Source organism: Fictibacillus sp. WQ 8-8, from assembly GCF_024494405.1.
Lineage (GTDB): Bacteria > Bacillota > Bacilli > Bacillales > Fictibacillaceae > Fictibacillus_C > Fictibacillus_C marinisediminis.
In genome coordinates this window covers 113,935-171,605 of the sequence record NZ_JAMXKG010000007.1, presented here as the reverse complement: position 1 = coordinate 171,605, position 57,671 = coordinate 113,935, and the positions used below count along the sequence as shown (strand labels likewise).

General features: G+C 41.9%; 47 protein-coding genes and 1 pseudogene (2 of these 48 only partly in view). 5 read left to right on the top strand and 43 right to left on the bottom strand.

Going from position 1 to position 57,671, the window contains the following annotated elements; genetic code table 11:
* Positions 1 to 4,482: the 5' portion of a glutamate synthase large subunit gene (gltB, locus tag M1K46_RS16930; RefSeq protein ID WP_256226946.1), read on the bottom strand. It extends 84 nt beyond the left edge of the window; 4,482 of the gene's 4,566 nt are visible here — the first part of the coding sequence; the start codon lies at positions 4,480 to 4,482; the stop codon falls past the left edge of the window.
* A gap of 119 nt (positions 4,483 to 4,601) precedes the next feature.
* Between gltB and M1K46_RS16925 the strand changes: the two genes are divergently transcribed.
* On the top strand, positions 4,602 to 5,504 hold the full coding sequence (locus tag M1K46_RS16925; RefSeq protein WP_053354244.1) for a LysR family transcriptional regulator: 903 nt from the start codon (positions 4,602 to 4,604) through the stop codon (positions 5,502 to 5,504).
* 418 nt (positions 5,505 to 5,922) lie between these two features.
* Here the strand turns inward: M1K46_RS16925 and M1K46_RS16920 are convergent, their stop codons facing one another.
* The 18 genes from M1K46_RS16920 to M1K46_RS16835 all read right to left on the bottom strand — a co-directional run bounded on the left by M1K46_RS16920 (position 5,923) and on the right by M1K46_RS16835 (position 26,864).
* Positions 5,923 to 6,462, bottom strand: a complete 540-nt coding sequence (locus tag M1K46_RS16920) for a DUF1641 domain-containing protein (RefSeq protein WP_062232220.1) — start codon at positions 6,460 to 6,462, stop codon at positions 5,923 to 5,925.
* Positions 6,455 to 9,412: a formate dehydrogenase subunit alpha gene (gene fdhF / locus M1K46_RS16915; RefSeq protein WP_256226945.1), complete on the bottom strand. Its 2,958-nt coding sequence runs from the start codon at positions 9,410 to 9,412 to the stop codon at positions 6,455 to 6,457. Before fdhF ends, M1K46_RS16920 begins: the two co-directional genes overlap by 8 nt.
* A gap of 143 nt (positions 9,413 to 9,555) precedes the next feature.
* Positions 9,556 to 9,921, bottom strand: a complete 366-nt coding sequence (locus M1K46_RS16910) for an STAS domain-containing protein (protein WP_053354247.1) — start codon at positions 9,919 to 9,921, stop codon at positions 9,556 to 9,558.
* A gap of 24 nt (positions 9,922 to 9,945) precedes the next feature.
* Positions 9,946 to 10,743 (bottom strand): hypothetical protein, encoded by a 798-nt coding sequence (locus M1K46_RS16905; RefSeq protein ID WP_256226942.1) that lies wholly within the window; start codon positions 10,741 to 10,743, stop codon positions 9,946 to 9,948.
* 170 nt (positions 10,744 to 10,913) lie between these two features.
* Positions 10,914 to 11,327: a general stress protein gene (locus M1K46_RS16900; RefSeq protein ID WP_256226941.1), complete on the bottom strand. Its 414-nt coding sequence runs from the start codon at positions 11,325 to 11,327 to the stop codon at positions 10,914 to 10,916.
* 93 nt (positions 11,328 to 11,420) lie between these two features.
* Positions 11,421 to 11,918 (bottom strand): hypothetical protein, encoded by a 498-nt coding sequence (locus M1K46_RS16895; protein ID WP_256226940.1) that lies wholly within the window; start codon positions 11,916 to 11,918, stop codon positions 11,421 to 11,423.
* Positions 11,919 to 12,233: 315 nt separating this feature from the next.
* On the bottom strand, positions 12,234 to 13,415 hold the full coding sequence (locus M1K46_RS16890; RefSeq protein WP_091005758.1) for a MalY/PatB family protein: 1,182 nt from the start codon (positions 13,413 to 13,415) through the stop codon (positions 12,234 to 12,236).
* 21 nt (positions 13,416 to 13,436) lie between these two features.
* Entirely contained in the window at positions 13,437 to 14,348 is a 912-nt protein-coding gene (locus tag M1K46_RS16885) for an NAD(P)/FAD-dependent oxidoreductase (protein ID WP_256226939.1), read from the bottom strand.
* A gap of 218 nt (positions 14,349 to 14,566) precedes the next feature.
* Positions 14,567 to 15,847 carry an ergothioneine biosynthesis protein EgtB gene (gene egtB / locus M1K46_RS16880; RefSeq protein ID WP_234293181.1) on the bottom strand — a complete coding sequence of 427 codons (1,281 nt, stop codon included), beginning with the start codon at positions 15,845 to 15,847 and terminating at the stop codon, positions 14,567 to 14,569.
* A gap of 88 nt (positions 15,848 to 15,935) precedes the next feature.
* Positions 15,936 to 16,412 (bottom strand): hotdog fold thioesterase, encoded by a 477-nt coding sequence (locus M1K46_RS16875; protein ID WP_091005751.1) that lies wholly within the window; start codon positions 16,410 to 16,412, stop codon positions 15,936 to 15,938.
* 113 nt (positions 16,413 to 16,525) lie between these two features.
* Positions 16,526 to 17,347 carry a carbohydrate ABC transporter permease gene (locus tag M1K46_RS16870; RefSeq protein ID WP_256226938.1) on the bottom strand — a complete coding sequence of 274 codons (822 nt, stop codon included), beginning with the start codon at positions 17,345 to 17,347 and terminating at the stop codon, positions 16,526 to 16,528.
* On the bottom strand, positions 17,347 to 18,321 hold the full coding sequence (locus tag M1K46_RS16865) for a carbohydrate ABC transporter permease (protein ID WP_256226937.1): 975 nt from the start codon (positions 18,319 to 18,321) through the stop codon (positions 17,347 to 17,349). The genes M1K46_RS16870 and M1K46_RS16865 overlap by 1 nt, the downstream gene beginning before the upstream one ends.
* A 76-nt stretch (positions 18,322 to 18,397) precedes the next feature.
* Positions 18,398 to 19,693 (bottom strand): ABC transporter substrate-binding protein, encoded by a 1,296-nt coding sequence (locus M1K46_RS16860; protein ID WP_256226936.1) that lies wholly within the window; start codon positions 19,691 to 19,693, stop codon positions 18,398 to 18,400.
* A 94-nt stretch (positions 19,694 to 19,787) separates the two neighbouring features.
* On the bottom strand, positions 19,788 to 21,206 hold the full coding sequence (locus M1K46_RS16855) for a response regulator (RefSeq protein WP_256226935.1): 1,419 nt from the start codon (positions 21,204 to 21,206) through the stop codon (positions 19,788 to 19,790).
* Positions 21,184 to 22,617, bottom strand: a complete 1,434-nt coding sequence (locus M1K46_RS16850) for a sensor histidine kinase (protein WP_256226934.1) — start codon at positions 22,615 to 22,617, stop codon at positions 21,184 to 21,186. The genes M1K46_RS16855 and M1K46_RS16850 overlap by 23 nt, the downstream gene beginning before the upstream one ends.
* Positions 22,614 to 23,594 carry a sugar-binding protein gene (locus tag M1K46_RS16845; protein WP_256226932.1) on the bottom strand — a complete coding sequence of 327 codons (981 nt, stop codon included), beginning with the start codon at positions 23,592 to 23,594 and terminating at the stop codon, positions 22,614 to 22,616. The genes M1K46_RS16850 and M1K46_RS16845 overlap by 4 nt, the downstream gene beginning before the upstream one ends.
* A 272-nt stretch (positions 23,595 to 23,866) precedes the next feature.
* On the bottom strand, positions 23,867 to 25,189 hold the full coding sequence (locus tag M1K46_RS16840) for a D-serine ammonia-lyase (RefSeq protein ID WP_256226999.1): 1,323 nt from the start codon (positions 25,187 to 25,189) through the stop codon (positions 23,867 to 23,869).
* Positions 25,190 to 25,355: 166 nt separating this feature from the next.
* Entirely contained in the window at positions 25,356 to 26,864 is a 1,509-nt protein-coding gene (locus M1K46_RS16835) for a M1 family metallopeptidase (RefSeq protein WP_256226931.1), read from the bottom strand.
* Between the two features lie 254 nt (positions 26,865 to 27,118).
* On the opposite strand from M1K46_RS16835, the gene cbpA reads away from it, so the two are divergent.
* The gene (gene cbpA / locus M1K46_RS16830; RefSeq protein WP_256226928.1) at positions 27,119 to 27,772 is read left to right on the top strand and encodes a cyclic di-AMP binding protein CbpA; all 654 of its coding nucleotides are present in this window, start codon (positions 27,119 to 27,121) and stop codon (positions 27,770 to 27,772) included.
* A 49-nt stretch (positions 27,773 to 27,821) separates the two neighbouring features.
* Here cbpA and M1K46_RS16825 read toward each other — a convergent pair.
* A pseudogene (locus M1K46_RS16825) lies at positions 27,822 to 28,073 on the bottom strand (gamma-glutamyltransferase); the annotation flags it as partial.
* 214 nt (positions 28,074 to 28,287) lie between these two features.
* On the opposite strand from M1K46_RS16825, the gene M1K46_RS16820 reads away from it, so the two are divergent.
* Positions 28,288 to 29,004, top strand: coding sequence for a gamma-glutamyl-gamma-aminobutyrate hydrolase family protein (locus M1K46_RS16820; RefSeq protein WP_091005733.1), 717 nt, complete (start codon positions 28,288 to 28,290; stop codon positions 29,002 to 29,004).
* A 34-nt stretch (positions 29,005 to 29,038) separates the two neighbouring features.
* Here M1K46_RS16820 and M1K46_RS16815 read toward each other — a convergent pair whose 3' ends face one another.
* The gene (locus M1K46_RS16815; protein ID WP_091005730.1) at positions 29,039 to 30,562 is read right to left on the bottom strand and encodes an FAD-dependent oxidoreductase; all 1,524 of its coding nucleotides are present in this window, start codon (positions 30,560 to 30,562) and stop codon (positions 29,039 to 29,041) included.
* Between the two features lie 123 nt (positions 30,563 to 30,685).
* Positions 30,686 to 31,336: a C40 family peptidase gene (locus M1K46_RS16810; protein WP_091005727.1), complete on the bottom strand. Its 651-nt coding sequence runs from the start codon at positions 31,334 to 31,336 to the stop codon at positions 30,686 to 30,688.
* Between the two features lie 334 nt (positions 31,337 to 31,670).
* Here M1K46_RS16810 and recQ point away from each other — a divergent pair, with 334 nt between their 5' ends.
* Entirely contained in the window at positions 31,671 to 33,791 is a 2,121-nt protein-coding gene (recQ, locus tag M1K46_RS16805; protein ID WP_256226926.1) for a DNA helicase RecQ, read from the top strand.
* A 43-nt stretch (positions 33,792 to 33,834) separates the two neighbouring features.
* Here recQ and M1K46_RS16800 read toward each other — a convergent pair whose 3' ends face one another.
* The 6 genes from M1K46_RS16800 to M1K46_RS16775 form a co-directional block, all read right to left on the bottom strand.
* Positions 33,835 to 34,362: a D-glycero-alpha-D-manno-heptose-1,7-bisphosphate 7-phosphatase gene (locus tag M1K46_RS16800; protein WP_256226925.1), complete on the bottom strand. Its 528-nt coding sequence runs from the start codon at positions 34,360 to 34,362 to the stop codon at positions 33,835 to 33,837.
* Complete coding sequence (locus M1K46_RS16795; protein ID WP_256226923.1) at positions 34,359 to 34,517, bottom strand: hypothetical protein; 159 nt, start codon at positions 34,515 to 34,517, stop codon at positions 34,359 to 34,361. Before M1K46_RS16795 ends, M1K46_RS16800 begins: the two co-directional genes overlap by 4 nt.
* A gap of 38 nt (positions 34,518 to 34,555) precedes the next feature.
* Complete coding sequence (locus M1K46_RS16790; RefSeq protein ID WP_053354268.1) at positions 34,556 to 34,762, bottom strand: DUF6501 family protein; 207 nt, start codon at positions 34,760 to 34,762, stop codon at positions 34,556 to 34,558.
* Between the two features lie 310 nt (positions 34,763 to 35,072).
* Entirely contained in the window at positions 35,073 to 36,344 is a 1,272-nt protein-coding gene (locus tag M1K46_RS16785) for a dicarboxylate/amino acid:cation symporter (RefSeq protein ID WP_256226922.1), read from the bottom strand.
* 142 nt (positions 36,345 to 36,486) lie between these two features.
* Positions 36,487 to 37,185 carry a response regulator gene (locus M1K46_RS16780; RefSeq protein ID WP_091005718.1) on the bottom strand — a complete coding sequence of 233 codons (699 nt, stop codon included), beginning with the start codon at positions 37,183 to 37,185 and terminating at the stop codon, positions 36,487 to 36,489.
* Positions 37,182 to 38,780: an ATP-binding protein gene (locus M1K46_RS16775; RefSeq protein WP_256226920.1), complete on the bottom strand. Its 1,599-nt coding sequence runs from the start codon at positions 38,778 to 38,780 to the stop codon at positions 37,182 to 37,184. Before M1K46_RS16775 ends, M1K46_RS16780 begins: the two co-directional genes overlap by 4 nt.
* A 100-nt stretch (positions 38,781 to 38,880) precedes the next feature.
* Between M1K46_RS16775 and M1K46_RS16770 the strand changes: the two genes are divergently transcribed.
* The gene (locus tag M1K46_RS16770; protein WP_256226918.1) at positions 38,881 to 39,951 is read left to right on the top strand and encodes a DctP family TRAP transporter solute-binding subunit; all 1,071 of its coding nucleotides are present in this window, start codon (positions 38,881 to 38,883) and stop codon (positions 39,949 to 39,951) included.
* A gap of 50 nt (positions 39,952 to 40,001) precedes the next feature.
* Here M1K46_RS16770 and M1K46_RS16765 read toward each other — a convergent pair whose 3' ends face one another.
* From M1K46_RS16765 to aroC, 15 genes are all read right to left on the bottom strand, one after another.
* On the bottom strand, positions 40,002 to 41,468 hold the full coding sequence (locus M1K46_RS16765; protein ID WP_256226916.1) for a UDP-N-acetylmuramoyl-L-alanyl-D-glutamate--2,6-diaminopimelate ligase: 1,467 nt from the start codon (positions 41,466 to 41,468) through the stop codon (positions 40,002 to 40,004).
* Positions 41,469 to 41,578: 110 nt separating this feature from the next.
* Complete coding sequence (locus M1K46_RS16760; protein WP_053358262.1) at positions 41,579 to 41,824, bottom strand: DUF2584 domain-containing protein; 246 nt, start codon at positions 41,822 to 41,824, stop codon at positions 41,579 to 41,581.
* A 131-nt stretch (positions 41,825 to 41,955) separates the two neighbouring features.
* Positions 41,956 to 43,239: a 2-oxoglutarate dehydrogenase complex dihydrolipoyllysine-residue succinyltransferase gene (gene odhB / locus M1K46_RS16755; protein WP_256226914.1), complete on the bottom strand. Its 1,284-nt coding sequence runs from the start codon at positions 43,237 to 43,239 to the stop codon at positions 41,956 to 41,958.
* Positions 43,232 to 46,114, bottom strand: coding sequence for a 2-oxoglutarate dehydrogenase E1 component (locus M1K46_RS16750; RefSeq protein ID WP_256226913.1), 2,883 nt, complete (start codon positions 46,112 to 46,114; stop codon positions 43,232 to 43,234). Before M1K46_RS16750 ends, odhB begins: the two co-directional genes overlap by 8 nt.
* Before the next feature lie 311 nt (positions 46,115 to 46,425).
* A complete protein-coding gene (gene rarD / locus M1K46_RS16745; RefSeq protein ID WP_256226912.1) occupies positions 46,426 to 47,358 on the bottom strand; it encodes an EamA family transporter RarD in 933 nt (310 codons plus the stop codon).
* Between the two features lie 133 nt (positions 47,359 to 47,491).
* The gene (locus tag M1K46_RS16740) at positions 47,492 to 48,055 is read right to left on the bottom strand and encodes a thioredoxin family protein (RefSeq protein WP_256226911.1); all 564 of its coding nucleotides are present in this window, start codon (positions 48,053 to 48,055) and stop codon (positions 47,492 to 47,494) included.
* Positions 48,056 to 48,113: 58 nt separating this feature from the next.
* Positions 48,114 to 49,289: an NRAMP family divalent metal transporter gene (locus M1K46_RS16735; RefSeq protein WP_256226910.1), complete on the bottom strand. Its 1,176-nt coding sequence runs from the start codon at positions 49,287 to 49,289 to the stop codon at positions 48,114 to 48,116.
* A 13-nt stretch (positions 49,290 to 49,302) separates the two neighbouring features.
* Positions 49,303 to 50,061, bottom strand: a complete 759-nt coding sequence (locus M1K46_RS16730) for a 5-oxoprolinase subunit PxpA (protein ID WP_256226909.1) — start codon at positions 50,059 to 50,061, stop codon at positions 49,303 to 49,305.
* 4 nt (positions 50,062 to 50,065) lie between these two features.
* Positions 50,066 to 51,034, bottom strand: coding sequence for a biotin-dependent carboxyltransferase family protein (locus M1K46_RS16725; RefSeq protein WP_053354280.1), 969 nt, complete (start codon positions 51,032 to 51,034; stop codon positions 50,066 to 50,068).
* Complete coding sequence (gene pxpB / locus M1K46_RS16720) at positions 51,018 to 51,737, bottom strand: 5-oxoprolinase subunit PxpB (protein ID WP_053354281.1); 720 nt, start codon at positions 51,735 to 51,737, stop codon at positions 51,018 to 51,020. Before pxpB ends, M1K46_RS16725 begins: the two co-directional genes overlap by 17 nt.
* Before the next feature lie 534 nt (positions 51,738 to 52,271).
* The gene (locus M1K46_RS16715) at positions 52,272 to 53,891 is read right to left on the bottom strand and encodes an ABC-F family ATP-binding cassette domain-containing protein (RefSeq protein ID WP_062232151.1); all 1,620 of its coding nucleotides are present in this window, start codon (positions 53,889 to 53,891) and stop codon (positions 52,272 to 52,274) included.
* A 188-nt stretch (positions 53,892 to 54,079) separates the two neighbouring features.
* Complete coding sequence (gene aroA, locus M1K46_RS16710; RefSeq protein WP_062232149.1) at positions 54,080 to 55,378, bottom strand: 3-phosphoshikimate 1-carboxyvinyltransferase; 1,299 nt, start codon at positions 55,376 to 55,378, stop codon at positions 54,080 to 54,082.
* Positions 55,379 to 55,395: 17 nt separating this feature from the next.
* Complete coding sequence (locus tag M1K46_RS16705) at positions 55,396 to 56,496, bottom strand: prephenate dehydrogenase (protein WP_256226905.1); 1,101 nt, start codon at positions 56,494 to 56,496, stop codon at positions 55,396 to 55,398.
* Complete coding sequence (gene aroB / locus M1K46_RS16700) at positions 56,489 to 57,592, bottom strand: 3-dehydroquinate synthase (protein WP_256226904.1); 1,104 nt, start codon at positions 57,590 to 57,592, stop codon at positions 56,489 to 56,491. The genes M1K46_RS16705 and aroB overlap by 8 nt, the downstream gene beginning before the upstream one ends.
* Positions 57,592 to 57,671: the final stretch of a chorismate synthase gene (gene aroC / locus M1K46_RS16695; protein ID WP_091005685.1), read on the bottom strand. Its footprint extends 1,090 nt past the window's final position; 80 of the gene's 1,170 nt are visible here — the last part of the coding sequence; the start codon falls outside the window, past its right edge; it ends in the stop codon at positions 57,592 to 57,594. Before aroC ends, aroB begins: the two co-directional genes overlap by 1 nt.

Here is a 57,671-nt window from a genome sequence, read left to right as displayed (position 1 = left end):
TTCATCATGTTGTAACCCTGCCTCTTTTTGTTCCTCGATCAGACCGATCATCGCTTTATAATCTTTAGGAATAACTTTGACAAATTGTTTTCTGTATTGTGACCAGTTGCTGAGGATAAAAGCTGCTTTTGAGCTAAGCGTATAATGATAATGACTCAAAATCATCTTTTTAACCTCTGCTTCTTCCTGATCAGCCTGCAAAGCTTCAAATTCAACACTGTCCTTGTTGCATAACGATATGAACTGTTCTTTTTCACTGGCCAGAACGTAGGCAGTCCCCCCAGACATACCAGCAGCGAAGTTTTTGCCGGTTTCCCCAAGAATGACCACTCTTCCGCCGGTCATATATTCACATCCATGATCACCGATGCCCTCTACAACAATATTTGCTCCGCTGTTCCGCACAGCAAAACGCTCTCCTGCAGATCCATTGATGTACGCTTCTCCGCTTGTTGCACCATAGAAGGCAACATTCCCAGCGATAACGTTTGTATCCGATAGAAAATCAGATTCTTTCGGGGCAGATACCGTTATTTTTCCGCCAGATAGTCCTTTTCCTACGTAATCATTTGCGTCACCAGTTAAATATAGTGACATGCCGCGCGGGATATAGGCACCAAAGGATTGGCCCGCTGAACCATAGAATTGCAGATTGACGGTATCTTCGGGAAGTCCGTTCTCTCCATATATCTTTGAGATTTCACTTCCGGAGATAGTTCCGGCAACACGATTTGTATTATTCAGCTGAAACGATAGATTCACTTGTTCTTGACGCTCCAAAGCCTTAGAGATGGCTGGAAGTATCTCTCTCATATCCAAGGATTCTTCGATCTTATGATTTTGCGGTGTCTGGAACGTTCTGACAGAACCATCTACAGTATGTGTCAGATTGGCCAAGTTCAATTGTTTGGCTTTCCAATGGTTTTTCGTACGTTCTGAAACGCTGAGTATTTCGCTGTGGCCAATCATCTCGTCCATCGTTCTGAACCCAAGTTCAGCCATGATCTCACGGACTTCCTGAGCTACAAAGCGCATGTAATTGACAACATGATCTGGATCGCCCATAAATTTCTTCCGCAGCTCTGGATTTTGTGTAGCAACCCCTACCGGACACGTATCCAGGTGGCAGGCACGCATCATGACACAGCCAAGAACAACGAGTGGAGCTGTAGCAAAACCATATTCTTCTGCTCCAAGTAAAGCTGCCAGTACTACATCTTTGCCAGTCATCAGCTTGCCGTCGGTTTCTAATACCACACGGTCGCGCAATCCGTTCAGCATTAACGTTTGATGGGCTTCTGCCAATCCCAGCTCCCAAGGCAGTCCCGTATGCTTGATGCTTGTTTTGGGTGATGCACCTGTCCCTCCGTCGTAACCGCTGATCACTATTACATCGGCAGCTCCTTTTGCAACGCCTGCAGCAATCGTTCCTACTCCTGCTTTCGCAACGAGCTTAACGGAAATACGCGCATCACGGTTCGCGTTCTTTAGATCATGAATAAGCTGTGCCAAATCTTCAATGGAATAGATATCATGGTGCGGAGGAGGAGATATCAGTCCTACCCCAGGCGTTGATCCTCGCACATCTGCTACCCATGGATATACTTTGTTTCCAGGAAGCTGGCCGCCTTCCCCAGGTTTCGCTCCTTGAGCCATCTTGATCTGCAGTTCATCAGCGTTGACGAGGTAATGGCTTTTCACGCCAAATCGTCCTGAAGCGATCTGCTTAATCGCACTTCGCCGCGAATCACCATTTTCATCCAATATAAAGCGGCTTGGATCCTCTCCGCCTTCCCCGCTGTTGCTTTTTCCGCCCAAGCGGTTCATGGCAATAGCCAATGCTTCATGTGCTTCTTGGCTTAGAGAACCGAACGACATTGCTCCTGTTTTAAACCGGCGCACAATGTCTTCAACAGACTCAACCTCTTCGATTGGGACAGCTCGGTCTTCTGAAGGGAAGGAGAATAAATTCCTTAAAAAGTTAAGGCGTTCTTCGTTTGCCGCCTTAGAATACTGTTTGAACAGGCTGTAATCATTTTTTCGGCAGGCCCATTGCAATGTATGAATGGTTTTAGGATTAAAGGCATGATGCTCGCCTGTCTTCCTCCATTGAAAATCACTGCCGGATTCAAGCGTTTCCTCCATTGTCTCCCGATAAGCCTTAGAATGGTGCCGTATGGCTTCAAGGCCCATCGTTTGAAGATCGATGCCATCAAGCTGAGATGCCGTTCCAGTAAAGTATCGGTCAATGGCTTCTTGGCCGATGCCTACCGCTTCAAAAATTTGAGCTCCTCGATAACTTTGGATCGTCGAGATGCCCATTTTAGACATCACTTTAACGACACCGTCTGTCACTCCTTTAATATAACCTTGAACAGCTTGATCAAAAGAAACGGACAGATGGCCATCAATAATTGCCTGATGATACGTAGCATAAGCAAGGTAAGGATGAATGGCGTCTGCTCCAAAGCCAATGAGTGCTGCAAAATGATGGACTTCCCTGGTTTCCCCGGAATCAACAATTATGCTTACTTTCGTTCGAAGTCCTTTTCGAACAAGATAATGATGGAGTGCGCTTGTTGATAACAGAACCGGCATCGGGATGTTCTTATCATTCATTTCACGGTCTGAAAGGATGAGAAGAGTATGTCCTTCCTCAATCGCTCTTTCTGCTTGCGAAAACAATTGATTCAAACTGGATTCCAAATCTTCAGAAAAAAGTGTATGCAGAGTCTTGCTCGAAAATTCTGGCCAGACATTTTGTTGTAATTGGTTGAATCTTCCGGTTGATAGGATCGGGGTATCCAATTGGATACGACGGCAGCTAGCTGCGTTCGCTTCAAGCAGATTGCCCTCCGCTCCTAAATAACTGACTGTTGATGTAACCACTTGTTCACGAAGAGAATCGATCGGCGGATTTGTTACTTGTGCAAATAACTGTTTAAAATAATTGAACAATGATTGGGGGCGGTCTGACAACACAGCTAAAGGTGTATCATTCCCCATGGATCCGACTGGATCTTTTCCTTCTGTGATAATAGGAATCAAGTATTTATGAATATCTTCATGCGTGTAGCCAAACGTCTTCTGCCGGAGTACGAGCTGATCAACTGATTCAGCACTTTCTTCATGTGAGCCGCTGTCCAGATGGATCAGATTTTCCTCTAGCCATGAGCGATAAGGCTTGGCATGGGAAAGTTCAGTTTTAATTTCTTTATCTGAAACAATTCTTCCCTTTTCTAGATCAATAAGAAGCATTTTTCCTGGACTTAACCGATCTTTATAGAGTACATTCTCTGGTTCTACATCAATGACCCCAACCTCGGAAGAGAAAATAATATAGTCATCCTTCGTTACATAATAGCGCGCGGGCCGTAAACCGTTTCGGTCAAGGACGGCGCCGATTTGTCGGCCGTTTGTGAAAGAAATGGCTGTGGGGCCATCCCACGGCTCAATTAGACAGCTATGATATTCATAAAAAGCTTTTTTTTCATCTGTCATATGAGGATTTTCAGACCATGGTTCAGGAATCAGCATCATGGCTGCATGTGCAAGTTCTCTCCCCGCCAGTACAAAAAACTCAAGAGCGTTATCAAGTACGGAGGAATCACTGCCTTCTGTATCAAGTATCGGAAGCAGTTTTTCTAAGTCATCTCCAAAAGCCTCAGAAGCAAATTGCTGTTCACGCGCTTTCATCCAATTAATATTGCCTCTTAACGTATTAATCTCGCCATTATGGATGAGGTACCGGTTTGGATGAGCCCTTTCCCAGCTCGGAAATGTATTTGTGCTAAAACGGGAATGCACTAAAGCGAATGCTGAAACAAAAGAAGGGTCATTTAGATCCCGGTAAAATGCATCTACCTGTTCAGGTGTCAAAAGCCCTTTGTATACAATAGTGGATGAAGAAAGGCTAGAGAAGTAAAAGTTTAATTGGTTTTCTTTTCCCCATTTCTCTGCTATTTTCCGAATGATATACAGTTTGCGCTCAAACGCCAGTTCATTCTTGGTATGATCTGAGGCTTTAATAAAAACCTGATGAATGGATGGGCAGCTTTCTTGTGCGATAGTTCCGATTTTTCCGTCAATTACAGGCACACTTCTCCATCCAATGAGGCTTTGGCCTTCTTGTTCAATGATTTGGTTTAATTTATTCTTAACGGATTGCTGTTCGTTTTCGTCTTTTGGAAGAAACATCATGCCAACTCCGTATCTTCCCTTTTCAGAAAGATCGAATTGAGGGCATGCTTTTTTGAAGAACTCGTGTGGAAGCTGTACCATAAGTCCAGCACCGTCTCCGGTTAGCGGGTCGCTTCCCTGCCCTCCCCGGTGATCCAATTGGCAAAGCATACTTAAACCTTTTTTTACAATATCATGGGTAGCTAATCCTTTAATATGGGCGTATAAGCCAATACCGCATGCATCATGTTCAAATTCCGGACGGTAGAGGCCCTGTGGTTTTGGTAAGTTATGGAATGTCATTGTTCGCTCCCCCGTTTCAAATGTCTTTTTTATAGTGTAGGTTTAATAATTCATCCAAACAATATATAATTTAGATAAGATTAATCTATTTTTGAGAATGATTGCTGGAGGGTATCAAAATGGAACTTCGTCAATTGTACTATTTTATCGAGGTGGCAGAGCGAGAGCACGTGTCCGAGGCGGCACAGCATCTGCATGTGGCACAGTCCGCAGTCAGCAGGCAAATTGCCAACCTGGAAGCAGAATTAAATGTCGAACTGTTTGAGAGAGAAGGCAGAAATGTAAAGCTAACCCCTGTAGGAAAACTTTTTTTGACCCATGCATCCACTGCATTAAAAGCAATAGATTATGCAAGAAAACAAATAGAAGAATATTTGGATCCCGAACGAGGTACAATCAAGATCGGTTTTCCGACCAGCCTCGCAAGCCATCTTCTGCCTACTATTATTTCAGCGTTTAAAGAAGAGCATCCGAACATCGCTTTTCACCTGCGTCAAGGATCTTATCATTTTTTAATCGATGCTGTGAAAAATGGGGATATTGATCTAGCGTTTTTAGGGCCAGTTCCAGCAAATCAACCTGATGTTAAAGGCCACATCCTTTTTACGGAAAGAATTTCCGCATTGTTACCAGCTGACCATCCAAAGGCAGATAAAAGCAGCTTGGTTTTAAGTGATTTAAGAAATGACCGTTTCGTCTTGTTTCCTGAAGGCTATGTGCTGCAGGAAGTAGTCATTAATGCCTGTAAAGAAGCCGGTTTTTCGCCTATCATATCTTCTGAAGGGGAAGATATGGATGCGATCAAAGGGCTGGTTACGGCAGGAATGGGTGTAACCTTATTACCCGATAGTTCTTTCTATGAAACCACTCCTCGCTACACAGTAAAAAAGCCCATTGACTTTCCGCTTGTTCAGCGTACAGTTGGGCTTATTACACCAAAGAAACGGGAATTGGCACCGGCTGAAAATGTGTTTTACGACTTTGTTATACATTTCTTCTCTAAACTTGAGCAATATCAGTAAAAAAAGCTGCCATGTGCAGCTTTTTCTTTATACCGCTCTTTGTTCTTTTTGAAGCAGGGCAACAGCGTACAAAAGCAAGTATCTCTCACGGGGAGTCAGTCTGAGCCAATCTTTTACTTTGTACTTCAAGCCAATACCTCCTCTTTACAAATAGATTGAAACCACTGCATCTATTAAACGACCTTTATTTTTAAATGTATCTATATATTACCACCTGTTGTAATTCGCAAACTTTTTCTTGTTGTAAACCTTTCTCTTTAATCCTTCCTAAATCTGCATAAAAGTGTAATAATACGGAACTTTTAGCGGATATTCAGAGGATGGAACGCGTCAAAGCAGAAATAAGCTAAAAGATTGTCGATAAATTTTAGGTAATTCCATAAAAAACGAACTCCCTGCTCAGGGAGTTCGTTTTCTATCATCCAAGATTTTTGCCTTTATCTTTTCTTTGAACCGTGAATTCTTCTGTGCTGCGTTCTTTATGCTCGGTCTTTTCGCCCATTCCTTTTAAAAATGTCATGAGAAGTGTTATGGAGCGATTGATTTCAGGATCTTTAAGTGCACGTAAAAGATCAAAATAACTTGTTTTTTCTTCGGTATCTTTGTGTTCGGCTACTTTGGCTGCCCCTGCGTTGACTTTCAATAAAAGGGGTTCAAGCTGTTTTACATCGAGAGTGCCCAATACACCCATCATCAAAAGAAGGTTTTTAAGAGTGTTCGAGGTCTCTGGCGTATCAGCAGTCTTAACCAAAATCTCAAGTACTTTGTCTCCTTGTCCGAACAGCCCGTTTAACAGAGAGATGATTCCTTTTTCATGCATATGATTGATAACACTGAGTGATTCCAGAAGTGCATCTTTGTTTTTAATCAAAGCATCTTCTACTTCTTTTAAGTCTCTGGTTCTCTGCTCTTCCTCTGTAACTTCCAGCCTCTTTATGATTTTCGTTGCTTTAGCCATCCTGCTTCATCTCCTTTTTTACAAGGTCACCAGGAAAAACGTAATCTTTTCTTGCCCATTTCTTTTGCACATTTACACCAATCTGCGGCTGTGGGTTTCCGTTCCGATGGTTGATTCTTGGGATAGGGTCGACTCCTTCAGTATTCAGGACTTCCAGCTTAGCCATGGCTTCCTTATAAGCTGGTGTATCGGTATCTTTATCAGCATAACTGCTTGTCAGAAGGTTGATCGCTGCGTCTCCGTTATCATTCAGCGGAAGGTAAACTTCTTTCCCTTTCACCCGATCGGTAATATGGCATCTCACTTTAACATTTCCATAAGGTGAAGTAAGGCGGACAAGAAAACCATTCTTCAGTCCGCGTTCCTCCGCAAGCTCGGGAGAAACCTCCAGGAAAACATTTGGTGTTTTTGAGGCGATTCCTTTTGCTTTATATGTCATATTCCCTTCATGGAAGTGTTCAAGCAGACGGCCATTGTTTACATGGATATCATATTCTTTTCCAAAATGGACTGGTTTTGTCCATTCTAATGGAAAAAGGTTGGCTTTCCCGTCAGGAAATGGAAAGTCCTCTGTAAATAATAGAGGCGTGTCCTTTCCGTCCACTGCCACTGGCCACTGCAAGCTTTTATACCCTTCAAGGCGTTCATAAGTTACTCCTGCAAATAAAGGTGCAAGAGGAGCAGCTTCCTCCATAATATCGCTAGGATGTTCATACTTCCAGTTTGCACCCAGTGAATTTGCTATATGTTGAATGATCTTCCAATCAGGTTTGGAATCACCTAAAGGCTCCAACACCTGATATAAACGTTGAATTCTTCGTTCAGTGTTTGTAAAGGTGCCTTCTTTTTCAAGGCTGGGGCTTGCAGGAAGAACAACATCAGCAAATTCTGCTGTCCTGGAAAGGAAAATATCCTGTACAACAAAAAACTCAAGCTTTTCGAATGCTGCATGTACATGGTTGATATTAGAATCAACGATTCCCATATCTTCACCTTTTAAATACATGGCTTTGAGTGTACCATCATGGATGCCAGCAACCATTTCATGATTATTTAAGCCGATTTTTTCCGGCAGCTTCACGCCCCAGGCCTGTTCAAAATTTTTTCGCACCTGCTCCTCTTCAATATGCTGATAGCCCGGAAGTCTGTTCGGCATGCTTCCAAAGTCACTTGCTCCCTGTACATTGTTATGCCCTCTAAGTGGGTACGTACCTGCCCCAGGCTTGCCATAATTGCCTGTAATGAGCATAAGGTTTGAAATGGCTGTACTCGTATCGCTTCCTGCACTGTGCTGTGTGACCCCCATGGCCCACAATACACAAACAGAATTCGCTTCATGAATCATTTCAGCAATTTTTATGATTTGTTCTTTCGGCATACCAGTCAGCTTTTCAGCATAGTCCAATGTAAATGGAGCAAGACTTTCAACATAGTTTTCTAATCCGTTCACCCTCTTTTGAATAAAGTCATTATCGGCCCAGCCCATATCAAGAATATATTTGGACACTGCTGACAGCCAGATAAGGTCAGTCCCTGGTGCTGGCTGGACAAACAAGTCTGAGCGTTCTGCCATCTCATGTTTTCTTAAATCAGCTACAATCAGCTTTTGTCCGTTCAGCTTATGTGAACGTTTAATTCTTGTGGAGAGTACAGGATGCGATTCAGAAGTATTTGTACCTATACCAATGACCAGTTCAGACATCTCAATATCTTTAATACCGCCCGAATCTCCGCCATGTCCAACTGTTCGAAACAGACCTAGGGTGGCAGGTGTCTGGCAATACCTTGAGCAATTGTCAATATTGTTAGTGCCGATGACAGCTCTCCCAAGTTTTTGCATCAAATAGGCCTCTTCGTTTGTGCATTTGGAAGAACTGATAAAACCAAGCGCATCTGCTCCATGGTCTTTCTTGATTTCAGAAAACTTTTCCGCGATCAGGCTAATCGCTTCATCCCATTCGGCTTCACGGAATCCGTCAGCTTCTCTGATCAAAGGTTTAATCAATCTTTCTTCACTGTTGACAAACTCCCATCCGAATTTCCCCTTAACACATGTGGATATCCCATTTGCCGGAGCTTCTGCCTGAGGTTCAACTTTGAGTATCTCTCTGCCTTTTGTCCAGATGTCGAAGCTGCACCCGACACCGCAATACGTACATACGGTTTTTGTTTTTTTGATCCGTTCCTCACGCATCGCAGATTCCATATCTGAAATGGCCAAAATGGATCCATAACCCGTTTCTACACTTTTTGTAATTTCAATCATGGGACGAAGGGTTTTACGGTCAATCCCGGTCATGTAGCCGGCCTCTCCTTCCATCCCCTTTTCCATCATGGCGTTGCAAGGACAAACGGTGGAACAATGGCCGCAGGATACACATGATGATTCATTGATCGGTACATCATTGTCCCAGATCACACGAGGGCGACCCCTTTCCCAGTCAATTGTCAGTGTTTCGGTGACCTGAACATCCTGGCAAGCTTCCACACAGCGTCCGCATAGAATACATTGGTCAGGATCATACCGGTAATACGGATGAGACTGATCCTCATCATACGGTTTATGCTCAAACGGGATGCTCTGATGGTTGACTTTCATTTCTTTTACCGTATTGTGTACTTCACATCCGCCGTTATTGTAATCACATACCGTACAGTATAATTCATGGTTATGTAATATCCGGTCCATGCCGATGACTTGTGCTTTCCTGACTTCTTCTGATGCTGTTTCAATTACATCTCTATTTTTTAAAGAAGTTGAACAAGATCTTACAAGCTCTCCGTTCACACTGACAATACAAGTATCACAGGTTTCAATCGGTCCGAGACTAGGGTGGTAACAGACACTGGGGACGTCAATGTCATGTTCTGAAAGAAGCTGTAGAACGGTTTGATCTGATTGGGTTGTTTTTTGAATGCCGTTAATTTTCACATGTATTGAATCTGACAATATCGCTCACCACTGCTTTCCTCTTAAATTGTTATAAACTATTCATTTCCTCACTACCCTTACCGTAAATCTTTAAACTTTTACTAAAAAAAGCATGCAGAACCGTACGGTTCTGCATGCTTTTCAAACTAGGATTTATGTTTTTAATTTTGGAGTCTTCCGTTATGTTCTTTTAATGATTCTAAACCTTTTTCTACATCAATGGCGGTTGATATATTTTTCATGGAAATTCCCATCTCATTCAGTGTAATGGCAACCAGTGGCTGAACACCCGTTACAATGACCCTGGCTCCCATCAGATCTGACATGTTGACAATATCAACTAGTATTTTGGCAATAAAGGAATCCACCAGATCGACCAAAGAGAGATCCATTACAATACCTCTAGCATTGGTAGATTGAATCTTTTTTAGAATATCTTCCTGAAGCTGTATTGCTGACTGATCGTCCAAATCTTCTTGAATGGAGACAAGCAATGAATCATTGACTTTTAGGATGGGTATACTCATTTTGAAAAAACCTCCCTATAGGTTTTAATGCAGCATGATTGAATTCTTTTGAGGATTGTACTCCAGATCAACTTGAATGATTTCATCCAGGTTCCGCATGAAATACGTTTTTTTATTAAGGCCTTTATTTTTTAAATATACGGCATGTTCGGGTTTCAGGCCGATCACATAACAGATTACGCCTACAAGATTCAGACTGTGTATGAGCTGTGAAAATGATTCAATGCCTTCACTGGTAAGTTTACCGACACTGCTGAAATCAAAAAATACCATAGTAAATTTTCCATCGTGTGCAATATTGGTTAGGGTTAAATGGTTTTCTCGAATCAATTCCGGATTGAGCTCGCCAGTAAGCGGAACTAGTCCTACAGAATCAGATAACTTAATAAAATGTGCAGAAAGCTCTAATATCCGTTTTAAAGATTGTTCAAGCTGCTCTTTCTGTTCAAGCAGTTCAAAATTGGTTTCAGCCAGCCGCTTGCACTGCTTTTCAATTTTAGATTCAAGATTCTTTAGTTTGTCCGTTTGTTCAATACAAACAAGGTAACCGATCCCTTCATTCCAGTGAATGGAACAGCTGAACAATGAATAAGGTGAATGAGCCGTCTGAAGAACCAGCTCAATTTCTTGCTGCCGTTTTTTAGAAACAAGAAATATCAAAGCTTTCTCACGGCTTTCGAGATCAACAATATCTAAAAAATTTCCTTTATTACAAAAAGTTTCGACTGATTTGTCGGATTGAGCCAAGATATTCATTTCTTTATCAATTTCAAAGTATGGAATGGGCATGTGCTTGATCTTTGATTGATATTCGTTAATCATCTTGCACCTCCTAGTCCTCCCCCTAAGGAAAACTTAGCGATAGCAGTCTGGATAGTAAAAGAGCGAGGAACTAAATTTCTTCCTCGCTGGATGCCTGTATAATATATTGTTAACAAACTTATAAACATAAAACCAGTTCCTCGCAGGTATGGAACTGGTTTCTGTTTTTGCTATGAATGAGGTGTTTTGTCATGCCCAAAGGTCTCGGACTCTGCTAGATTCTTTTCGCCCCTCGCATCAAATTGATAATCTGAGCGTGCCAGCATTAATATCTTCCCTGCTTCTAGTTCAGATGCATAGTTTATGGCTTTGTTTTCCGGGAGGCCTAGCCCAGCCAGTTTTTCTTCAAAGTTATTTGTATACGGATCATTCGAGAAAATATTTTTAATTTTTTGGAATATTGTTTCTTCTTGATTAATGATATCAACCGCAGCTCCCGTCCTCTTTTCGAGAGTATCTTTGAATCCATCATGGTTGATGACAAATGAGATTTCATCAATAGGATAACCGTCTGACTTCAACTGCTGTACAGCAATGACTGCTTCCTCATCATAATTAAAAACGCCCAGGACATTCTTGCCCATAAAGATTCCTCCTTTTAAAGCTTTTGGGTGTTTACATACCCGGGCGGGAGGTTTATAAACGTTGCTTTCTAACTTTCAAAGGAAATAATCATTTTAGCCATTCCAAACGATACTGCCAGATTTGCTTTCGTTATCCAATTGAACTGAAAAATGGTGCTTTTCATAAAAATGGACTAGCCGGTTTACGTGGTCCCAGTCTCTTGGAGCAATGTCCCCTTTTATATAAGGGATGTTTTGGTCCTTCGCCAGTTCCTTCAAATATCGTATACAAATTGAGCCATATCCCATGTTGGCGGGTCCCCTAATGTCTCCGATAAAGATACTATCATTGCTGTCATAAATGGCATCAATGGAAAAATCCCAAATTCCTTGAAAAGAAGTGGAGCAGTCATTCAGCATAATTTTACACTGATGTTTATTTTCCAATTTGTACACGATGGTCAGATGGTCATCTTTTGTCTGTTCGACCCCAAGGACATCCCACTTTTTAGCTATTTTTTTTAAATCATTCTGCATTCGAAGCACTTGAAATTCCAGACTGTTCCGCGCTTGTTCAACCGAAGCTGTTTCTCTTTCCATTACGTTATGCATCCTGACTTCCCCCTTTCTCTTTGATCGATTCACTTCACACAGTTTGCCATTTTACTAAGGATTCCTTAAGTTTTCAACTGATTTAGCACAGTAATTCTTTCCAATTGGCTTTTTTAAAGCATATTGTTGATTTTCAATCTTAAAGGGCCTCGCATACTGATGCTTAAAAGAGGCCCTCAAGTCTTTTACTCCAATAGGAAGGGGTGATAGCTGGCGATGATATGACGGCTCTTCAATCATACCCCACCAAAAACTTCATGGACTAACAGAGCTTTCCAATTAAAAAAACCCTGAATCAGATTCAGGGCGGTTTCATCAAATAACATTTTGTTTATTTATCGCTTTCTCTAATCTTGTTAATCCTTCTTTCAAGGTTTCAAGAGGACAGGCAATATTGATTCGTTCAAAGCCTTCTCCTTCTTTCCCGAAGATATAACCTTCATCAAATGCCAATTTTGCTACATCTTGCATAAAGCTCTCCAACTTTTTATGATCCATGTTTAGATTGGAGCAGTCCAGCCAAACTAAGTAGGTTCCTTCGGGTTCGATCACTTTAATTTGGGGAAGCTTCTCTTTTATAAAATTTTTCAAGTAGTCCAGGTTGCTTTCCAGGTATTCCATTAAGCCCTCAAGCCATTCTTCCCCATGCTGATAAGCAGCTTCCGCAGCAATGATCCCCAAAGATCCTGGTGAAAAAAAACCAATTGTTGCTAAATAATCACTAAATTTGTCCCTTAGTGTTTTATTCGGAATAATAATTGTAGAAAATTGAAGTCCTGCAAGATTAAACGTCTTGCTTGGAGCAATTCCTGTGATCGTCCTGTCCTCAATTTCAGGGGACAAAGAGGACAAGATCGTATGCCTGTACTTCTTATAGATCAGATCAAAATGAATGTCATCTGAAAAAACCAATACGTCATATTGAATGCAGAGTTTTGCCAATTTTCCCAGTTCCTCTTTGGTCCATACTCTGCCCACAGGATTGTGAGGGTTGCAAAGGAGCATCAATTTAATATTATTCGTCCGGAACTGTAACTCAAGGTCTTCAAAGTCCATTTCATAGGTTTCACCGTTATAGCGCAAAGAATTCCTGAAAAGTTTTCTATTGTTCTTTTTCACCATGTCACCAAACGGGTAATAAACCGGACTCTGGATCATCACCCCATCATTTTGGTCGGTATAGGTATGGATCGCTGCAGAAAGAGCAGGAACAACACCTGGGGTAAAGACGATCCAATCACTTTGAATGTCCCAGTTATGCCTTTTCTTCAACCAGTTTATGACGATTTGCTTTGTATCTTCTGTGGCCATAGAATATCCGAAAATACCATGGTCAATTCTTTGTTTCATGGCATCGATGACTGGCTGCGGAGCTTTAAAATCCATATCTGCCACCCACATCGGCAGTAGATCTTCTTTTCCAAATATCGCTTTCGTATGATCCCATTTGACGGAGTGGGTGTTCAATCTATCAATTCTTTCATTGAATGCTTTCATCCGTTCTGTGTTCCTCCCTTTCTAAGGCTCTATAGAACGAAGTCTTTTATGAATCCAAATCGCTGCCTGTACGCCATCTCCCATGGCTATGGCAACCTGCTCGGAGTGAGCGACAACATCTCCGGCCGCCCATACATTTTCGATATTGGTTTCTTTCGTTCTTGCATTAACAACGATGTGTTTTTTCTCAAGTTGAACCCCCAGCTTCTCTGCAAGTTCTGAATGTACCCTGTTTCCTCCAAAGGCAACAAAACCACGCTCACCCATTATTTTTTGACCATCTTTAAATAGGACTCCTTCAAATATTGACTCGTCCTTCACGATAATTTCCAGTATGGGTTTCGAGATGTGCAGAATGCCTAAGTCCTTTAAATCCTGAAGCGTTGATACATCCAATTCTTTTTGCTCATGGTTAATATATGTGATGTCTTTCGTCCAATAATTCAGCGTGATGGCCATTCCAGCTCCAGCCTGTCCTGAACCAATAACTATCAGTTTTTTATCTTCAACTTCATAGCCGTCACAGTCAGGGCAGATAAACATGGTTTCACCCAGACATTTTTTCAAATTTTCGATTCCTGCAGGGAGCCTGTCCATGACGCCAGTGGCAATCAATACGGTTCGGGTCTGCAGGAATTCCTGCTGATCAGTGGTTATGGTAAAGATGTTATCACTTTTATTCAACTTGGAGGCTTTTTGCTCCTTAAATATGACACCAACCCTTTCAGCCTGCTTCTTTCCACTTTGCCTTAACGTTTCTCCGCTTACTCCTTCAGGCCAACCCAGTATATTCCGGTAATTTTTGCACAAGTTGGATCTTCCATTATTGGAATCCAGTATAAGTGTTTTGTGTTTATAACGTCCTAGCTGAATACCTGCCTGTAATCCTGCAATTCCGCCGCCAATTATGATGCAATCATATGATTTTTCCATACTCTCCCCCGATCTTTTGCGAAAAGAATATTGTTTTTCTTACTTTCACTGCGCCGCCAAAGCTGAAACCTGAACATGATGTTTAGTTTAACCCAAATTAAGGCAAAGCATAGAAGTAAAGTAGAACGTATTGGAGGGGAACAATCATGGAAGAAAACAATGTGACGTGCACCTCTGTTGCAGAGCACTGCAGATGGCCAACAACGCAGAGGATCAGCTTATGTTCTCTTTCCGTCTTCAGCCAAACGAATGCCGCTGAACTGCCACCTTTTCTCCGGCTGAAAGAAGTTCCGGTAAGTCGGTCGGAAGTGTGAGGATGAGGTGGCACAGGATCCGCCTCTCAGCACCATCTGGTTACACATGAATTTTGCGTTGTACTCTCCGAGAGCTCCCTCATAAGGTTTGTTTCCAGGATAAGAAACGTAAGGGCTCTTCGTCCACTCCCACACATCGCCGAAAGTCTGATATAAGGGACCATCTTCATGTAAACCGGAAGAAACCGGATGATAGTTTCCACTTTCTGCAAAGTTCCCCTCCACTTTTTTCCCTGCCAGTGCATGTTCCCATTCCTGTTCTGTAGGAAGACGTTTACCTGCCCACCTTGCATAAGCGTCCGCTTCATAAAAGCTGACGTGGCATACAGGTTCATCGTGATCTAGCTTCTTCTCTCCACCAAGGGTATATACATGCCATTCATCATCCCTCTTAAACCAATACAATGGCGACTCCCATTGATTTTTACATACCACACTCCATCCGTCGGAGAGCCAAAACTGCGGTTTCTTGTATCCTCCATCCTCTATGAATGCCAAGTATTCTCCATTGGTAACAAGATGTGTGGCCAATTTGTATGGTTCGAGCCATACTTTGTGAAGAGGTGTTTCATTATCAAAGCAAAACATTTCACCATTGTTCCCGATTTCAAAGAGCCCGCTTTTTAGTTCAACATAAGTTGCAGCACCGGCAGAAGGTTTATTTCTCTCCTTTTGTTCTTGATAGGCCGGCAAAAAAGGGTTCTGAGATAAATTGTACTTTATATCTGTCAAGAGCAGTTCCTGATGCTGCTGTTCATGATGTAATCCGATCTCAAGAACCTGCAGCAGCTCTTTCTTCTTTTCTTCAGAAATGCCGGATTCCAGAAGATCAGCCATATGTACGTCAACATAACTGCGGTATTCAAACACTTCCTCAACCGAAGGACGAGTGATCAGACCTCTCTGAATTCTGGGATGAAAAGGGCCAACTGTTTCATAATAAGAGTTAAATAAATAATCGAACTGGTCATTAAACCCCCGGTAATCCTCGGCGAATTCTTTTAAAATAAACTTTTCATAAAACCAAGTTGTATGGGCCAGATGCCATTTAGGAGGACTGGTATCTTCCATGGATTGAATGATAAAATCCTCCAGATTCAGCGGCTGCACCAGCATTTCACTGAAAGATCGAACCGTCTGATAGCTCTTCAGCATTTTGTTCATTTCTGTTGCCTGCGTTTTCATACTTTACCTCCACATAACTGAACAGTGATTTTTAAAGGTTCATCTGTCGGTGGTACATTCCCTTCTTTCATAGAATGATAACCGATTTTTATAAGGATTCTGGTATTGGCTTTTCCATCTCTTCCACTGGAACAAAATATCCGCTTTTTCTATAGGCAAGAGCTTCCATTACAGCAATTAATTCTCCTTCACTTTCAACTCTGATGTTATACCAGGCGGTTCTGTTGTTTTTCTTTTCTTCAGAAGCAACCGCTTTCAGTTTAGCGCTTGCTCTGCCTGCTGCCATAAAATTCACCGTGGTGGAAAGTCCGACTGAAGTCTTCCCATAGGAATTGCATGCGGCAGCAAACACAAAATCAGCCAATGCAAAAATCACGGCTCCATGAGCGGTGCCGTGGGAATTTAACATGTGAGCTTCAACTTCAACCTCTGCTGTTGCTGTCCCTTCTCCTAGTTCCAATAATTTGATGCCTAAAAACTTTGCATACGGTTCATTTTCGAAGAACTCAAAAATTTCCTTTTTAAACGTTTTGTGAATGTTCTCTTCCGATCGTTTCTGATTCATGATAGTCCTCCTTAAACGTTCTTATAGCCAGTATATATAAAAGTAAGAATATTATAAAAAAATTTGCACAAAAAAACAGCCTGCTCTTGCTCGAATCAGACTGTTCTTCACTATTATCCTTTGACCGAACCTGCCAAAAGGCCTTTTACAAAAAATTTACCAAGGAAAATATAGACGAGAAGAGTAGGCAAAGCGGCCAATAAAGCACCGGCCATTTGAACATTCCATTGTACAATCTGACTTCCTGAAAGATTTTGGAGTGCTACCATGATCGGCTGCTGCGACGAAGTTGTAATCGTTACAGCAAATAAAAATTCATTCCATATGTTTGTGAACTGCCAGATTCCTACAACAACAAACCCGGTAATAGAGAGCGGTACGATGATATGCTGATAGATTTTAAAGATGCCAGCTCCATCAATCTTGGCTGATTCCATCATTTCCTCAGGTATGCTGGCGTAAAAATTTCTGAACATTAGAGTAGTAATCGGAATTCCGTATACTATATGAACAAAGATCAGACCCGGTATGCTGTTATAAAGGCCTACTTCACGCAAAAATTGAATGAGAGGGATCAAAATGCTCTGATAAGGGATAAACATACCGAACAAAATAGCGGTGAAAATCCAGTCGGCTCCTTTAAATTTCCACTTAGAAAGCACGTATCCATTTAACGAACCTAATAAAGCGGACAAAAGTGTCGCAGGAATCACCAGATAAATACTGTTCATAAAATTGGGGGAGAGTCTCTCGAACGCCTGCTGATAACTGCTGAAATCAAGTGAATGCGGGAGTTCCCACATTTGTGACAGTGTTATCTGGTCAAGCGGTTTCAGGCTCGTAATCAGCATGACATAGACAGGCATAAGATAGAAAAGACTTAAGATGATCAGCAAAACGTAAAGCAGGGTACGATAAACAGAGCGTACTGCCATCACGATTCCCCCTTTCTGCTTGAAATAAGGTAAGGTATGATAAAGACGGCAACGGTTACAAGCATGATGATGGAAATGGCAGCACCGTTTGCATAATAGTTGCCCCTGAATGTGGTCTCAAACATATAGACGCCGGGAACATCTGTGACAAAATTGGCTCCTGGCCCTGTCATGGCATAGATCAAATCAAAGATCTTTAACGATATATGGGCCATTATGATGACAACACTCACGGTTACCGGAGCAACGATTGGGAAAATGATTTTACGGTAGATCTGAAATTCGGAAGCACCATCCATTCGGGCAGCCTCTCTGATTTCTTCCGGGATGGCTCTCAATCCTGCTAAATACATTGCCACTGAAAACCCGGTCATCTGCCATGCAGCGGCGATGACGACTGCGATCACCGCAACAGGAACACCAAACTGAATTTTCCCCCATTCCACTCCAGGAATAATTTTTACTGAAGTATACCAAAGGGAATCCAGACCTAATTTCTTCAAAAAGAGATTGACCCCTGTTGCCGGATTCAGCAGCCACTGCCAGATGACGCCTGTAACAACAAAAGAAAGGGCCATAGGGAAAAAGAAAATATTTCTGAAGAGCCCTTCCCCGCGGATCTTTTGATCAAGGAATACAGCGAGCAACAATCCCATCACAAGAACAGCAAGAATAAAGAACACCGTGAAGAACAGTGTATTCCTTAAATCAGCCTGAAACCGGAAATCCTTAAACAAGAAAACATAATTCTTAAACCCAGCAAAAGACATGTCTGGAACAAGAGAGTTCCAGTTGGATAATGAAACATACCCGGACCAGGCGATGAATCCATAGACAAACACACCTACTGCCAAAATGGAAGGGAGAATAAAAACAAAAGACAAAAGCTGATCTACATTTCGTTTTTTCCGTTTCTTTGCTGAAACGGCTAATGAAGTGCCTGATTGAAGAGAAGGCAATATTTTGGGTTCCATCCAACCGTTCCTCCTTAATCTTTGTTGGTATTAAGAAAAGAGGAAGAGATGTCCTCCTCCTCTTTTCTCTCAATCCTTACTTTTTCAGTTCACTGCTCGCTTGTGTTAATGCATCGATCAGCTGGTTCACATTCTTTTGTGTTACAAAAATATTGACCGCCTGATTAGCTTTTGTTACAAATCCTTCAGGAGCGGCTGAACCATGTGCAAGGCTAGCAGCCAGCTGTGCCTCTTTAAATTCCTTAATCGTCTGTTTTCCGTATTCATCATACTTGGAAACATCCGCGTCAGTTCTAGCTGGTATAGACCCTTTTAATGGATTAAAAGCATCCTGGCCATCAACTGAGCCTAAAACAGATAAGAACTGCTTGACATCCTTTGCATTCTTCACACCTTTAGGAAGTCCGAACGTATCTGTGATGATCATAAACTGATTTTCTGTGCCTGGTGTCGGCACCCATCCGAAGTCTTCGTTCACTTTAAGCTTAAGATCATTCACGAAATAGCCTTTGGCCCAGTCTCCCATGATGTTCATCGCTGCATCGCCCTTGGCGACCATTTGAGAAGCATCCTGCCAGTTTCTTGAACTATGGTCAGAATTAATATAAGAAAGCATTTTTTTATACGTTTCAGCAGCCTTCTTCACTTTTGGGTCATCAAACTTCATTTCGCCTTTCCACAATTTCTGATAGTCTTCATTTCCCAGCGTTCCGAGAAGGACGTTTTCAAAAATCATGGTGGCTGTCCACGGCTCTTTATCCCCAAGGGCAAGAGGTGTTATTCCTTTTTTCTTTAATTGGTCAGCAACCTTGAAAAATTCATCAAACGTTTTTGGAGCTTCAAGATTGTTATCAGTGAAAATTTTCTTGTTGTACCAGAGAACGTTTCCGCGGTGGATATCTACTGGAACAGAGTAAATTTTCCCGTCTTTGCTGACCATGTCAATCAGCTGCTTAGGAAACTTGTCATTCCATCCTTCTTTGTCATACAGATCATTCAATGGCTCCATCTTGCCTGCAGCCACCCAGCCGTCGTTCAGTTCAGAACCGCCATGTACCTGGAAAGTAGCAGGAGGATCATTCCCCTGCATACGGCTTGCCAGTACTGCCTTGGCATTCGTGCCTGCTCCTCCGGCTACAGCCGCATTCTCGATTGGGATATCAGGATTTTTTTCTTTAAATAGCTTGATAAGAGCTTTTAATCCGTCCTCTTCACCGGCACCTGTCCACCAGCTGAAAATCTCCAGCTTGCCAGAGCTTTTCTTCTGATCACTCTGTCCCGAGCTGGATTGGCTGCATGCTGACAGAATCAAACTAAAAGCCAGTACAGCATAAATCCATACTTTCTTTTTCAAGTGAACCTCCCCCTTCATTTCCGTTGTTACCGCTTACATCACTAGTATAAAAAGGATTGGCAGGTTCTTGTTTGCCAATTTTCTGTACTTTTTTATCATTATCTTCACTTTTTTATGATTTGGCGTCCTCTGCTTTTTGTCTAACATATTGTTTAGGCGAAAGCAAAAACTGCTTTTTAAACACACGGCTGAAATAATTCGGATCTTTATAACCGACCATAAAGCAAATTTGTTTCAGGCTGTACTGATTTTGGTTTAGCAGTTTCATCGCTTTCCGGAGGCGGATTTCTGTTAGAAATTCAATAAACGTAACATCTGTCTCTTCTTTAAATAGCTTAGTAAAATAAGTCGGGCTCAAGCCCGCCATTTCTGCTACCTGCTCCAAAGATACAGCTTCATGAAAGTGTTCATCGATATATTTCTTTGCCAGTTTTATCGGATCATTCGTTTCCTTGTTTTCATTGATCATCCTGCAAGCATTTCTGATTAATTCCTCCCAAGCATTTCTATTTTCAGGGTAGGACAAATCACTGACGTCTATTTCTTCCTGAACCAGTCTTTCCCTGAGTAAAATGTATAAATCCATTAATTGAATGGATGACAGTTCTTTTCCCAGCATACTTTTCGCTCCATTAGAATCGTTGCTGAAAATAGCCTCAACGATCTCATCGAGTCCAGTTTCTTTTGCAGGGTCAACTTGGGAAAAATGAGCAAAACGCCCGCTGTTTTGCTTTTTCAGAAAATGAACAGTCTTAGCGGCTTCCTCATAGGAGTGCCTGATCTCTTTTAAATCCGTATATGGTTTTCCCACTCCCATCCATAATTTTTCAAAGACTTCAGCTTGAAGCCTCTTTGCCAGCTGCAAAGAATCATTTATTGGATTGCTCTTGTGGCTCATAAAAAGCAGAACGAGCTGATTTCCATAAGGAAGAGAAATAAACGGAAATGGTGATCTTTTATTAAGCACAGAAATCACTTGCTCTAATTGAATGTTTTTTTCACATTCAATGACAGAAATAAAGGTATTCCGCATATTTGGAAATAAAACAGCTAATTGCTCTAGAACCTTATCGTTAAGCTCATATTGCAGAATCTTCAACAGAATATTTTCTAAAACAATCTCTGCTGTAGCGGAATAGCGGCTTTGCTTATCTTGCTCTTCAGAAATGGATTGGCACACTCTTTGAATCGCATGGACCGTTTCTTCTGCTGTACTGGGCTTTAACAAATACTCTCTTACCCCCTCCTTCATCGCTTCTTTTGCATATTGAAAAGATTCATAGGCAGTAACCATGATAAATTGCATGGAAGGGTTTTGTTTCTTTATGATTTGGATAGCTTCAATTCCGTTTAAACCGGGCATCTTAATATCCATCAGCATAAAATCAGGTTTGTGTTTTCTGGCCATTTCAACGGCTAATCTTCCATTGGAAGCTTCTCCTGCAATGGTCATATCAGGAAAGTGATCTTCAATTATTCTTCGTAATGCTTTCCGTTCCAGGCTTTCATCATCCGCTATGATTACTTTCAACTGAAGCCGCCTCCTTCTGGGGAAATATAAGTTTAACCGATGTACCTTTTCCAGGGGTTGAATGGATCTTTACAAGGTTTTCAGATTGATAGAAAAGCGCCATCCGTCTCATGACATTTTCCAGACCAATGCCAGTTGAATGGCCCACATGAGCCGAACCTGTCTGTTTCCATAATGCATCGGCAGGCATTCCTGCTCCATTATCCTTTACTTCTGCTATGATTGTTTCTCCTTCTGTATAGATGGCCAAGAAAATCTCTCCCCCATCCTCCATACTTTCGACACCATGGATAAAAGCATTCTCAACAATAGGTTGAAGAATCAGTCTTGGAACCAAGATGTTCGTACAATCTTCATCAATTTTAGTGTGAAACGCGATCCGGTCGGAAAACCGCGTCTGCTGAATATGAAAATACTCAATGACTACCTTTGCCTCTTCACGCAAGAGGACAGATTGATTAATATCATTCAGGCTGTATCGAAGGAGCGTGGAAACAGAATGAATGAGTTTTGACGTCTCCTCTGCCTGCTCAAAAAAGGCCATCCTTGAGATGGTATTCAATGTATTGAATAAAAAATGAGGATTGACTTGATTTTGAAGATGCTTCAGCTCCAGTTCTTTAAGCAGGGAATCGAGCTCGGACTTTTCTTCAATCTCAGAGATGTACTGACGTATGTTTTTGCGCATCAGATTGAAGGTTTCACCGAGCAGCTTCAGCTCATCGTTGGACTGGATCAGTACGGGCTTCCCATCAAGCTTTCCGGCGGAGACTTCTGATGCGGCTTTCGATAAAATTTGTACAGGTTTATTGATTCCTCTGGAGAACCATAGGGCAAAAAAGATGGCGAGAAGCACAGTCGTATTAAATAAAAACAAAGTAAACCACTTGAATGATTCATTTCTCTTTTCGAGGTCTGCATAAAAAGATTGGTAATCCGTCAGTTCAAGATCGATCAGTGACAATGTGGTGTCTTGAAGATAAGAAGACGTGTTCCTCGCTTCCTTTAAATGCAGTGAGTACTGATCGATATCATCCTGAATGGCAAATCCGATCGATAACTCGCATTCTTGTATTAAGGTTTGGACCATATGGACATAGGTTTGCAGCTGAATATTGTCAAACCCTTTCTGATCCTTTTGAAGTAATCCTGTCTTTTCGTTTAGTTTATATCGTAATTTATGAAACTCAGTAATCACTTTTTTGTTTCGTTCAACCACATACTGATTTGCTTTATCGTACAGCTGGTCAGACGTCTGTGAGATTTCGTTCAGGAGCAAAAATTGCTTAAATCGAGAATCATACTCTAACAAAAAGGATCGGCTGCTGAAAAAAATGGAGATGGAAACTACGTTAAATAGAATGACAAAGACAAAAAAATAGAGCAACAACTTGCTGCGGATCGTTTTCATCTTGAGGCCCTCCACAGCTTAGTTGGTTTCGTTTTTTTGATGATATCCGTTTTTGTAAATTGAAGCGGTTGAGGCAGCTTTCCTTTTTTCACCGACAGAAGAGTTCGGACGGCCTTTTCGCCCATCTGATAGGGATACTGTCCGACTGTTGCATTAATTTGTTCAGTCCTGATAAGGGCCATGGTTTCGGGCAAGGTATCAAAAGAAATAATGAAAGGTTTGTTCTTGCTTTGATATTGTGAAGTGACCTGGCTGATGCCAATGCCATCCAAAGCACTCGTCCCAAAAAAGGCCGTAATATCCGGATCGTTCTTGAGTAATTCATAGGTAGCTTGCAGCGCACCACTTTTTGTGATGTTCGATTCTTCAATGCCGGCGACCTGGATTCTTTTATGTTTAGCAAGAACGTCTTCAAATCCTTTTACCCGCAGCTTCTGATTGGACGCATCAAGCCGGCCGGTAACAATTCCTACTTTTTGTTTACCTTGTGTATTCTTCACCAGTTCTTCTCCTGCAAGCTTGCCGGCCCTGTAATTGTCAGAACCTACATAGACCTGGCGTTCACTGTCCGGAGCATCGGTGTCAACGGTCAGGAGTGGGATTCCTTTTTGTACAGATTTATTAACGAGGTAGTTAAACTTTTCATTGGATAATCCCTGGGTCATTATCCCATCGACCTTGCCTGCGATGGCTTTATCGATTAAGGTAAGCTGTTCTTCATTGTTTGCCTGCTTGGGCCCGAGATAGTCCAAGTGAATATGACGTTTATCTGCTTCTGTTTTTGCTCCTTTTTCTACAAGCCGCCAATATTCATTATCTATTTCCTCTGATATCAGGACAAAATGATAAAGATATTTCGGTGTTTGTGCAGCGGAGGGCTTTACCTGAAACGTTTCCCTTCCGAAAAACAGCATATAACCCGCGTTTAAAAAAAAGATGGCTATAAATATGGAAAGACCTATTTTTTTCAATCCCATAGAAACCCCTTCTGTAAGCGTTTTTATACTTATAATAATGGATTGTAAAAAAATTGAATAGACCGATTTCCGGAAGATAAAGGAAAAGCCAGCCTTTTAGCGGGCTGGCTGGTTTGTTCTTTTTGAAAATATACCTGAAATCAATAGATAGAGAACATGAAAACTTTATGAGTGACGATGACATCAAAAACGGTTGTATGGATAGGCAAGCACAAATAAAACTCTTTCAAAAAGAGGATAACCATTTCTTCCTTCCCTGTCTTTTATGAACTCTAACTTCTGCTGCCCATTTGATAGTAGTTTGCCATTACTTCATCAGGCACCATGCTGCCGCCAGTTGCCCATATGATGTGAGTTGCTTTTTCCATTTTCTCCACCAGGTGATGTTTCTTGAGATAACCGGCGCCTTCAGTGGTCTTTAAAAGTCTGGAAGGTCCAGCTGCACCGGCTAAGGCGGAGGGCTCGAGAGATTGCTTCTCAGAGTCGGAAATATGTCGAAGAAGCCTGAACAGTTCTCTGTCCGTTATCGTATAAATACCGCTTAAATACGGTTCCATGAATTTCCCGACAAAGCCGGAAGGACGGCCGACTGCCAAACCATCAGCTGCTGTATCATTGGTTAATCCAAAGTCAAATACGGATACCTCTTCATGAAGGCCTGTCATCATCCCTATAAGCATGCAGGGAGATTGTACCGGTTCAGCAAAAAAGCAGTGGACATTCTCCTTAAACAAAACTTTTAATCCGTACCCCACTCCCCCTGGACCCCCACCTACTCCGCAAGGGAGGTAGACAAATAAAGGATGATCTTGGTCAACAGGAATTCCTTGTTCTTCGAGCTGTTTTTTTAATCTCAAGGCAGCTACAGAGTAACCTAAGAAAAGAGTAGTGGAATTCTCGTCATCAATAAAATAACACCTCTCGTCGAGTTCGGCCTGTTTCCTTCCCTCCTCAACGGCTAAGCTGTAATCCGCATGATATTCGATGACTTCGACTCCCTTGCTTCTTAAAAGGTTTTTCTTCCATTCTTGTGCATCACTCGACATGTGGACGGTTACGTTGAAACCTAATTTCGCACTCATTATTCCTATGCTCATCCCTAAATTTCCGGTAGAGCCTACAGCAATGGAATATTGGGAAAAGAACTGTGTAAACGGTTCTTCCGCAAACTTTGCATAGTTCTCGTCCCTCGTTATCAACTGATTTTGAAGAGCCAATTCTTCAGCATGCTTCAATACTTCGTAGATGCCGCCTCTCGCTTTGATCGAACCTGATATAGGAAGATGGCTGTCGCATTTTAAAAGCCATTTGCCCGGATGACTCAAATCTTCTATATCTGTTATTGCCATTTTAAAATCAGGTATTTCCAGCAATGGGGATTCAATAATCCCGTTTGTTGGCCGCGTTTCAGGAAAAGCCACTGATAGATATTGAGCGAACCGATGAAGCCTCTCTTCAGCTTCCTTAATATCTGTTAAAGTGAGCGCTTCAGTTTCCGGTCTATGCTCTGGGGTATATCCTGGATTACTCCAAAACACTTCTTCCCCGTCAGAGGCTTTACTCAATAAAGGGTATTTATTTAAGTAATGCTGCATCGTTTCTTTTTTAAGCGGTTTCCTAGTTTCCACAATATCAACTCCCTGTTTAACATCTCCCTCCAATTATAACACGGCCAATTTCATTGTTTTAGAGCTTTCAGTAGATAGGAATTATAAAAAAGGCCGGCTCAATACAGAGCCGGCTAGTTGCAATGAGGTTACTCTATTCTTGATCTGAAATATAAACACGGTGATCTTTAAAGAACTCTCCAAGATCTTTCCCGGTTTCTCTTTCCATGATGGTGACGAAATCTTTTGTCGTCGTCACGTCAAACTTCTTCTCTTTAAAGTAGGCTTTCATTGCAGAGTAGAATGCTTTGTCCCCTACTTTTAGACGGAGATCATTAAGTGTGCGGGAACCGTAGCCATAGATCATTTGATAGTAAGCGTTAATCCCTGAATCTCCGTCCGCTGTAAATGTTGAGACTGGAGAAGAAAGATGGTAATTCTTATTTGGTACGGCTGGTGTGGTCAGCTGATTTAACTCATTGTCATATAAAGCTGCCGAAAATGTTGCAAAGGATTCATCCAGCCAAGGCTCATCATATTCGTTATCCCCAATAATTCCGTAAAACCATTGATGGCCGATCTCATGTGCAGTCACGGATTTTACCCATTCTTGAGAACGTTGCCCTGCGATACTGATCATAACGAGCTGAGGGTATTCCATTCCGCCGAACCAGCCTTCCATTCCGACAATATCAAGCTCAGGCCATGGATAAGTCCCAAAATGATCACTGAACAGATCGATGCTCTTCAGTCCGGATTGCAGCATTGAATCGGCATAGGCTGCTTGTTCAGCTGTATAGTAGACATTGATTTTTACGTTGTTGACCATCCCTTTTTTGATCTTGTAGGTAGGATCCATCTCCATGGCAAAATCTCTGACATCATGGGCTTTGTAGCGGTGTACAGCAAGGTTACCGATGTTTTGCGGTTTTCCAACTTCCGTTCCAGAGGCTGCAATGACTTGTTTTTTGTCAGTTGTCACGGTTACATCATAATCCCCTGTTAAAGAATAAAAGGATTCACCGGCATGGAAATAGGGATCCACATTCCAGCCTTCTTTGTCATAGACTGCAAGAATCGGAAACCAGTTTCCTAGTGATACAGTATTTTTGAACCAACCGAAGCGGTCCTGCTGTTCTGGAACCTTTACAGTAAAGTTCATGCTGACAGAAGCTGATTTATCTTTTTTTATTTTTACAGAAGGGATATGCAGCGCAGTTCCATCAACGTTGTATACCGCACGTTTTCCATCCACTTTCACATTGCTGACGTCCATGCTGCCTCCATTTTCCGCAAACATGTCCGCGTTGCCCCAAAGATTGAAATAAAGTTCATTTAAGTTTTTCTTCAAGTTGTTTTTAAACTTTACAGAGAGCTTTCCTGAAATTTGGTGCTTCGAAGTGTCATAGAACACATTCATCTTGTAGCTAGGTTTTGAAGGACCCATCACATTTAATCTGCTTCCTTGTTTCGCAAGGTACTGAAAAGGAGCTTTTGGCATCTGACTGTATTTTTGGATGGGATGATAGCCGCCTTTCATCACATGCGGCGGAGAAACGATTCCTTTCCCTTGAGCAGCTGCTGCAGCGGACCCTGTAAATAAACTTGCTGCAAGCAAGGCAGCTGTTGTCATCGTTACGGCTTTTTTTGCTGGTTTTTTCATGATACATCCTCCTTTGGTTAACTGCCTTACCTATTTCTGGATGCCAAAGTGTGACTCCTTGCAACAAAAGGACGAATCATTCGACACACCAAAGGAGAATAAAGGTAATATTATCCTGGGTCATTTGGACGAATTTGTAAAAATAGCAATTTTTTGAAAATATTTTCGGGATATCAAACGATAGAAAAAGGGAATGGTGCAAATAATGACGAAACTAGTAAGGATAAACGCATTCTATCCATAGGGGGTCAAAAATGAAGATTAAATCAAATTACATACCAAAAACGAAAGTAACATACGTCACAGAGAATACATCGATCAGCGAGAGCAGAAGACAGCTCATTCAGTCAGGATACCGTTGTATTCCCGTTCTTGATGAAAAAGAGGAAAAGTTTCGGGGGCTGATCTATAAAGAAACAACGTCCGATTATATCATTGATGAAGCCGGTTCTACATCCGATCCAGTGAGCAAGCTGATTCAGGATGAGGAAAGCTATGTGTATGAGGATACGCCATATTTTAAAGTTTTGTTTTCTATCCGGCGCCTTCCTTTCATGGCTGTTATTGATCAAAACGGCTTTTTTCAGGGAATCGTCACCCATTCAAAGGTGATGGATATTCTTGAAGATTCCTATGGCATAAAAAAAGGCGGATATTCGCTCACTGTCTCCACTACAGAAGGGAAAGGATCATTGAAAAAGCTGTTTTCTTCTATAAATGATGAATATAATATTGAAGGAGTCTTCACACAGGATGCGGGCAAGCAATTCGTGCGCCGGATCGTTATTACTCTTAACCGCTCTGTATCAAAAGAAGAAGTGGAACAGCTGATTCATAAGATTGAACACAGCGGGTTTAAAGTAGCAGAAATAGAAGATTTAAGAGAGTTTGAGAATGCAATTCCATAAGCAAGACGATAAGAAAGACGCATGATATCAATCATGCGTCTTTTATCTGCTACGGGTGATGGATAAGGAGTATACCGATTGCAGCTCCGTTTCTGCTGGAGTCCTCAATAAAAATACTTTGAACATTGCCGATTTCATCCCCTGCTGCGCCAAATTTATGACCTATTTGATTGAGCTTCGCAATAGCCGCCTCAGGAATCCCTTTTTCCTTCATATAATTGCTTGTATTGTTGGTATATATTCTTGGCTCCTCAACTGCTGCCTTCAGTTCCATATCGTACCCGAGTGAATGAAGGATGGATCAACTGCAAGGCTCGGCTCCATAACAAGAAAAAAACTGAGGACGAGACTGATCGTAACCGATGCTTTCTTTTCCATAGACTTCCTCCTTTTATTTTGTTTGAATATTAAGAAAATTAATCCTAATAATTTACCGTGCCTTCTTATTTGTAAACGTAATCATCAAATGGGGCATACTGGAAAGAAACAGAAAATGCCTGAAAGGATTTAATGCTATGAAAAAAGTCTCGCCTATGATCATGATTACAGTTTCAAGTGCTGAACATAATGGAAACCAGAGCTCTATTTTACACCGTAAATACAGTGACGCAATTATCCAAGCGGGGGGTCTTCCCGTCTTGCTTCCATCTGTAAACCAGGGGTTAACAGAACAAATGATTTTGAAGTGTGATGGGATTGTACTGCCTGGAGGAGATGATGTAGATCCTTTCTTCTATCAGCAGCATCCAACGCCGGAGCTTGGCAGCGTAAACAGGACGCAGGATGAATTTGAAATCCAAGCTGTAAGGTTAGCTGAACAGAATAAAAAGCCGCTCTTAGGCATATGCCGCGGAATGAACATTATCAATGTTGCGTTAGGAGGAACACTGATTCAACACATTCCTGCTGAAACTGAACAGCCGGTTAAACATAAGCAACAGGCACCAAGAAATATTCCCACCCATGAGGTTTCGATCAAGAAGAGTTCGTTCCTTCACGAACTTGCAGGAACTCCTACGCTTCAAGTGAACAGCTTCCATCATCAATCCGTAAAATCTGCAGCTCCGCCTCTTCTACCCTGTGCATTTGCACCGGATGGAATCGTGGAAGCCATTGAAAGCAGAAACAAAGACCATTTTATCCTGGGTGTTCAGTGGCATCCAGAAGAGCTGACAGCTTCCCCTGGAATGATGAGCATATTTCAAGCTTTAATTGCCGCAGCAAAAAAGTGACTCCCGAAAAAAAGGGAGCCACTTTTTATTTTGTCTATTGATCCAGCTTTTCCAGCGGTTCGGTCGCCGGGCCTTCCAGTACCTCACCCTCAAACGAGAAGCGCGATCCATGGCACGGGCAGTCCCACGAGCGTTCGGCATTGTTCCATTCCACCTCGCATCCGAGATGTGTGCAGGTGGTATCGAGTACATAGAGCTTTCCCTCTTTATCTTTGTACGCTCCTGCTCTTTTGCCATTGTACGTAACTGCTGCCCCTTCATCCGGTGATAGATCTCCTGGAGTTTTATCCGGCATCTCCAGCTTGCCTTCGATCAGGTGCTTGGCAACATCAGCATTTTCTACAACCAATGTTTTCAGGCTTGGATCAGCCTTGAACCTTGATGGTGAAAAGACGTCGGCATACGGATTCTTCTTTTCTAAAATCAGATCTTTTATGAGCAAACCTGCCGCCGTTCCATTCGTCATTCCCCACTTGCGATATCCTGTGGCAACCAGGATATTTTCATGGGGGGCAGTAATCGGACCGATGTAAGGAATTTTATCTAATGTAATTAAGTCCTGTGCAGACCAGCGATAAGGGATGTCGGATATACCTATCACCTTTTCACTGAATGCTTCCAAGGCTTCATAGTGCTTGCTTGTGCACATTCCTTGTCCTGTTTGATGGCTTTCACCGCCAACGATGATTAATTTCTCACCATTGTAATTCGTGTATCTTAAAGAACGGGTCGGACTGTCCGCACTTAAATACATCCCGCCTGGATAATCTCTTTCCGTCGTAACACCAATCGCATATGAACGTTCAGCGTGCATCCTTGCAAAATAAAACCCGGCTCCATCGAAAAAAGGAAAGTGAGAAGCAATTACAGCATGTCTGCAGGTAATTTTATAACCGTCTTTTGTTACGGCTCGAGGGCGATTTCCAGTTTCAACATCAACTGCGGTGGTATTTTCAAAGATTTTGCCGCCGTTCTTTGTAATCTCCTGTATGAGTGCGGAAAGATACTTAACCGGATGAAATTGTGCCTGTTTTTTCATCGAAACGGCTCCTCGCACAGCCAGATCCAACGCGATGCTCTCAGAGTATTCACTGCTGATGTTCAGCTTTTGGTAGGCATCATATTCCTTTTGAACCTGTTTAAGATAGGTTTCCGATTCTGCATAGATGATGGCGTCTTCTTCGGAAAAATCGCAGTCAATCTGATGGTCCTGGATCATGGACCTGATAAAATTCAGAGCACCGTTGTTTGCTTCATAATAGAGCTTCGTTTGTTCTACTCCAAAATGCTGAATTAACTCATCATAGATTATACCATGCTGGCTCGTTATTTTTGCGGTTGTATGGCCGGTTGTCCCATTTAATATTTTACTTCCATCCAGTAGGATTACGCTCAGCCCTTCTTTCGACAGAAGATAAGCAGTTGTGATTCCTGTAATTCCTCCTCCTATAACCACTGCATCTGCTTCTAAATCGGTTGATAAAGTTTCATATCCCTGTACTTGGCAGGATTCTTTCCAGTAGGATTCTGAAAAATCGGGCAGTTTACTCTTTTTCATGATTAAAAAGATCCCTCCTCGTTTCTTCCTATATTTCCCTCTTTTTCTATTTTCATGTGGATTTTGATTAATTATATAAATAAAAAAAGCCAAAACAACAGTAACGCTGTTCTGGCTTTTCCCTTATATTTGTTTTGCCCCTAAATACCGGGGTGCCCAATATGTATTACTCATGGAAGCTATGCTGACTCCGTTTGAGGAAGTAGCGGAAATAAACTGGTTGTTTCCGATATAGATACCGACATGTGAAGCACCGGTCTGATAGGTTTCAAAGAAAACCAAATCTCCGGCGCTTAGAGTAGTAACCTTTGTACCTTCTTTATAAATATCTGCAACCGTTCTTGGCAGTGTGATTCCCGCCGATTTTTTAAATACATAGTCGATATATCCACTGCAGTCAAAGCCTGAAGGTGTCGCACCACCCCACACATAAGGGACACCTAAGTAAGTTTTAGCAGTGGAAACAAGTTGAGTTTTGCTATAGGACGGATAGATTCCCAATGCCTTAAAGGTGGCCGGCCCTGCAACTCCGTCAGCAGTAAGTCCTTTTGATTTTTGAAAGCTTTTCACAGCATTCACTGTATATGTACCAAAATAGGTTGTAGTCGTGCTGTACGTAAAGTAACCTTTCGTTTTTAACGTTTGCTGCAAATCTTTTACTTCTGTATGAGTCATTCCGTATTTTAACGTATGATCTCCCAGTGCTGCCTGTCCCACTAAAGGATTTGCAGTTAAAATGCCTGCAATTCCCAACCCCATAAGTAATCTTTTCAAGTTGCTCTTTCCCCCTAAAATTTTCTTGCGATACCAATAAATTAATAATATAAAATATTTATAACAAAAGTATTTTAGGGAGATTACAATAATATTACAAAATACTATTTTATTCATCTATTTCTAACAAAAAACTACATTTAATAATTTATCCATTAGTGGAAAGTAATTGATATCGTTATTTTAGAAAGCATAGAGTAGAACCCTGTTTTTCTTTTGTTATTTACAGCAGGTTTTTCAGGATTGATGTATAATTAAGCATTGTTCCGTTTTATTTAGTACCTTTGTAAAATTCTTTTTTTCTATTCTTTCTTTTGTTCAGGAAGGAGATTGTATGTTTAATTTAGCTCAACAAATTTTAGAAAGACATTTTGGCTATTCTTCATTTCGGCCAGGACAAGAACAAGTGATCAAGAGCATCTTCCAGCATAAGAATACATTGGGGATCATGCCTACAGGGGGAGGAAAGTCCATCTGCTATCAGGTTCCTGCTATGCTGCTCAATGGAGTGACCCTGGTTATCTCTCCCCTTATTTCGTTGATGAAGGATCAGGTCGATTCCCTTGAGAATGCTGGAATTCCTTCTACATATATTAATAGTTCACTATCTGACGAAGACATTCAGGACAGGATACAACAAGCGGCAAACGGTGCCTATCAGTTGATTTATGTTGCGCCTGAACGGCTGGAGTCCATGGCGTTCAGACGTCTCATAGGAAAAATGAATATATCCATGATCGCCATCGATGAGGCTCATTGTATTTCTCAATGGGGACATGACTTCCGTCCAAGTTATTTGCGTATCAAAGATATGCTGGCTTCACTTCATCCGCGGCCTGTTATCGTCGCCTTGACGGCTACAGCCACCAAGGAAGTAACAAAAGATATCTGCCGGCTGTTAGACATTCAGCTAGAAAACACTTTTGTTACGGGTTTTGCTCGGAATAATTTAACGTTTTCTATTATTAAAGATGAAGTTAAACGTGAATATCTGCTTCGATATGTAAAGAAAAACAGTTCAAATTCTGGAATTATATATGCTTCGACTAGAAATGAAGTCGATCAGCTTCATAGTTTTTTAAAGAAAAATGGTTTTACTGTTTCAAAATATCATGCCGGTCTATCCGAAGAGGAAAGACGGGAATCACAAAATCAATTTATTTTTGATGATACGGCAATCATGGTAGCTACAAATGCTTTTGGAATGGGGATTAATAAAACGAATGTCCGCTATGTCATTCATTACAATCTTCCCCGCAATCTTGAAGCCTATTATCAGGAAGCGGGGCGTGCGGGCAGAGACGGCGAACCAAGTGAGTGTATTCTATTCTTCTCCGCACGGGATGTCCAGCTTCAGAAATTTTTAATTGAACAAGGAACCATGGATGAAGCAAGGAAAGGAAATGAATACAAAAAGCTTCAGTTTATGACAGACTATTGCCATACTGAACAATGCCTGCAGCGTTTTATTGTCGAGTACTTTGGAGATGAGGAATCAGCTGATTGCGGGAAATGCGGAAATTGTACCGACCAGCGTGAGCAAACGGACATTACCACTCAAGCGCAAATGGTTTTCTCCTGTGTGAAACGCATGAATCAGCGGTTTGGAAAAACAGCAGTCGCACAAGTGCTGAACGGATCGAAAACAAAGCGAATCCAAGAGCTGGGGCTTACCTCTCTAACGACGTATGGATTAATGAAAAACCGGCCTCAAAAAGAAATTATGCAGCTTATTGATTATTTGACAGCGGAAGGCCTCCTTCAGTTATCCGATAGCCAGTACCCTGTCCTTATGCTGGCACCCAGAGCACTGTTTGTGTTAAAGGGAGAAGAAAAGGTTTATCGAAAAGAGAAACGAAAATCGATTACCAGCTTTACTGAAAATAACGAGCTCTTTGAACATCTGAGGAACTTGCGTAAGGAACTGGCAGATCAGGAAAACGTACCTCCATATGTCGTTTTTGCGGATAGTGCCCTAAAGGAAATGAGCGAAAAAGTTCCTGGTAATGAAGATGAAATGCTGGAGATTAAAGGCGTCGGAAAAGTGAAATTTGACCGTTATGGCCAGATTTTCCTGGACACACTTAAGGAATTCACTACTTCAGCTACTGCTGCAGCGGAAATGGAGAGTTCATCAGATTCTCCAAAAAAGGACAGCCATTTGGATACTTACGCACTCTTTAAAGAAAACCAGCCTATTACTGATATCGCCAAAACGCGGAATCTTTCGGTGCAAACAGTAGAAAACCATCTTCTCCGTTGTGCAGAGGAAGGAATACCGCTAAACTGGGAAAGAATTATCCCGGCTGAGCAAGAAGCTATGGTCTTAAACGCTATTGATCATCTTGGAAGTGAAAAGTTGAAACCATTGAAGGAAGAACTCGGGGAAGAAGTTTCCTATTTTACAATAAAAGCGGTCATTCAAAAAAATAAAAGACAGCTGGTTCATAAGTAGATATCTGTGTAAAAGTAATGAACGCTCTAGAAATGAGCGTTCTTTACTTTTTTTCACGAGATCGGATATGATCGGCTGCTTCTAGCAGATGGATTGCCAAGAAATCAGCTTTTCCTATTTCCCTGCCAATTTTTATAGTGGTGACACCGGCTTTCCTTCCTGCTTCAATATCTGTTTCACGATCCCCGATCATATAACTCTTAGTGAGATCAATATCGTACCGGTCTGCCAGGTCCAATATCATTCCAGGGCTTGGTTTTCTGCAGGAGCATCCTTCATTCGGCTTGTGGCAGCAATAAGCGATATCTTTTATCACACCACCTGCATTTTCCACTTCTAAAACCATTTTATCGTGAATTTTCTTTAGCGTTTTTTCCTGGAGGAATCCAAGCCCAACTCCCCCTTGATTCGTTACAACAAATAAATGAAACCCCATTTCGGTCAGTTCTCTTAATCCTTCAAGAGCGCCCTTCAGAAAATAAAAGTTGCTGGGATGATTAACATGTTTGACTCTTGACGACATAACTTCATTAATCACACCGTCCCTGTCAATAAATACAGCTTTAGTCATTCCTGTCGATCCTTTCTTTTTACAGTAATTGGCTCATTTGTTACAGTTGGACTGTTTATTTGAATAGGTATTGCATTGCCTATTGTCATTATAGCCGAAGCAGCAAGCATCCAAATCATATGGGAGGGCACTTTGCTTCCCTTCTTCTCATCCATGTTCATTCTCCAAACAAAAAAACAACAAGCCTATAGGCTTATTGTTTTTCTTGAAAGTACTCTTTATAAAATCCTGCGACTCTGCCCGAGTTATCAACTACAAAATAGAATTCTTCTGTTTCATTCTTTACTTCGTACGTTTTTCCCTCGGTCAGCACTCGGTCTACCATATACTTTGCTGCATTTGTATGGATACATGTAACCGTTTTGATCGTTGCTTTGTCTTCCCATGATTGGTGGATCATCATTCAGCCTCCTACTTTTGTGTACCTTTTTATTTTAAAGGAATCTCTTGTTTTTTAAAAGAACAAAAGAAAAGCCTGATTCCTCTTTGTTCTCTCAGGTGTTTATGCCGCTCAGGATTTAAGCGGTGCTGCCTCATATTAAAAATGGGCTCCAGATGGATCTGTTAGTCCGGTCCCTTCAATCAGATCTGGCACAGCGGACAATTAACAACCGGTTTAATACCATTAAACTGGTTTCCCGTCTCTTAAAGCCTATCGATCTGTTAAAGTGAACAGACTCATCAAAAAAAGCGCCAAGGAGGCGCTTTTTTTATGCTGTTCTTCCCTGGGACTTAAGTTCAAGAAAGGCTTCTTCACTTTTTTTCTCATCAAATTCATTCTCGCTCTTTGATACAACGATAGTTGCGATCCCGTTTCCGATCAAATTGATGATCGCCCGGGCTTCACTCATGAAGCGGTCAACCCCAAGCAGTAAAGCCAGTCCTTCTACAGGGATAACCTGCATGGCTGAAAGTGTTGAGGCAAGTACGATAAAACCGCCGCCTGTAACAGCCGCTGCACCTTTTGACGTTAACATAAGGATGGCAATGATGGTAATTTGCTGTGTAAGGCTTAAGTCGATATTAAAAACTTGAGCCAGGAATACGACGGCCATCGAAAGATAGATGGAAGTACCGTCCAGATTAAAAGAGTAGCCTGTAGGGATCACCAGTCCGACTACTGACTTGGAACAGCCGAAACGCTCCATCTTGTTCATCATCCTGGGAAGGACAGATTCGGAGGAACTCGTTCCAAGTACAATTAGAATTTCATCCTTAATGTACTTTAAGTATTTCCATAAACTGAAACCATACATTTTACAGATGATGTTCAACACGATGACTACGAATAAGATCATCGTCATATAGACGGAAATCATAAGCTTTCCTAAAGGCAGCAATGATGAAAGTCCGAAGTTTCCAATGGTGAAAGCCATCGCTCCAAAGGCCCCTAACGGCGCAGCTTTCATGATATAACCGACGACATTAAAAAAGATCTGTAAAAGCTTATCAAAAAAATCAATTACTGGTTTCCCTTTTTCTCCCAGAGCCGTTAATCCGACTCCAAACAAGATAGAGAAAAAGAGGACTTGAAGGATATCACCCTTCGCGAACGCGTCGACCATATTCTGGGGTACAATATGGGTAACGAAATCTACCCAGTTGATTCCTCCTTCTGCACCGCCGGAAGTAAATTGAGAAACATCTCCTTTTTGCAGCTTGTCAAAGTCTAGCCCCGCTCCGGGTTTAATGACATTGACAACGATTAAACCAATGATCAGAGCAAATGTAGTGACGACTTCAAAATAAATAAAGGCTTTACCGCCGACTTTACCTACTTTTTTCATATCCCCCATTTTGGAGATACCTAGAACAATGGTGAGAAAAATAATAGGTGCAATGACCATTTTTACACCGTTAATGAACGTATCACCCAATGGCTTCATGTTCTTTCCGGCTTCAGGCCATAGCAGCCCCAAAGTGATACCGAGAATAATAGCAATAATGACTTGGAAGGTTAAATTCTTAAACAGGGGTTTCATGTTCTTCCTCCTTTATTAGCTAATAACATACTGAAAGCGTTATCATCCATGAAATTGATGATAACGCTTTCTGAAAATTTAGTGAATATTTAGGTTATATTGTCCTTTTTGGTCTTTTTGGTCTTTCATTAGCCAGATAACCTTAGAAGTTCCTCATGAGATATCGATTAACCGGTCTCCCCACCCCTCCATACTGCATATCCAGTATGATTTCTCCTCTTTTTTCTAAATACTCAAGATATCTTCTGGCTGTCACACGGGCAATCCCGACCCCTTCAGCTACTTCTTCGGAAGATTTACCATACGATTGCTCTTGTAGATAGGTGATGATCTGTTTCAGGGTGAGTTGATTCAACCCTTTAGGAATCCCTTTTTGTTCTTGATTTTGATGTTCATTATGTATACCTGATAATACAGTATCCACTTCTTTTTGAGACATTTCACCGTCCGGACAAAATTGTGTGTAATAGTCTTTATATCTTTCCAAAGCTTGCTTAATTCTATCAAACTTAAACGGTTTGATGATATAATCCATCGCACCCTGTTGAAGCATCGTCTGTATCGTGTCCCTATCCTTGGCTGCAGATATAATAATAACATCTACTTTCTCTTTATTTTTCCGTATCTGATAAAGTGTTTCGAGACCGTCTTGTTTGGGCATGAAGATATCAAGAATGACAAGGTCCGGCTGTAGTTCCTGAATTTTTTTTACACCCTCCACTCCGTTAGCAGCACTGCCGGTCACTTCAAAACCGCTGACTTTTTCAATAAATGCTTTATTGACTTCCTGCACCATCGGATCGTCTTCGATTAAAACAACAGAAATCTTTTTTCTTTTCATGACTGTCTCCTCCCGTTCATTGGGAACGTGATGTAAAAACTCGTCCCTCCATTTGGATAGGAAGATAGGTTAATGTCCCCTTTTCCCTTATCTATAATCTCTTTAACTAAAAATAAACCAAGTCCCAGTCCTTTTTCACCTTTCGTAGTGACTCCTTTGTCAAAAATATAAGGCATCAGGTGTTCAGGGATTCCTGGGCCATTGTCTTCGACTAAGACAGCACAAATTTCATTGTCTTGTTCAATACTGATATCAATTTGTTGTTCAGGAGTATTTGAGTCATTTAAGGCATGAATGGAATTTTCTATGAGATTCCCGAGGATCATTACAAAATCGTGTTCATTGAGCAGGTAAGGAAGTTCTTCCAAATGGCTCTGGCTGTCGATCGAGACGTCGATTTTCAATTCTTTTCCCCTGCTCACTTTGCTTAAGAGAAGACCTGCAATACTGTCGTTTTTAATATTTTTTGTAACGAATCTCGTCAGATTCTCCTGTTGCTCCGATATATCAAAAACATACTGAAGCGCTCGTTCACGCTTTTCCAGCTGGATGAGTCCGGCTATCGTATGAAGCTTGTTCAAATGCTCGTGATTTTGAATACGGAGTGCCTCTACGAATGCCTTTACCCCCGTTAGTTCTTCCGCCATTTTTGCAACCTCTGTCCGGTCCTGAAAGATCGCTACAGCTCCGATGACGGAATGATTGACTTTTATCGGAATTCGATTGCTCATAATGATTTTGCCGCTCACATTAATCTCTTGGTTGTACACGGGTTTTCCAAACTCAATAATTTCAGGAAGCCTGGTATCCGGGATCACCTCGCGTATCGGTTTGCCGATCAGACTCCCTTCCACTCGAAATATCGATTTTGCTTTTTCATTGAATATGGTGATGTTCTCTTTTACATCTACAGCAATTACTCCTTCATGCATAGCATGAAAAGCGGCTGTACTTTCTTCATACATGCGCACAATTTCATGCGGCTCAAGCTCAAACATCTGCTGTTTAATGTGCCTTGCCAGCATCCAGGAACCAAGCAGGCCGAAGAACAGGGTTAATATTATTATAAGAGCGGCCTGTGCTTTCAAGCTTTGCAGGATTTCAAGATAACCCGGAAGTATGTTTCCAACGATAATGACACCAACTTGTTCAAGCTGTTCATTTTTAACAGGCATAAAAGCACGTACAGCAACTCCCAGCTCTCCTTTTGCTTTTGATATGTAGGTATGGTCTGCAAACGCCGGTTCTTCATCTTTGCCTTCTGATCTTGTTCCAATAAGTCTATATACAGGATGAGAGTATCTGACATGATTCATGTTTAAAACGACGATGTAATCTGTACTATTTATCACTCTTATTTTTTCCACAATGGGATTGATGACCGCAGCTCCATCTTTCTTTTGGATCTTCTTCTGTACTTCAGGAAGCTGAGCCACTGTCCGGGCAGTAATCATTGCACGTTTGCCAAGTTCCTCTTCCCTCATATCGACAATTTTACCTATTATGATAATGCCTCCGATCAAAAGGGAAAAAAGAACAATTCCGAACGATAAAATGATGATTTTCCAGCGGATGGGTAATCTTAAAAATTTCATATGGCCAAGCCATTCCTTCCAGTGAATTCTGTGTAATATTGTAACATGGTTTTTAAGTTATGCTAGACTTAATAGAAAAAGAGTACAAAAGAGGCTGAACATGAAGCAAATCATCGGAATTTTAATTTTTCTCGTCACAGGCTTATTGCTTTCTTTTTATATAGGGTTTCATTTTAATAGCAAAGAACAAGACCTGGCTTTTGATGATGAACAATCTGGCATTCGAAAACAGATTGTGATCAAATTCAGCCATGTGGTTGCAGAGAACACACCTAAAGGATTGGCGGCGCAAAAATTTGCTGATCTGGTGGATCAAAAATCCAATCACAGAGTGAAGGTGGAGGTATTTCCTAACGGCAGTCTGTATTCCGATAAAGAGGAATTGGAGGCATTGAAGGACGGCAGGGTACAAATGATAGCCCCTGCTACATCAAAACTGGGAGGTGTTTCATCAAAATGGCAGGTTCTTGATTTGCCGTTTGCTTTTCCTACAGAAACAGCGATCAATGATGGGCTGAACGGAGACATAGGGAAATCATTGCTTGGATCTCTTTACAGCCAAAAAATAAAAGGCCTTGGTTTTTGGGTGAACGGTTTAAAGCAAATCACCAATAAAAGCCATGCGGTTATTCAACCAAATGATTTTAAGGGTGAAAAGTTCCGTATTATGTCCAGCAATGTACTGAAAAAACAGTTTGAGCTTCTTGGCGGCCAGAGTAAACCGATGGATTTTAATGAAACCTATAGAAATTTGGAATCCGGTAATGTTAGTGGGGAAGAAAATACGATCTCTAACATCTATTCAAAAAAATACTACCGAGTTCAAGATTACATGACGATCAGCAACCATGGATTTTTAGGGTATGCCATATTAATGAATGAGGATTATTGGCACAGCCTTCCTGCAAAGGTCAGGCTGATCATACAAGATTCCATAAATGAAACGGTCAAGTGGAACCAGGACCACTATCAATCCATGAATAAAGAGCAGCTGAATCTGATAAAAAAAGAATCAAATATTCAAATCCACGAACTGACATCAAAGGAAAAAATAGAATGGATTGAAAAGTTGAATCCTATCTATAAACAATATGAACCAATAGCAGGTAGAAAATTGATCTCCGAAATAAGAAACATCCAAAGAAAATATGAAAAACAATTATTCCGATAGTATGAGCGGTTGAACATAAATAAAAAACGCCCCTGATGTTCAGAGGCGTTTTAACTGGTAACCATATCTTTTGACGTTTTCAAGAATTGAATGGTCTGTATATCTGTGGAAGCTGGCAATTTAAAGGATTGTTTGTAGGTTTCCTGACCTTTACCTGTAATGAAAACCCAGTCGCCGTTTTCAGCTTTTTCCCAGGCGTGCTGAATCGCCTTTGTTCTGTCAGGTATGATCTCGGCACTTCCGTCCGCAAAATCTTCGTTCAATTCTTGCAGTTCTTCCACCATCCGGTCTGAGGGAACACCATTTAGATCATCAAAAGTTAAAATCAATTGTGAGCAGACATCTGAACAAAGCGCAACAATATCTCTTCTCTTGGAAAGATCCCTTTTGCCTCTAAACCCAAGAATATGAATGATCCGTTCGGCATTTTCACGTTCGGCCGTCTGGTAACAGTATTCAATGGCGTCTTCCGTATGGGCATAATCAACAATGAAGGTCGCTCCCGCAGGATGGCTGAATGTTTCAAAACGTCCTGGCACTCCATTAAACGACGATAGGTAGGAGGCAGCTTTCTTTAAAGAAATTCCCATTTTTTGAACAGTTAACAGCGCCCCTAGAGTGTTCCATACATTATGCATACCAGGCAAAGGAATCTGGAGAAAATCTGTTGTATCACCCAGTCTGACTTTAATGGTTGGAAAATACTCAGTACATACGTTCAAGAGCTGCATCTCGTCCTCGCTCTGTTTGCCGAATGTAAGCACATTATGCCCTGATTCGGACAACCTTTTCTGCAGCTTCTTTCCCCATTCATTATGTGAAGCAATAATTGCTGTTCCTTGGCTCTTCATTCGTTTGAACAGTCGAGCTTTCACATTAAAATAAGCTTCCAGGCTTTCGTGATAATCAAGATGATCATTTCCCAAATTTGTGAAAAGAGTATAATCAAATAATATTCCTTCCACCCGCTGCTGCTCAATTCCGTGTGAAGAAACTTCCATAATGACGACTTCGTCACGGCTTTCTGCAAGAAGTGACTGTAATTCAAGAGGATCTGGAGTGGTATTTTTGGACTGTATGGCCTGATTATTTATCATGTTGTTTACTGTGCCGATCATTGAGCATGTCATGCCTGACTGTTCAATGATATGTTTTAATAAATAAGCTGTTGTCGTCTTTCCGTTCGTTCCAGTTATTCCGATCATTATATGGTTTTTAGATGGGTGGCCATAAAAGTTGCTTGCCAGCCTCGCCAATGCCTTCCTTGAGTCGGAGGTCTGATAATAAGGGACGTTTAACCCATATACATTTTGTTCTCCGACCACCGCGGCTGCCCCATTGGCAATCGCTTGATTAATATAGCGATGCCCATCAGCGCTAAACCCGTTAATAGCTACAAATAAATCCCCCGGCCTGATTTTGCGGGAATTGAATTGAATCCCTTGAATCAGCATTGATGGGTCATGGCTTTCAGGTTGTGCAAATTTAATCCCTTTTAATAGTTCGTCCATTAACATGACTGCGTGCGCCCCTTTTTCAACTAAATTGAGCTGTACACATATCATTTCGCTGGACAATGCTGTTTATCGTACTTCGTTTCGACAAATTTCGATAATAATGTGTGGAATTAATTTACAGTATTTAGATCGATTAATTCATATGTGATTTCTGTATCTCCGTCTTTCCATTTTAGTTCACAAATTTTAGCGATAGCCACAGGCTTTGATTCCTTTGTTTTTCGAATCTCCAGGGGGATATCGATAGGATATAGCCGATAGCCTTCTTTAATTAGCTTATAAAAATTGGACGACTCCAAACGGATTTCTTTGTTCTTTGTAACAATCATAGTATTCAATTCTAATGGCATCCCCATTTTCTCAGCCCTTTCTTTTCTCAATTAGTCTTTCTACTCTTTATTTTAAAGGGAAATATCCCATTTGCCTACATGCCGCCCAACATATTTAACACAAAAAGCCAGGGATTCGGCCCCTGGCTTCAAATTATTTAACCTTGTAATAATAATGACTCTGGATCCTCCAGCATTTCTTTAACCTTCGCAAGGAAGCTTACTGCTTCACGTCCGTCAACGATACGGTGGTCATATGAAAGTGCAATGTACATCATCGGACGATTTTCCATTCTTTCTGCATCAATAGCAATAGGACGCATCTTAATGCCGTGCATTCCCAGAATCCCAACTTGAGGAGCATTTAGGATCGGTGTAGACATTAAGGAACCAAAAATTCCTCCGTTCGTAATCGTGAACGTACCGCCTTGCAGCTCAGAAAGTGTAAGTTTGTTGTCTCGCGCTTTTTTACCAAGAGAGAGGATTTCTTTTTCGATACCAGCAAAGCTAAGCTTGTCAGCATCTCTTACAACAGGGACAACTAGTCCTTCCTCAGCTCCTACTGCAATTCCGATGTCATAGAACTTCTTAAGAAGTACTTCATCACCTTGAATCTCAGCATTGAGAAGAGGGAATTGTTTTAAAGCACCTACAACTGCTTTTGTAAAGAAAGACATGTATCCGAGTTTCACGTCATTCTGCTGCAAGAAAGCATCTTTTCTTCGTTTGCGGATATCGTTGATCGCCGTCATGTCCACTTCGTTGAAGGTTGTAAGCATCGCTGCTGTTTGCTGTACTTCAACGAGGCGTTTTGCAATCGTTTGGCGGCGGCGGGAAAGTTTGATGCGTTCAACGGGTTTCCCAGACACGTCAGCCGTTTTTGGAGCATTGGATGCCTTTTTCTCCGGAGCTTTTGATGCCTTTTGTTCAGGCTGGCTTGCCGGTTTTTCAGAAGCTGCTTTTACATCCTCAGGGCGTACTCGTCCAAGAGGATCGCGTGCTTCCACTTTTGAAAGATCGATTCCAAGTTCACGAGCAAGCTTGCGTGCTGCAGGTGAAGCTAATGGACGGTCTGTTTCTTTTCTTTGCTCTGTTTCTTTTACTTCTTCAGGCTGCTTGTTTTGTACAGCTGCCGGAGCTTCAGCAACTGGCTGTACAGTTTCTTGTTTGTTTTCAGAAGCAGCTGGAGCTTCACTTGATGCATCCCCTGTTTCTTTAAGTACAGCGATAACATCGCCAACTTCTACCGTATCGCCTTCTTCACGAAGAACTTCTTGAATAATGCCATCATAGTCCGCGCTGATTTCAATGTTGACTTTATCCGTTTCAAGTTCGACAATGTTATCGCCTTTTTTAACGTTGTCACCTACATTTTTTAGCCATTGGGCGATCGTGCCCTCGGAGATGGATTCTGCTAGTTCTGGTACTTTAATTTCAATCACGTTCATTGCCTCCCTCTGAAGTTATCGTTTTGGTTTGGTCTGCTCTTAGAGCGACAGATACAATACGCTCTTGTTCTTTTTTATGAATATCAGGGTCTCCGCCTGACGGACTGGATCGGTCTGGACGTCCAATATATTTTACGCTTGCGCTTTCTGGAGCGGCAGCACGCAGCTTGGATTCGATATATGCCCAAGATCCCATATTTTTCGGCTCTTCTTGAACCCATGCGACCTCCTCTAAATGAGGGTAGCGCTCAAGAATCTCTTTAACCTCGTTTTTAGGGAAAGGATACAGCTGTTCCACGCGAAGGATATGAAGGTGATTCAATACCTCAGCTTTACCTTCAGCTTCAGCCGCTAAATCAATAGCAACTTTACCTGTGCAAAGAACGACGCGCTTTACTTGTTCCGCATTTTTTCCAAGCCCCTCTTGCTCAAGAACCGGTTTGAATAGACCTTCTCCAAGCAGGCTTCCTGCTGAAGATGTTCTTGGATTTCTTAGGAGGCTCTTAGGCGTCATGATGACGAGCGGGCGAACTTCTTCCTTATTCAGAATTGCGGCCTGGCGTCTTAGGATATGGAAGTACTGTGCAGCGCTTGATAAGTTAGCCACTGTCCAGTTATTTTCCGCAGCGAGTTGAAGGAACCTTTCGATTCGGCCGCTTGAATGTTCAGGGCCTTGACCTTCATATCCGTGTGGAAGAAGCATAACCAGACCTGATTTCTGACCCCATTTTGCTCGTCCGGCAGAAATAAATTGGTCGAAGATGACTTGTGCTGCATTTGCAAAGTCTCCATATTGTGCTTCCCAAAGAACAAGAGTTTCAGGTGCGAAAACATTGTATCCATATTCAAAACCGACGACAGATGCTTCAGAGAGCGGGCTGTTATGGATGCCGAATGCTGCTTTTGCCTGCGGAATCTGATGAAGCGGTGAAAATAGTTTTCCGCTTTGGCTGTCATGCAGAACCAGATGTCTTTGAGCGAATGTTCCACGCTCAACATCTTGTCCGGTAATACGGATCGGCGTACCGTCACTTAAGATGGTTGCAAATGCAAGTGTTTCAGCAAGTGCCCAGTCAACTTTGCCTCCTTCATCAAGGGCATTGGCTCTTCTCGCCAAAATCCGCTCGAGTTTAGGGTAGACAGTAAAGCCTTCAGGTCTTTCTAGAAGAGCCTGATTGATTTCTTTTAGTTCATCTATCGCAACAGATGTATCTAGAGCAGGGAATCCCTTGACAATCGTTTCAGGGACTTCTACATCCTTCACTTCTCCGTCTTTAGAAATGCCTTTTACTTTTTCATATTCAGCCTGAAGTTTCTGCTGAACGTCGTTATCCATTGTATCGCCTTGGCCTTCTTTGATTACTCCTTCAGATTCAAGCTGTTTGGCAAACAACGCACGAACGGTAGGATGGCTGTTTACCTTTTCGTAGGTTGCAGGCTGCGTTACTGCAGGATCGTCCATTTCGTTATGGCCAAAACGGCGGTACCCGATCAAGTCGATCAAGAAGTCTTTTTGGAAACGCATACGGTATTGATAAGCGAGTGTGATCGCAGCGATACAAGCAATCGGATCATCTGCGTTAACATGGACAATAGGAATTTCAAAACCTTTAGCAAGGTCACTTGAATATCTGGTTGAACGTGAATCAGAACTTTCAGTCGTAAATCCAATCATATTATTCGCGATAATATGAACAGATCCACCTGTTTGATAACCTTTCAATCGGCTGAGGTTAAGTGTCTCAGCAACAATTCCCTCACCCGGGAAAGCCGCATCCCCATGGATTGAAATGGCGAATGATTTATTCACATCCTGTTTAGGATATCCAGGTTCTGTGCGCACTTCTTGAGCTGCACGAGTGTATCCGACGACTACCGGATTAACAAACTCAAGGTGGGATGGGTTATTAGCCAGCGTTAATGTTGCTTTGGCTGTGTTTTCTTCAATGGAACGGTCTGCTCCAAGATGATATTTAACGTCACCTGTCCAGCCGAAACTAATTCCTCTCGAACCTTCAGAAGGAATCAGCTCCTTGTTTGGCGAATGATGAAATTCAGCGAAAATTTTCTCGTAAGGTTTCCCTAAAGTATGAGCGAGTACATTCAGGCGTCCACGGTGTGCCATTCCGATCATGACGTTGCTTGTTCCGCCTTTAACGCTCTGATGGATCATCTCATCGAGCATTGGAACTAGAATGTCAAGACCTTCAATGGAGAAACGTTTCTGTCCGACAAATGTACGATGAAGGAATTTTTCAAAGCCTTCCACTTCAGTCAGGCGCTGTAATAATGCAATCTTTTCTTCATCAGTCATTTCAGGATAGATGAATCCAGATTCTACCATGTTATTTAGCCAGTTATGTTCTTCTTCAACATGCACATGGCTGAACTCATAAGCCATTGATTTCGTATAAATGTCTTTTAGGCGTTTAATCGCTTCCAATCCATTTTGAACATCTCTTGGCGCTTCAGTCCAAATTAAAGAGGCTGGAATCGTTTTCAAGTCCGCCTCGCTCAGTCCATAATGGGATGGATTCAGCAACTTAATTTCTTTTGACACTTCTTCAAGGGGATGAATTTCTGCTGCCAAATGTCCGTAGGTACGGATGTTTTCGGCTAGCTTCGATGCGGCAACAATCTTGCTGACTGAAACTCCGGATGGAGCTTGCTGAGACAGACTGGTGCCTGCATCTTGATTTGCTTCATCAGAAGATGGTGGCGGACCCCACTCTTCAAACTGTTTTCTTAGTTCCTCGTCAACTGAATTGGGATCAGCTGAATACTGTTCGAACAATTCAATGACATAACCAAGGTTCGGTCCGTAAAATCCCTGCCATGGTGAATCCTGGCTTGGACGGTTTGTGCTCATTGGTTGATACCCCCTGCTGCGATTTAATATCAAATTTTAACAACTAATTAGGAGAACGACAAGAAGTTCTCAAAGTTCCTGTTTTTAAAGCAAAAGCAAATCTATCATCATTGAAATACATCCCCTGAATACTCAACAATAAAACGATTCTTTTACAAATCACAGTAAATTCAATCTTTTGCAATAAAGCGAAAGCAGATTTGAACTTCTTTTTAAACGTTTTCATGGTTATTTTAGCACAGTATGGGCGTAGGTCAAAAGTTAACTTTCAAAAAAATTGGCGAAAAGTAGAGAATTACATCGAAAAATGCTCAAGTACCGTATGTTTTATGCTTATTTTTAGGCTGTAAGCGAGCCATCCACCTTGTTTTAGAAATTGAGAAGATAACCAGAGCCATCCAAATTAAAATAAAAGAAAAAAGACGAGTATTTGAAAAATCCTCATGATAGAGGAAGACCCCAAGGATGAGCATGATGGTCGGTGCGATGTATTGCAGAAATCCGATCATGGATAAAGAAATCCGTTTAGCGCCCTGTGCAAAACATAATAAAGGAATGGCAGTTACTATTCCCGCTCCCATCAGCAGCAAAGTCACTGTGCTGTTTTGTGCCGCAAAGGCTTCCGTACCCTTCTGCTGGGCAAAAACGATATAGATGAGGGCAAGAGGTGCCACAAACATAGTTTCATAAGTCAGCCCAAGGATAGAATCATAGCTGCCCATTTTTTTGGTGAGGCCATACAGACCAAAGCTCAATGCAAGGGATACGGCAATCCATGGGAATTTTCCGTATTGGAATGTTAGCAGACCCACCCCGATGAGTGCGACCCCGAATGAAACGATCTGCCAATAATTCAACTTTTCCTTCAGAACAATAATCCCCAATAACACGCTGACAAGCGGGTTGATGTAATAGCCCAGACTAGCCTCAACGACATGATTATTATTCACGGCCCAAATATACATCAGCCAGTTGGCACTGATTAAAAGAGATGAAGCCAAAACCGCAAAAAAGTTTTTCTTTTGTAAGAATAGGCTTTGTAAATTGCTGAAGAAAGATGATGTCTTCTTCATAAAAAGGATGACCAGTATCATAAATACAAAAGACCAGAGGATCCGATGGGCAAGTACATCTCCAGATTCAACAGATTGGAGAGGCTTCCAGTAAAGCGGAAGAAAGCCCCACATCAAGTACGAAAGAGCAGCGTACCAGATGCCGATAGATTGTTCAGTTTGTTTTTCCATTTTTACGCCTCAATTCTTTCAGTTCTCTGCGTCTTATTTCTCTATTATAGTGGGTGCCAAATTTATGACAAAATAGTTTGCCTGCATGACAAAGGGAGCAGCTCCATTTTTGAGCTGCTCCCTTAAGCTGTTCTTACAAAAGATTTTTCAGTTCCTCTTTTATGCTATTATTGACGGATTCCCATAGAGCTTGGTCTGTTGTCATCCGAGCTCTGAAATTCTTGTACATCTCTTTTTGTTTTTCTTCAAAAGATGGATCTTCCTTTGCAGGCAAAGTGCTTCGTTCGTGCATGATCAGAGACTGTACCTCTGGAGAACGAGGCCCCCATACCGCTTTCTCATTTCCCTCTTGATCCATGAAAATGAATTTCGGAATGGCGCGCGCTGTACCGTTCGTTAAATATCGATCCATAAGCTCAAGATTTTCATCACGGATTAAAAAGCGCAGCTCGATACCGGCATATTCTGCAATTCTCTGAATGACCGGAACACATAGCAAAGCATCACCGCACCAGTCAGCCGTAAGCACTGCTGCCTTCAGTTCAAGAACAGGAAACTGCTGATAAAAATCCTTGTCTTCCTCATTAAGGGAGAAGCTGTTGTAGATCGACATCAGCTCTTCCTTATTGACTTGCATACTTTCAATATATTCGTCTTTTGTTAAAGCTTTTTGAAACCATTCATTTAAATTTTTCAACCTGCTCACCTCTTTCGTAGTTTATATTGTAAAGGTTTCAGGATGAATTTGAAAAGTATTAAAGACTCATGAAAGTATCAATACCCATGGCTGCCATACCGATGACGATAATAGCGCCTACGATGGTCATCCATAACGGATGCTTATAAGAACCGACAATTTTTTTATTGTAGGCAGCGACAAGCATAACACCGAGCGTGATCGGCAGGATCATTCCATTTAATGCCCCTACAAACACTAGGATTTTAACTGGATTTCCAATCGCGACAAAGCATAGTGTTGAGAATAAGATAAAGACTACAATCAATAGGTTTCCGTATTTTTCAAGTTTAGGATGAAACGTTCGGATGAATGAAACAGACGTGTAGGCAGCACCGATTATTGACGTAACTGCAGCCGACCACATCACAATTCCAAAAAGCTTGTAGCCTATGTTTCCTGCGGCATGCTGAAATACGGATGCTGGCGGATTGTCAGGATTTAATGTTGCGCCGCTTGCTACGACTCCAAGAGCTGCAAGGAAGAGGAAAATACGCATAATCGAGGCGATCCCGATAGCCGATACTGCACTTTTGTTCACTTCCCCTAACGCTTTTTCACCTTTAACACCAGCATCAAGCAGTCGATGTCCACCGGCAAATGTAATATATCCGCCGACCGTTCCGCCGACGAGAGTAACGATAGCTGCAAAATCAATTTTGTCAGGTGCAAATGTCTTTGTCACTGCTTCACCTACCGGCGGCGAGGAAGTAATAGCAACATAAACTGTGAGAGCTACCATAACAAAACCTGCGACCAGTGTAAAACGGTCCATCGCTTTTCCGGCTTCTTTAACCAAGAAAATGGAGATGGCAATCGCCCCGCTGATCGCTGCACCAGCCTCATGAGAAATTCCGCCGAACATTACATTGATTCCCAGACCAGCTCCCCCCACGTTTCCGATATTGAAAGCAAGTCCGCCAATAACAACAAGAAGAGCAATGAAATAGCCGAGTCCCGGAAGCATCAAATTCGCTATATCCTGCGCTTTTCGCTCAGACACAGCGATAATTCGCCAAACGTTTAATTGTGCTCCGATATCAAGAAGAATGGATATTAAAATAACAAATCCGAAGCTTGCAGCTAAAGATTGTGTAAATACAGTAGTCTGTGTTAAGAATCCTGGCCCGATAGCAGATGTTGCCATTAAAAATGCGGCCCCTAACAGGAGCTGCCAATTGCTTTTTTGATTCATTCGTTTACCTCGCTTATCTGTGTTGTAGTCGTTGAATGCCTTCTTTCTCGAATGCTTTGTTTATCTTTTGTGCAAAAGACAGGGCATGCTCTCCATCACCGTGGATACAGATGGTCTCTGCTTTAATTCCGATATCGCCGGCAGGAGTGCCTACCTTATCGTACTTCACCATCTTTATGACTTGATCGACCGCTTGCTGATCATCGGTCAAAACACTGTTCGGTTCGTTTCTCGGAGTAAGTGTGCCGTCAGCCTGATAGGTTCGGTCAGCAAAAACTTCACTGCATGTTTGGAGCCCAATTTCTTTTCCAGCTTCAATCAACTGGCTCCCCGCAAGTCCAAACAGAGTTACATCAGGATCCATGTTATAGACCGCCTTAGCAATTCCGAGAGAGAGATCCTTGTTAACCGCAGCCATGTTGTACAAAGCTCCATGCGGTTTGACATGGCGAAGCCTTCCGCCTTCTGCTCGTACAAAGGCTGATAATGCTCCAACTTGATAAAGTACATATTCATAGGCTTCCTCAGGAGTAAGATACATATTTCGGCGTCCAAACCCCATGAGGTCAGGCAAACCTGGATGCGCTCCAATGGCTACCTTTTTTTCTAAAGCGAGCCGAACGGTGTGTTTCATAATAGAAGGGTCGCCAGCGTGAAAACCGCAAGCAATATTAGCGGATGAAATAAAATCCATCATTTCTTCATCAAAGCCAATTTGATAACGGCCAAAACTTTCACCCATGTCACAATTCAAGTCTACCGAAAAATTCATGTCCTCACCTCTCCCTGTTCTTTAAGCCGATTCCGGTTTTTAAGTAGTTCAGCTGTATTTTTTGAATTATATAATTAATCTGTGCTTCTTCGTCTGATATCTCTTGAAAGACAATCGAGTCTCCCGGTTTTGCCTGTGCAAGCTTTGGCAAGTCAACATACGCCGCCTGTGCAATTTTGGGATATCCGCCTGTCGTTTGGCGATCGGCCATTAATATGATGGGCTTGCCTTCTGATGGAACTTGAACTGTTCCAAAAAGGACAGGTTCGGAAAGGATCTCTCGTTGTTCTTCCAACTGCAGGGCCGTACCCTCAGCCCTATACCCCATTCTGTCAGACTGAGTAGAGATCTTAAATCCTTCATTAAAAAAAGCTGCTTGGCTTTCCTTTGTAAAAAGTTCAAAATGTCTTCCTTTAACTGCTCGGATGGTGTTCTTATTTGAGTAAACTGCTCTTAATTCATGACTTACAAACCAATTTAATGAAACCGGATGAAAGGAGTCTCCATCTGAACAGACTGATAGAGTATCACCTTCTTTGAGTGCTCTGCCTTTGTAACCTCCAATGCCTGCACGCAAATATGTGCTTTTGCTCCCCATCTCCCGCTTAGTATCAAAACCTCCAGCTACAGCAATGTAGGCCCGGCATCCCCACTTGCACTTTCCGAATTCCAGAACATCCCCTTGTTTAACGGAGATTGTTCTCCAGTTCTCAATGGGTTTTTCATTAATAGACGGGGTGAGATCAGCACCGCAGATAGCAATGTATGTATCAATCCCAAAAGTAAGCTTAGGGCCGGTCAGTGTGACTTCAAGCGTTGCTTCTCCTTCCGGATTTCCAACTAGCAGATTGGCTGCAGTATGTGCAAAAGGATCCATCGCTCCATTTACAATGACCCCATATTGCTGATAAGTATAGCGTCCGAGATCCTGAAGGCTGGTCAGCATCCCAGGTTTATCAATCTTGATGGTCATCTTCAGCCTCCCATGAATGATATTCTTCTGTTGTAATCTCATAAAACTCAACTTGATCTCCAGCCTCAAGCAGTGTTGGCGGATTTTCAGTAGGCCTGAACAGTTCCAGGGGCGTCCTGCCGATCAATTGCCAGCCACCGGGAGTTTCAATTGGGTAAATCCCTGTCTGTTCTCCTGCAATTCCCACGCTTCCTTTTGGAATGGACAGGCGGGGAGAGGAAAGCCTTGGAGCAGCAATTTCAGAAGACATGCCTCCTAAGAAAGGAAACCCGGGCGCGAAGCCGAGCATATATACGTAGCAGGTCTTCTCAGTATGTATTTTTATCACTTCTTTTTCTGTAAGCTTGTTAAATTTCGCCACGTTCTGAAGGTCAGGACCAAAGTCTCCCCCGTAACAAACTGGAATTCTTATTACCCTTCCTGCGGTAGCGCTTTCTTTTGGCATAGATTCAATACGCATTTCAACCCGATTTTTTGCCAGTTCGAATGCTGATTTTTCAGGGTGTACAAATTTCATAGGATCGTATAGTACAGTAAGTGTGGTGTAAGCAGGAATTGTTTCAATAAACCCATCAAAAGGGTTTTCATTGAGCCATCCAGAGATTTCATGAATTTGCTGATTCATTTCTTCACTGACCTCATGGCCAAATTCCATGAGAATTCCAGCTTCCCCAAAGCGGAAATAATTAATATCTTGAAACATTTCAGCATCCTTTCTAAATTAATAATATTCACACTATACAAAGAAAAAATTAAAAAAACAAGGGAATTCAGACAATGGGAAATTATTCTACCATATCAATATGACAATTCATAGAAAGAAATGTTAATATTTTCAGATAAATGGAATTTACATAAAATTCCCAATATAGTGCGAATGCATTAGAAGTATATAGTCTATATTTCCCGATAAAAAAAAAGGAACGGTGGCCATTTCAAATAAACTTATTTCTGGATTTTTCCGTCAATAGCAACGATTATCCTAGTGTTCTCCATCCCATATGCATAAGGTTCTGAGCTTCTGGTTTATTATTTTTATTCCGTTTCATTAATTGTTTTATCTCTTGCTGCTGCTTTTCTCTTTGGCTTGTTAACTGTCTTTATCTGGTTATAATTACCTCAAAAAATAAAAAGTAAACTTAGAGCTGTACCGGTGCTTTTCGAGACTATTCAATACCACTTTTTTGCTGGCAATTGGAAGTTTGTACAAATAAAAAAACGGCCTAGGGCCGTTTTTTTATTTGTACATCTTTTCTCTTTGTTTTTGAAGCTCTTCGTTTTCAAGAAATTCATCATAGGACATTTGTTTATCAAGAAGTCCATTCGGTGTAATTTCAACAATTCTGTTTGCGATGGTTTGAACAAATTGATGGTCATGAGATGTAAATAAGATAGACCCTTTGTAGCTGATCAAACCATTGTTCAATGCAGTAATGGATTCTAGATCCAGGTGATTTGTCGGATCATCCAATAATAAGACATTGCTGCCGCTGAGCATCATTTTGGAAAGCATACAGCGGACCTTTTCTCCTCCAGAAAGTACTTTTGATTTTTTCAGTACTTCTTCACCGGAAAACAGCATACGTCCCAAGAAACCACGCAAAAAGCTTTCTGATTGATCGACAGGAGAGTATTGGCGCAGCCAGTCAACAAGGTTAAGCTCATTATTTTCAAAATAGGAAGTATTATCTTTTGGGAAATAAGCCTGTGATGTTGTAACTCCCCATTTGAAGCTGCCGCTGTCTGCTTCCATTTCACCCATTAAGATTTTAAAGAGGACAGTTACTGCGTTTTCGTCTTTGCCGACAAATGCAATTTTATCACCCTTATTCATTGTAAAGCTAACGTTGTTTAATACTTTTTCCCCATCAATGGTTTTGTTGAGGTCCTTCACCATAAGAAGGTCATTGCCGATTTCACGGTCAATGGAAAAGTTTACGAAAGGATAACGGCGAGTAGAGGGCCGAATATCATCCAACGAGATTTTGTCGAGCAATTTTTTTCTGGAGGTTGCCTGTTTTGATTTAGATGCATTCGCACTGAATCGGGCAACGAAATTTTGAAGTTCTTTGATTTTCTCTTCTTTTTTCTTGTTTTGTTCCTGTGCCATTTTTAATGCAAGCTGGCTGGACTCATACCAGAAATCATAGTTTCCAACATAAAGCTGAATCTTGCCAAAATCCAAATCTGCCATGTGGGTACAAACTTTATTCAAGAAGTGGCGGTCATGGGATACCACAATAACTGTGTTTTCAAAGTTGATCAAAAATTCTTCAAGCCATTGGATCGCACGCAGATCCAAGTGGTTTGTCGGCTCATCCAGAAGCAGAATATCCGGTTTCCCAAATAAAGCCTGAGCAAGCAATACTTTTACTTTTTCAGACCCTGAAAGGTCAGCCATCTTTTTATAATGAAGATCTTCACCGATACCTAATCCTTTTAAAAGGATGGCAGCTTCAGACTCTGCCTCCCAGCCGTTCAGCTCTGCGAATTCGCCTTCAAGCTCGGCAGCTTTAATTCCGTCTTCATCAGAGAAATCGGCTTTCATATAGATCGCGTCTTTTTCCTGCATGATTTGGTACAAGCGGGCATGCCCCATAATAACGGTTTGCAGTACTTCATTTTCTTCGTATTCGAAGTGGTTTTGTTTTAAGACAGCAAGACGTTCGCCGGGTGTTATATTTACATCTCCGGTTTGAGGTTCGATTTCACCGGACAGAATTTTGATAAACGTTGATTTTCCAGCTCCGTTAGCTCCGATCAAGCCATAGCAGTTTCCTGGGGTGAACTTAATGTTTACATCTTCAAAAAGCTTTCGGTCGCCGTAGCGGAGACCTACATTTGTTACTGTGATCATAGTTATATTTCTCCTTCGCTAATTCCATACTCTCAATGATTGTATCATACCATATCCTTTGGGCATACATCCAAGCAAGAATGTAAAGAACTCCTTCACATACAACTTAAAAAGCGGAGAGGCGCATTGGCCTCTCCGCAGTTTATGCTCTGTACTGAATTTTTTCTACTATAATAAAGGTGTGCAAACTAAACTCTGATATTTTTGCTCTGCAGGTGATCGAGCTCTCCGAAAAAACCAGGATACGAAACGGCTACAGCCTCACTGTTTAACAGCGTGGTTTCACCTTTACACAGGCAGGATGCGACAGCAAGCATCATGCCGATCCGGTGATCTCCATGGCTGTCTACTTCGGCTCCCTTTAGTAATGAAGTTTCGCTAATGATCATCCCATCTGAGGTCGCTTCAATTTTTGCGCCCGTTTTTTGCAGTTCGTGAACGACAGTATCAATCCTGTTTGTTTCTTTCACTTTTAATTCCGCCGCATCTTTGATCACTGTTGTCCCTGATGCTTGAGTGGCAGCCAGAGCAATAATCGGAATCTCATCTATTAACCTGGGAATGATCTCTCCGCTGATCTCAATTCCTTTAAGTTTTGAAGTTCTTACTGTAAGGTCCGCGTACGGTTCAGCACCCTCCCCTTCAATCGGTGAAATGGTAATATCTGCGCCCATTTGTTTTAGAACATCGATGATCCCTGTCCTCGTTGGATTCATCCCTACTTTTTTCAAAGTGATCTCACTCTCGGGTACAATGGAGCCAGCGACAAGGAAAAAAGCGGCAGAAGAAATATCTCCGGGTACTTCTATATGTGTTCCTTTTAAAACTTGACCGCCTTTTATACTTGCTGTGTTGCCATCGACAGCTACCTTGCAGCCAAACGCTCCAAGCATCCGCTCAGTATGATCACGGGATTTATGTGGTTCTGTAACAGATGTTGTTCCTTCAGCAGATACCCCTGCAAGCAAGATCGCTGATTTCACTTGTGCACTGGCAACCGGTGACTGATAATCGGTCCCCTTGCATTGGCCTCCTCGTATGCTTAAAGGAACAAAATTCCCTTCATCTCTTCCTTCAATGGCAGCACCCATACTCCTTAACGGGCCGGTTACCCTTTTCATTGGCCGTTTTGCAATGGATGCATCACCGGTAATACAGGAATGAAATGGTGTATTTGCAAGGATGCCAAGCATAAGCCGAATCGTAGTGCCGGAGTTTCCGACATCCAAAATATCAACAGGTTCTTTGAGCCCTTCTAACCCTTTTCCTTCTATTATAACTGTGTCATTTTCCTGATGAATGCTGACTCCCATTTTTCTGAAGCAATCAATGGTACTTAAACAATCATCTCCAGGAAGGAATCCTTGAACAGTTGTACGTCCTTCAGCAATTGAACCGAACATAACCGCCCGGTGAGAGATGGATTTATCTCCAGGTATTTGGATGGTTCCTTGCAGACCGGAAACTGGCTTTAATTGTTTTGACATCAAATTGGCCTCCTTTGCTACATTGCAATGTAGGTGGTAAATTGCAGGTTTTCAAGACTCTCTTTTGCTTGCTGGCGGTCCCCCTCCGACTGGAAGCTGACTCGAAGTACTCCGTAAATATCCTCTCTTGCCTCAATCACTCGGATATTCGTAATGCTGATCTTTTTCTCAGCAAGAATAGAGGTAACACGGGAAATCACTCCGACATCATCGATAATGTCTACATACAGATCATAAAACGATGTGATAGCACCTTTGGCTTTAATCGGAAGAGCATCCCGATATTGTTTTGCACCTGAAAAGTAATCAAGCAATCCTTGGTCGCTTCCGCTTTTAACAAGATCCTTCACACATTCCATTTCCATGATCCATTCATCAATAAAGGTTAAAATGTTTTCCTTGTTGTGCTTGATAATGTCTTTCCACATTACAGGACTGCTGGAAGCGATTCTAGTGATATCTTTAAAGCCGCCAGCAGCAAGGTCGTTAACTTGATGGTGTGCGTGGGAATAATGCTCTACTTGGCGTACAAGGCTCGCTGCGACGACATGGGGAAAGTGACTGACGACCCCGGTAAGAAGATCGTGTTTCTCGGCATCCATGACGATGAATTTTGCACGTGTCCCTTTTAGCCAGTCCTTTAATTCTTCTATTCTTTGGTCAGGAGTTTCTGGCCCAGGTGTGATCATATAGAACGCATTTTCAAACAGATGTGTTTTGGCACTGCCCGGTCCTGATTTATGAGATCCGGCCATCGGATGCCCTCCGATGAATGTAATGCCTTTATCTACTATGGAAGAAGCTTTTTCCATGATTCTCGATTTTGTGCTGCCTACATCTGTGATGAGGGCACCTGGGGGGATGGTAAAGTCAGAAAACCATTCAAGCAGTCTTTCCGTTTCCTCCACCGGTGTAGCCAATACAATCAGATCGGCCATCTCTGCTTCTTTTTGGAGATCAGTACAGATTGTGTCAATGATACTGAGCCGTTTTGCGAGGTTGGCATGATCGGCAGAAATATCATGTCCTATGATGGTGCAAGAATGTTCTTTTTTTATAGCCATTGCGATGGATCCGCCAATAAGGCCTAATCCAATCAGCAGAACCCGTTTATTCACTGTATTGCTCCTTGTCTGTCAAAATAAATTCTTGGAGAGAGTCTAATAGGAAGGAGTCACTGACTTCTTGAACATAGGCTCGTCCAATCTCCTCTAGAAGCACCATATTCACATGGCCCATCGTCGATTTTTTATCTCTCTTCATGGTTTCAAGCAACTCTACTGCTTCCAGTTGAGGAGGAAGTGCAGGAAATTGATAATCATGAAGCCAATCACTGATCATATTATAATAAAGATTTTTGCCAGAGATAGATTCGCTGAGCTTCAATGCGAACCGCATTCCGATTGATACGGCATCACCATGGGAGATCGCACCATAACCAGCTTTGCTCTCAATCGCATGTCCGAGGGTATGGCCAAAATTCAAGATCGCACGCAATCCGCTTTCTCTCTCATCTTGTGATACGACTTGTGCTTTTATTGAAATAGCTCTCTTCAATAAATAAGCCAGTTTATCTTCAGAAATATCTTGTAATCCAGAAACTTCTTTAACGAGCCAATGATAGAATTCCTCATCAGCAATAAGAGAATGCTTGATGACTTCTGCAAATCCTGATCTCCATTCTGCTTCGGGCAGAGATTTCAAAAAAGCAGTAGAATAAAAAACTGCTTCGGGTTGATGGAAAACGCCGACCATGTTTTTTCCGAGAGGGTGATTGATCCCCGTTTTTCCGCCTACCGCACTGTCATGAGCTAACAGAGTTGTTGGCACTTGTATGAAACGGATGCCTCTCATATATGTTCCTGCTACAAAACCGGCTAGGTCTCCGATCATTCCTCCGCCAAGGGCGAGGATCAACGAATGTCGATCCAATCCTTGTTCAAGAGCGAACGTCAGACACTCATAATAATTATGAAATGATTTTTCCTTATCGCCGCTCGGTACAACAAAGGAATGCAGCGATTGGCCGATACTTTCAAGTTTCCCTGCCGTTTCTTTGAGATAAAGGCTGCTTACGGTCTCATCAGATAGTATAAGGATACTCGTCACTTTTGGAGACAAAGCCTGAATGAAATCAGGCAGTTCATCGAGAACAGTTCCTCCTATGAAGACGGGGTATCGCTTGGACTCCGTGTTAATCTTTAGGGTTTCCATTAAAACTCACGCGCCTGACGGTTATGCCGTCCGATATTTTCTTTAATTCGTTCCATGTTGTCTACTCCGAACTGTTCAA

What these genes read in the sequence shown, in the direction of transcription:
- aroB (WP_256226904.1), bottom strand. Translation starts at nt 57,592, where the DNA reads ATGGAAACCCTAAAGATTAACACGGAGTCCAAGCGATACCCCGTCTTC.
- M1K46_RS16800 (WP_256226925.1), bottom strand. Translation starts at nt 34,362, where the DNA reads ATGACTAAAGCTGTATTTATTGACAGGGACGGTGTGATTAATGAAGTT.
- M1K46_RS16790 (WP_053354268.1), bottom strand. Translation starts at nt 34,762, where the DNA reads ATGATCCACCAATCATGGGAAGACAAAGCAACGATCAAAACGGTTACA.
- M1K46_RS16735 (WP_256226910.1), bottom strand. Translation starts at nt 49,289, where the DNA reads ATGAATCAAAAAAGCAATTGGCAGCTCCTGTTAGGGGCCGCATTTTTA.
- M1K46_RS16795 (WP_256226923.1), bottom strand. Translation starts at nt 34,517, where the DNA reads ATGGATGAGAAGAAGGGAAGCAAAGTGCCCTCCCATATGATTTGGATG.
- M1K46_RS16770 (WP_256226918.1), top strand. Translation starts at nt 38,881, where the DNA reads ATGAAGCAAATCATCGGAATTTTAATTTTTCTCGTCACAGGCTTATTG.
- M1K46_RS16760 (WP_053358262.1), bottom strand. Translation starts at nt 41,824, where the DNA reads ATGGGGATGCCATTAGAATTGAATACTATGATTGTTACAAAGAACAAA.
- M1K46_RS16865 (WP_256226937.1), bottom strand. Translation starts at nt 18,321, where the DNA reads ATGGAACCCAAAATATTGCCTTCTCTTCAATCAGGCACTTCATTAGCC.
- M1K46_RS16715 (WP_062232151.1), bottom strand. Translation starts at nt 53,891, where the DNA reads ATGATCACAGTAACAAATGTAGGTCTCCGCTACGGCGACCGAAAGCTT.
- M1K46_RS16845 (WP_256226932.1), bottom strand. Translation starts at nt 23,594, where the DNA reads ATGGGATTGAAAAAAATAGGTCTTTCCATATTTATAGCCATCTTTTTT.
- M1K46_RS16835 (WP_256226931.1), bottom strand. Translation starts at nt 26,864, where the DNA reads ATGAAAAAACCAGCAAAAAAAGCCGTAACGATGACAACAGCTGCCTTG.
- cbpA (WP_256226928.1), top strand. Translation starts at nt 27,119, where the DNA reads ATGAAGATTAAATCAAATTACATACCAAAAACGAAAGTAACATACGTC.
- M1K46_RS16925 (WP_053354244.1), top strand. Translation starts at nt 4,602, where the DNA reads ATGGAACTTCGTCAATTGTACTATTTTATCGAGGTGGCAGAGCGAGAG.
- M1K46_RS16870 (WP_256226938.1), bottom strand. Translation starts at nt 17,347, where the DNA reads ATGGCAGTACGCTCTGTTTATCGTACCCTGCTTTACGTTTTGCTGATC.
- M1K46_RS16815 (WP_091005730.1), bottom strand. Translation starts at nt 30,562, where the DNA reads ATGAAAAAGAGTAAACTGCCCGATTTTTCAGAATCCTACTGGAAAGAA.
- M1K46_RS16850 (WP_256226934.1), bottom strand. Translation starts at nt 22,617, where the DNA reads ATGAAAACGATCCGCAGCAAGTTGTTGCTCTATTTTTTTGTCTTTGTC.
- pxpB (WP_053354281.1), bottom strand. Translation starts at nt 51,737, where the DNA reads ATGTTTCAAGATATTAATTATTTCCGCTTTGGGGAAGCTGGAATTCTC.
- M1K46_RS16780 (WP_091005718.1), bottom strand. Translation starts at nt 37,185, where the DNA reads ATGAAAAGAAAAAAGATTTCTGTTGTTTTAATCGAAGACGATCCGATG.
- M1K46_RS16900 (WP_256226941.1), bottom strand. Translation starts at nt 11,327, where the DNA reads ATGGGCAAGAATGTCCTGGGCGTTTTTAATTATGATGAGGAAGCAGTC.
- M1K46_RS16820 (WP_091005733.1), top strand. Translation starts at nt 28,288, where the DNA reads ATGAAAAAAGTCTCGCCTATGATCATGATTACAGTTTCAAGTGCTGAA.
- M1K46_RS16885 (WP_256226939.1), bottom strand. Translation starts at nt 14,348, where the DNA reads ATGGAAAAATCATATGATTGCATCATAATTGGCGGCGGAATTGCAGGA.
- M1K46_RS16920 (WP_062232220.1), bottom strand. Translation starts at nt 6,462, where the DNA reads ATGGCTAAAGCAACGAAAATCATAAAGAGGCTGGAAGTTACAGAGGAA.
- M1K46_RS16910 (WP_053354247.1), bottom strand. Translation starts at nt 9,921, where the DNA reads ATGAGTATACCCATCCTAAAAGTCAATGATTCATTGCTTGTCTCCATT.
- rarD (WP_256226912.1), bottom strand. Translation starts at nt 47,358, where the DNA reads ATGGAAAAACAAACTGAACAATCTATCGGCATCTGGTACGCTGCTCTT.
- M1K46_RS16840 (WP_256226999.1), bottom strand. Translation starts at nt 25,189, where the DNA reads ATGCAGCATTACTTAAATAAATACCCTTTATTGAGTAAAGCCTCTGAC.
- M1K46_RS16890 (WP_091005758.1), bottom strand. Translation starts at nt 13,415, where the DNA reads ATGAAAGCATTCAATGAAAGAATTGATAGATTGAACACCCACTCCGTC.
- M1K46_RS16725 (WP_053354280.1), bottom strand. Translation starts at nt 51,034, where the DNA reads ATGACCATCAAGATTGATAAACCTGGGATGCTGACCAGCCTTCAGGAT.
- M1K46_RS16750 (WP_256226913.1), bottom strand. Translation starts at nt 46,114, where the DNA reads ATGAGCACAAACCGTCCAAGCCAGGATTCACCATGGCAGGGATTTTAC.
- aroA (WP_062232149.1), bottom strand. Translation starts at nt 55,378, where the DNA reads ATGTCAAAACAATTAAAGCCAGTTTCCGGTCTGCAAGGAACCATCCAA.
- M1K46_RS16895 (WP_256226940.1), bottom strand. Translation starts at nt 11,918, where the DNA reads ATGCATAACGTAATGGAAAGAGAAACAGCTTCGGTTGAACAAGCGCGG.
- M1K46_RS16765 (WP_256226916.1), bottom strand. Translation starts at nt 41,468, where the DNA reads ATGTTAATGGACGAACTATTAAAAGGGATTAAATTTGCACAACCTGAA.
- M1K46_RS16730 (WP_256226909.1), bottom strand. Translation starts at nt 50,061, where the DNA reads ATGAATTTTTCGGTAGACTTGAATTGTGACATGGGTGAAAGTTTTGGC.
- M1K46_RS16875 (WP_091005751.1), bottom strand. Translation starts at nt 16,412, where the DNA reads ATGAATCAGAAACGATCGGAAGAGAACATTCACAAAACGTTTAAAAAG.
- M1K46_RS16785 (WP_256226922.1), bottom strand. Translation starts at nt 36,344, where the DNA reads ATGAAACCCCTGTTTAAGAATTTAACCTTCCAAGTCATTATTGCTATT.
- recQ (WP_256226926.1), top strand. Translation starts at nt 31,671, where the DNA reads ATGTTTAATTTAGCTCAACAAATTTTAGAAAGACATTTTGGCTATTCT.
- egtB (WP_234293181.1), bottom strand. Translation starts at nt 15,847, where the DNA reads ATGAAAACGCAGGCAACAGAAATGAACAAAATGCTGAAGAGCTATCAG.
- M1K46_RS16860 (WP_256226936.1), bottom strand. Translation starts at nt 19,693, where the DNA reads ATGAAGGGGGAGGTTCACTTGAAAAAGAAAGTATGGATTTATGCTGTA.
- M1K46_RS16905 (WP_256226942.1), bottom strand. Translation starts at nt 10,743, where the DNA reads ATGATTAACGAATATCAATCAAAGATCAAGCACATGCCCATTCCATAC.
- M1K46_RS16775 (WP_256226920.1), bottom strand. Translation starts at nt 38,780, where the DNA reads ATGAAATTTTTAAGATTACCCATCCGCTGGAAAATCATCATTTTATCG.